Source organism: Ancrocorticia sp., assembly GCF_052089425.1.
Classification (GTDB): domain Bacteria; phylum Actinomycetota; class Actinomycetes; order Actinomycetales; family Actinomycetaceae; genus Ancrocorticia.
In genome coordinates this window covers 75,356-133,026 of the sequence record NZ_JBQCZW010000003.1, presented here as the reverse complement: position 1 = coordinate 133,026, position 57,671 = coordinate 75,356, and the positions used below count along the sequence as shown (strand labels likewise).

At 59.9% G+C, this 57,671-nt stretch carries 51 protein-coding genes, 1 tRNA gene and 1 riboswitch (1 of these 53 cut by a window edge); of the genes, 25 read left to right on the top strand and 27 right to left on the bottom strand.

The genetic code is table 11. The annotated features are described in order from the left end of the window. Window positions 1–128, top strand: the 3' end of a protein-coding gene (locus ACTHV6_RS02375) for an ABC transporter ATP-binding protein (protein WP_441385656.1). The gene continues 517 nt to the left of window position 1, outside the view; the window shows 128 of its 645 coding nt (coding positions 518–645); its start codon lies beyond the left edge, outside the window; the stop codon is at window positions 126–128. Further along, window positions 125–1,225 carry an ABC transporter permease gene (locus ACTHV6_RS02370; protein WP_441385655.1) on the top strand — a complete coding sequence of 367 codons (1,101 nt, stop codon included), beginning with the start codon at window positions 125–127 and terminating at the stop codon, window positions 1,223–1,225. Before ACTHV6_RS02375 ends, ACTHV6_RS02370 begins: the two co-directional genes overlap by 4 nt. A gap of 21 nt (window positions 1,226–1,246) precedes the next feature. On the opposite strand, the gene ACTHV6_RS02365 is transcribed toward ACTHV6_RS02370, so the two are convergent. From ACTHV6_RS02365 to dcd, 12 genes are all read right to left on the bottom strand, one after another. Next, window positions 1,247–1,378: a toxin-antitoxin system antitoxin subunit gene (locus ACTHV6_RS02365; protein WP_441385654.1), complete on the bottom strand. Its 132-nt coding sequence runs from the start codon at window positions 1,376–1,378 to the stop codon at window positions 1,247–1,249. A 191-nt stretch (window positions 1,379–1,569) separates the two neighbouring features. After that, window positions 1,570–2,223, bottom strand: a complete 654-nt coding sequence (locus ACTHV6_RS02360) for an ABC transporter ATP-binding protein (protein ID WP_441385653.1) — start codon at window positions 2,221–2,223, stop codon at window positions 1,570–1,572. Further along, window positions 2,220–4,115: an ABC transporter permease gene (locus ACTHV6_RS02355; RefSeq protein ID WP_441385652.1), complete on the bottom strand. Its 1,896-nt coding sequence runs from the start codon at window positions 4,113–4,115 to the stop codon at window positions 2,220–2,222. The genes ACTHV6_RS02360 and ACTHV6_RS02355 overlap by 4 nt, the downstream gene beginning before the upstream one ends. 3 nt (window positions 4,116–4,118) lie before the next feature. Continuing rightward, window positions 4,119–5,165 carry a thiamine ABC transporter substrate-binding protein gene (locus tag ACTHV6_RS02350; protein WP_441385651.1) on the bottom strand — a complete coding sequence of 349 codons (1,047 nt, stop codon included), beginning with the start codon at window positions 5,163–5,165 and terminating at the stop codon, window positions 4,119–4,121. A 31-nt stretch (window positions 5,166–5,196) separates the two neighbouring features. Continuing rightward, window positions 5,197–5,299, bottom strand: a riboswitch (TPP riboswitch). 11 nt (window positions 5,300–5,310) lie between these two features. Then, on the bottom strand, window positions 5,311–5,601 hold the full coding sequence (locus ACTHV6_RS02345; RefSeq protein WP_441385650.1) for a DUF4235 domain-containing protein: 291 nt from the start codon (window positions 5,599–5,601) through the stop codon (window positions 5,311–5,313). A 9-nt stretch (window positions 5,602–5,610) separates the two neighbouring features. Then, window positions 5,611–5,985, bottom strand: a complete 375-nt coding sequence (mnhG, locus tag ACTHV6_RS02340; protein ID WP_441385649.1) for a monovalent cation/H(+) antiporter subunit G — start codon at window positions 5,983–5,985, stop codon at window positions 5,611–5,613. Beyond that, complete coding sequence (locus ACTHV6_RS02335; protein WP_441385648.1) at window positions 5,978–6,376, bottom strand: monovalent cation/H+ antiporter complex subunit F; 399 nt, start codon at window positions 6,374–6,376, stop codon at window positions 5,978–5,980. The genes mnhG and ACTHV6_RS02335 overlap by 8 nt, the downstream gene beginning before the upstream one ends. Then, window positions 6,376–7,014: a Na+/H+ antiporter subunit E gene (locus tag ACTHV6_RS02330; RefSeq protein ID WP_441385647.1), complete on the bottom strand. Its 639-nt coding sequence runs from the start codon at window positions 7,012–7,014 to the stop codon at window positions 6,376–6,378. The genes ACTHV6_RS02335 and ACTHV6_RS02330 overlap by 1 nt, the downstream gene beginning before the upstream one ends. Next, window positions 7,007–8,584: a Na+/H+ antiporter subunit D gene (locus ACTHV6_RS02325; protein ID WP_441385646.1), complete on the bottom strand. Its 1,578-nt coding sequence runs from the start codon at window positions 8,582–8,584 to the stop codon at window positions 7,007–7,009. The genes ACTHV6_RS02330 and ACTHV6_RS02325 overlap by 8 nt, the downstream gene beginning before the upstream one ends. Continuing rightward, a complete protein-coding gene (locus ACTHV6_RS02320) occupies window positions 8,574–9,023 on the bottom strand; it encodes a Na(+)/H(+) antiporter subunit C (protein ID WP_441385645.1) in 450 nt (149 codons plus the stop codon). The genes ACTHV6_RS02325 and ACTHV6_RS02320 overlap by 11 nt, the downstream gene beginning before the upstream one ends. Further along, window positions 9,020–12,226: a Na+/H+ antiporter subunit A gene (locus tag ACTHV6_RS02315; protein WP_441385644.1), complete on the bottom strand. Its 3,207-nt coding sequence runs from the start codon at window positions 12,224–12,226 to the stop codon at window positions 9,020–9,022. Before ACTHV6_RS02315 ends, ACTHV6_RS02320 begins: the two co-directional genes overlap by 4 nt. 262 nt (window positions 12,227–12,488) lie before the next feature. After that, window positions 12,489–13,091 carry a dCTP deaminase gene (dcd, locus tag ACTHV6_RS02310; protein ID WP_441385643.1) on the bottom strand — a complete coding sequence of 201 codons (603 nt, stop codon included), beginning with the start codon at window positions 13,089–13,091 and terminating at the stop codon, window positions 12,489–12,491. A gap of 104 nt (window positions 13,092–13,195) precedes the next feature. On the opposite strand from dcd, the gene ACTHV6_RS02305 reads away from it, so the two are divergent. The 3 genes from ACTHV6_RS02305 to ACTHV6_RS02295 all read left to right on the top strand — a co-directional run bounded on the left by ACTHV6_RS02305 (window position 13,196) and on the right by ACTHV6_RS02295 (window position 14,479). Continuing rightward, window positions 13,196–13,266 (top strand) — tRNA-Gly (locus ACTHV6_RS02305). A 227-nt stretch (window positions 13,267–13,493) separates the two neighbouring features. Next, window positions 13,494–13,937: a hypothetical protein gene (locus ACTHV6_RS02300; RefSeq protein WP_441385642.1), complete on the top strand. Its 444-nt coding sequence runs from the start codon at window positions 13,494–13,496 to the stop codon at window positions 13,935–13,937. A 125-nt stretch (window positions 13,938–14,062) separates the two neighbouring features. After that, a complete protein-coding gene (locus tag ACTHV6_RS02295) occupies window positions 14,063–14,479 on the top strand; it encodes a (deoxy)nucleoside triphosphate pyrophosphohydrolase (protein ID WP_441385641.1) in 417 nt (138 codons plus the stop codon). A 299-nt stretch (window positions 14,480–14,778) separates the two neighbouring features. Here ACTHV6_RS02295 and ACTHV6_RS02290 read toward each other — a convergent pair whose 3' ends face one another. The 6 genes from ACTHV6_RS02290 to ACTHV6_RS02265 are packed head-to-tail and all read right to left on the bottom strand — an operon-like array spanning window position 14,779 to window position 20,097. Then, complete coding sequence (locus ACTHV6_RS02290; protein ID WP_441385640.1) at window positions 14,779–15,654, bottom strand: hypothetical protein; 876 nt, start codon at window positions 15,652–15,654, stop codon at window positions 14,779–14,781. Then, window positions 15,651–16,667: a vWA domain-containing protein gene (locus ACTHV6_RS02285; protein WP_441385639.1), complete on the bottom strand. Its 1,017-nt coding sequence runs from the start codon at window positions 16,665–16,667 to the stop codon at window positions 15,651–15,653. The genes ACTHV6_RS02290 and ACTHV6_RS02285 overlap by 4 nt, the downstream gene beginning before the upstream one ends. Beyond that, window positions 16,664–17,662 (bottom strand): vWA domain-containing protein, encoded by a 999-nt coding sequence (locus ACTHV6_RS02280; RefSeq protein ID WP_441385638.1) that lies wholly within the window; start codon window positions 17,660–17,662, stop codon window positions 16,664–16,666. The genes ACTHV6_RS02285 and ACTHV6_RS02280 overlap by 4 nt, the downstream gene beginning before the upstream one ends. Continuing rightward, window positions 17,656–18,120 carry a hypothetical protein gene (locus tag ACTHV6_RS02275; protein ID WP_441385637.1) on the bottom strand — a complete coding sequence of 155 codons (465 nt, stop codon included), beginning with the start codon at window positions 18,118–18,120 and terminating at the stop codon, window positions 17,656–17,658. Before ACTHV6_RS02275 ends, ACTHV6_RS02280 begins: the two co-directional genes overlap by 7 nt. Further along, entirely contained in the window at window positions 18,110–19,060 is a 951-nt protein-coding gene (locus ACTHV6_RS02270) for a DUF58 domain-containing protein (RefSeq protein WP_441385636.1), read from the bottom strand. Before ACTHV6_RS02270 ends, ACTHV6_RS02275 begins: the two co-directional genes overlap by 11 nt. Beyond that, window positions 19,057–20,097 carry an AAA family ATPase gene (locus ACTHV6_RS02265; RefSeq protein WP_441385635.1) on the bottom strand — a complete coding sequence of 347 codons (1,041 nt, stop codon included), beginning with the start codon at window positions 20,095–20,097 and terminating at the stop codon, window positions 19,057–19,059. The genes ACTHV6_RS02270 and ACTHV6_RS02265 overlap by 4 nt, the downstream gene beginning before the upstream one ends. Window positions 20,098–20,376: 279 nt before the next feature. Here ACTHV6_RS02265 and ACTHV6_RS02260 point away from each other — a divergent pair, with 279 nt between their 5' ends. Further along, on the top strand, window positions 20,377–21,264 hold the full coding sequence (locus ACTHV6_RS02260) for a hypothetical protein (protein ID WP_441385634.1): 888 nt from the start codon (window positions 20,377–20,379) through the stop codon (window positions 21,262–21,264). Between the two features lie 12 nt (window positions 21,265–21,276). Here the strand turns inward: ACTHV6_RS02260 and ACTHV6_RS02255 are convergent, their stop codons facing one another. Beyond that, entirely contained in the window at window positions 21,277–21,582 is a 306-nt protein-coding gene (locus tag ACTHV6_RS02255; RefSeq protein ID WP_441385633.1) for an addiction module antidote protein, read from the bottom strand. Next, window positions 21,579–21,905 (bottom strand): type II toxin-antitoxin system RelE/ParE family toxin, encoded by a 327-nt coding sequence (locus ACTHV6_RS02250; protein WP_441385632.1) that lies wholly within the window; start codon window positions 21,903–21,905, stop codon window positions 21,579–21,581. Before ACTHV6_RS02250 ends, ACTHV6_RS02255 begins: the two co-directional genes overlap by 4 nt. 137 nt (window positions 21,906–22,042) lie before the next feature. Between ACTHV6_RS02250 and ACTHV6_RS02245 the strand changes: the two genes are divergently transcribed. Next, on the top strand, window positions 22,043–23,005 hold the full coding sequence (locus ACTHV6_RS02245; protein ID WP_441385631.1) for a YwiC-like family protein: 963 nt from the start codon (window positions 22,043–22,045) through the stop codon (window positions 23,003–23,005). Window positions 23,006–23,080: 75 nt separating this feature from the next. Here ACTHV6_RS02245 and ACTHV6_RS02240 read toward each other — a convergent pair whose 3' ends face one another. The 4 genes from ACTHV6_RS02240 to ACTHV6_RS02225 all read right to left on the bottom strand — a co-directional run bounded on the left by ACTHV6_RS02240 (window position 23,081) and on the right by ACTHV6_RS02225 (window position 28,163). Then, a complete protein-coding gene (locus ACTHV6_RS02240) occupies window positions 23,081–24,163 on the bottom strand; it encodes a histidinol-phosphate transaminase (protein WP_441385630.1) in 1,083 nt (360 codons plus the stop codon). Window positions 24,164–24,263: 100 nt separating this feature from the next. Continuing rightward, on the bottom strand, window positions 24,264–25,877 hold the full coding sequence (locus tag ACTHV6_RS02235; protein WP_441385629.1) for a UDP-glucose--hexose-1-phosphate uridylyltransferase: 1,614 nt from the start codon (window positions 25,875–25,877) through the stop codon (window positions 24,264–24,266). After that, window positions 25,877–26,869: a UDP-glucose 4-epimerase GalE gene (gene galE / locus ACTHV6_RS02230; RefSeq protein ID WP_441385628.1), complete on the bottom strand. Its 993-nt coding sequence runs from the start codon at window positions 26,867–26,869 to the stop codon at window positions 25,877–25,879. Before galE ends, ACTHV6_RS02235 begins: the two co-directional genes overlap by 1 nt. 10 nt (window positions 26,870–26,879) lie before the next feature. Next, window positions 26,880–28,163, bottom strand: a complete 1,284-nt coding sequence (locus ACTHV6_RS02225) for a galactokinase (protein WP_441385627.1) — start codon at window positions 28,161–28,163, stop codon at window positions 26,880–26,882. Between the two features lie 305 nt (window positions 28,164–28,468). Here ACTHV6_RS02225 and ACTHV6_RS02220 point away from each other — a divergent pair, with 305 nt between their 5' ends. The 16 genes from ACTHV6_RS02220 to ACTHV6_RS02145 all read left to right on the top strand — a co-directional run bounded on the left by ACTHV6_RS02220 (window position 28,469) and on the right by ACTHV6_RS02145 (window position 49,499). Then, window positions 28,469–30,181 (top strand): sodium:solute symporter family protein, encoded by a 1,713-nt coding sequence (locus tag ACTHV6_RS02220; protein ID WP_441385626.1) that lies wholly within the window; start codon window positions 28,469–28,471, stop codon window positions 30,179–30,181. A gap of 15 nt (window positions 30,182–30,196) precedes the next feature. Further along, window positions 30,197–30,445, top strand: a complete 249-nt coding sequence (locus tag ACTHV6_RS02215; RefSeq protein ID WP_441385625.1) for an LPXTG cell wall anchor domain-containing protein — start codon at window positions 30,197–30,199, stop codon at window positions 30,443–30,445. A gap of 131 nt (window positions 30,446–30,576) precedes the next feature. Next, complete coding sequence (locus tag ACTHV6_RS02210; protein ID WP_441385624.1) at window positions 30,577–31,461, top strand: aldose-1-epimerase; 885 nt, start codon at window positions 30,577–30,579, stop codon at window positions 31,459–31,461. A 44-nt stretch (window positions 31,462–31,505) separates the two neighbouring features. After that, a complete protein-coding gene (locus tag ACTHV6_RS02205; protein ID WP_441385623.1) occupies window positions 31,506–31,886 on the top strand; it encodes a phage holin family protein in 381 nt (126 codons plus the stop codon). Window positions 31,887–31,925: 39 nt separating this feature from the next. Beyond that, window positions 31,926–32,816, top strand: coding sequence for a fructosamine kinase family protein (locus ACTHV6_RS02200; protein ID WP_441385622.1), 891 nt, complete (start codon window positions 31,926–31,928; stop codon window positions 32,814–32,816). Between the two features lie 129 nt (window positions 32,817–32,945). Further along, window positions 32,946–34,433, top strand: coding sequence for an adenylosuccinate lyase (gene purB, locus ACTHV6_RS02195; protein ID WP_441385621.1), 1,488 nt, complete (start codon window positions 32,946–32,948; stop codon window positions 34,431–34,433). Window positions 34,434–34,566: 133 nt separating this feature from the next. Continuing rightward, window positions 34,567–35,322, top strand: coding sequence for a DedA family protein (locus ACTHV6_RS02190; RefSeq protein ID WP_441385684.1), 756 nt, complete (start codon window positions 34,567–34,569; stop codon window positions 35,320–35,322). 72 nt (window positions 35,323–35,394) lie between these two features. Further along, the gene (locus ACTHV6_RS02185; RefSeq protein ID WP_441385620.1) at window positions 35,395–36,855 is read left to right on the top strand and encodes a hypothetical protein; all 1,461 of its coding nucleotides are present in this window, start codon (window positions 35,395–35,397) and stop codon (window positions 36,853–36,855) included. 30 nt (window positions 36,856–36,885) lie between these two features. Beyond that, window positions 36,886–39,618, top strand: a complete 2,733-nt coding sequence (locus ACTHV6_RS02180) for a flippase-like domain-containing protein (RefSeq protein ID WP_441385619.1) — start codon at window positions 36,886–36,888, stop codon at window positions 39,616–39,618. Then, entirely contained in the window at window positions 39,615–41,105 is a 1,491-nt protein-coding gene (locus tag ACTHV6_RS02175) for a DUF2079 domain-containing protein (RefSeq protein ID WP_441385618.1), read from the top strand. Before ACTHV6_RS02180 ends, ACTHV6_RS02175 begins: the two co-directional genes overlap by 4 nt. A gap of 450 nt (window positions 41,106–41,555) precedes the next feature. Further along, window positions 41,556–42,863, top strand: a complete 1,308-nt coding sequence (locus ACTHV6_RS02170) for a quaternary amine ABC transporter ATP-binding protein (protein WP_441385617.1) — start codon at window positions 41,556–41,558, stop codon at window positions 42,861–42,863. Continuing rightward, entirely contained in the window at window positions 42,860–43,726 is an 867-nt protein-coding gene (locus ACTHV6_RS02165) for an ABC transporter permease (RefSeq protein ID WP_441385616.1), read from the top strand. The genes ACTHV6_RS02170 and ACTHV6_RS02165 overlap by 4 nt, the downstream gene beginning before the upstream one ends. A 76-nt stretch (window positions 43,727–43,802) precedes the next feature. Continuing rightward, window positions 43,803–44,759 (top strand): glycine betaine ABC transporter substrate-binding protein, encoded by a 957-nt coding sequence (locus ACTHV6_RS02160; protein WP_441385615.1) that lies wholly within the window; start codon window positions 43,803–43,805, stop codon window positions 44,757–44,759. A gap of 264 nt (window positions 44,760–45,023) precedes the next feature. Beyond that, window positions 45,024–46,700 (top strand): phosphoglucomutase (alpha-D-glucose-1,6-bisphosphate-dependent), encoded by a 1,677-nt coding sequence (gene pgm / locus ACTHV6_RS02155; RefSeq protein WP_441385614.1) that lies wholly within the window; start codon window positions 45,024–45,026, stop codon window positions 46,698–46,700. A 26-nt stretch (window positions 46,701–46,726) separates the two neighbouring features. After that, the gene (gene gndA / locus ACTHV6_RS02150; protein WP_441385613.1) at window positions 46,727–48,184 is read left to right on the top strand and encodes an NADP-dependent phosphogluconate dehydrogenase; all 1,458 of its coding nucleotides are present in this window, start codon (window positions 46,727–46,729) and stop codon (window positions 48,182–48,184) included. Between the two features lie 181 nt (window positions 48,185–48,365). Then, the gene (locus ACTHV6_RS02145) at window positions 48,366–49,499 is read left to right on the top strand and encodes an App1 family protein (RefSeq protein ID WP_441385612.1); all 1,134 of its coding nucleotides are present in this window, start codon (window positions 48,366–48,368) and stop codon (window positions 49,497–49,499) included. Here ACTHV6_RS02145 and ACTHV6_RS02140 read toward each other — a convergent pair. Next, complete coding sequence (locus tag ACTHV6_RS02140) at window positions 49,496–50,437, bottom strand: trimeric intracellular cation channel family protein (RefSeq protein ID WP_441385611.1); 942 nt, start codon at window positions 50,435–50,437, stop codon at window positions 49,496–49,498. The two genes, ACTHV6_RS02145 and ACTHV6_RS02140, sit on opposite strands and share 4 nt — an antisense overlap. Window positions 50,438–50,439: 2 nt before the next feature. After that, entirely contained in the window at window positions 50,440–50,709 is a 270-nt protein-coding gene (locus ACTHV6_RS02135) for a hypothetical protein (protein ID WP_441385610.1), read from the bottom strand. Between the two features lie 96 nt (window positions 50,710–50,805). On the opposite strand from ACTHV6_RS02135, the gene ACTHV6_RS02130 reads away from it, so the two are divergent. Then, the gene (locus tag ACTHV6_RS02130) at window positions 50,806–51,408 is read left to right on the top strand and encodes a hypothetical protein (RefSeq protein ID WP_441385609.1); all 603 of its coding nucleotides are present in this window, start codon (window positions 50,806–50,808) and stop codon (window positions 51,406–51,408) included. 38 nt (window positions 51,409–51,446) lie between these two features. Here the strand turns inward: ACTHV6_RS02130 and ACTHV6_RS02125 are convergent, their stop codons facing one another. Continuing rightward, a complete protein-coding gene (locus tag ACTHV6_RS02125) occupies window positions 51,447–52,475 on the bottom strand; it encodes an endonuclease/exonuclease/phosphatase family protein (RefSeq protein ID WP_441385608.1) in 1,029 nt (342 codons plus the stop codon). A 79-nt stretch (window positions 52,476–52,554) separates the two neighbouring features. On the opposite strand from ACTHV6_RS02125, the gene hrpA reads away from it, so the two are divergent. After that, the gene (hrpA, locus tag ACTHV6_RS02120; RefSeq protein ID WP_441385607.1) at window positions 52,555–56,868 is read left to right on the top strand and encodes an ATP-dependent RNA helicase HrpA; all 4,314 of its coding nucleotides are present in this window, start codon (window positions 52,555–52,557) and stop codon (window positions 56,866–56,868) included. The last annotated feature ends 803 nt before the right edge of the window (window positions 56,869–57,671 follow it).

Sequence of the window (57,671 nt, the reverse complement as noted above, 5' to 3'; positions counted from 1 at the left end):
AGAATTCGCAGATCGTATTGGATACGCTCTCAGCTGCGTCAAACGACAATCGGCGTGAAAGAACCGTGGTGATTGCGACTCACGATCCCTTCGTCATTTCCCATTCGCAGATGGTTCTCACTCTATGAGGATCCGGCTTGTCTTTCGCGAATCGTGGGCGATGGTGACTGCCTCAAAGGTGTCCTCACTGCTCGTTACTTTCTTGGTTCTTGCCATGTGCACGGCAACCCTGCTCACGGTTGGCCGTACGGCCGCTACCGAAGTGCAAGTCCAAGAGCGGCTGGAATCGGCAGGCTCTCGCCTGCTCGTGATCACGGATCTCACCACAGACAAGCAGTACATTTCACCAACCGTCGTGGATTCAGTGAATGGCTTCTCCACGGTCGAACGAAGCTTTGGCGTGCGCTCCACTGTGGACGTGGTCAATGGGGCTCTCGGGGCAGGCGGCACCAAGGTTCCCGCGTGGGGAATTACCGGAGATATCGGCGATGCCGCGATACTCGTCAACGGTAGGATGCCCGGCCCCGGCGAGGCGCTGGCTTCGGCAACCGCCATGGAGAATTTGGGGCTGGATGGAGCTGCCGGTTGGGTTCGGCTCGATTCTGAAGCTGGACTCTTGGACCTCAATATCGTTGGATCGTTCGAGTCCCGTACTCCGTTCAACGATTACGAGGCGGGAATCCTCTACGTGCCGCTGACCGATGGACCGAGCAGCACGTTACAGGTGATACTCGCAGATTCGGAAGTGGCTCAAGCAACTCAAACTGCCGTACTTGGCGTGATGGACGCCGATCCTGGCGATATAAAAGTTCAATCGCCAATTGGGGCCGCAGAGTTACAGAGTCAGGTTATGGGAGACGTGGCGGTGTTTGGACGGGCTCTACTGCTCGGCGTACTTGGGGGCGGCGCGGTACTCGTTGCCACGGTGACACTCGCAGATGTATTGGTGCGGAGGGCTGATCTGGGAAGGCGCCGGGCACTCGGGGCTACGCGCTCAACAATCATCGCGCTGGTGGTTCTCAGGACTGCCTACACCGCACTGATCGGCGCTGTTCTGGGGATCATCATCGGGCGGGCGATCACCGGACAAATGGGCGCCGTGCCACCCACAAGTTTCAGTATCGGGGTGGGCATGCTCTCCCTGATCGCAGCTCTGCTCTCAGCCCTGCCCCCGGCCATCTACGCCGCATCTCGCGACCCGGTGGGCGTACTCCGCACGCCATAGCTTTATAGGCGAGAACTAGTACTACAAGTTGGGACTGGTACCGGAAATTCTGCGAGTTTGCAACTCTTCAACGGCGTAGCCCTGCTCGGCCTCGGCAACCCAAGCGTCCACTTCGGCTTCTGAGATTTCTCTGCCGGACATTTTCCGTTCCATGTCCAAAGCCTAGTACAACGATGTGTAACTAGTCAGGCACAGTTCTCGCAGCTGGTCGGGCGTCGGATCGCGATACACGTCGAGGCTATCAACAGCAACTCACTGCTCGACCCGAGCCGGAAACATCAAGCCCTGCCAATACAACTCGAAGATGCCACTGAATAAGTCAACGCACAGCTCAATCGGCATTGTCACCCCGTGATTTCGCCATCGCGCATGTACACCACACGATCGGCTAGTGTGTTCGCTTCTTCGTGATCATGGGTGACGTACACGGCGCTGGAATCTGCCGCAGTGAGGATGCCGCGAAGCTCGAGGGCAAGCTGTTCGCGCAGCTCGCGATCTAGCGCCGATAGAGGTTCATCCAGTAGCAGGAGGCCAGTGCGGCGGGCTAGCGAGCGGGCCAGTGCCACGCGCTGAGCCTGACCGCCCGATAACGTGGTGATGGCACGCGGGCCGTAATCCGGCAGACCCACAAGGTTCAGCCAGTGGGCCACTTCTTCCCTGATTTGCGCGCGGGATCTTCCCGTATGTTCCAAGCTGTAGGCCACGTTGCCCGCCACGGTTCGATGCGGAAAGAGCTGTCCATCCTGAAACACCATGCCGCAACCACGCTTGTGCGTGGGCACACCTGCCACGTCCTGACCGGCAATCAGCACCCGGCCCGAGGTGACTGCCTCAAGCCCAGCAACACCGCGCAACAGGGAGGACTTACCGGAGCCAGATGGCCCCAGTAGTGCGACGATTTCGCCCGGCGATACCTGCAGGTCCACGCCATGCAAGGCTTCAAAGCCATCCGTGTAGGTGACGGTCACGTTCTGCAATTCAAGAGCGTATTCACTCATGTGTTGTCCTTACTCGCTGATCGCTCAACAGGTGCACCGTTGCTAGTTCCCAAGAACCCTTCTACGTCAGATCCCCCTGAATGACGCTCGTCGATCGTGGTAGTGACGGAAGGTTCCACGTCCGGGCCGCCCGGCTGGCGCGTCAAGATGTGGTGAGAGTGGGCGCCAGCATTCACATTCTTCCCGGCCGCGCGGGGCCGCAGCGATTCACACAGGGCCATGACCCCGGCCGTGACGATGGCTAGGATCAGCGAGGCAGCCATGGCCATCCCATAGTTGTCCGCTCCGGGGCGGCCAAGCAACTTAGCAATAAGGACTGGCAGCGTGGTCCGATCAGCCGTGGCCAAGAAGCTCGTGGCCCCGAATTCTCCAAGCGATATGGCGAACGCGAAGCCGGTGGCCAGCCCGAGGCCACGGATCATGAACGGCCCGTCAACGGTGAGCAGCACGCGCAGCGGCGAGGCTCCCAACGTTGCGGCAGCCTCGCGAAGCCGTGGGTCGATTGCGCGCAGCACGGGCACGAGAGAGCGCACCACAAGCGGCAGTGCGATAACGGCCTGCACGAGTGGAACCATGACCTCGTTGGGCAGGGCACCGCGCAGCGAGATGAAGAAACCAAATCCAACGGTTACGGCAGAGATCCCAAGAGGCAGCATGACTAGGCTGTCCAACAATCGCTGGCCACCCCGTAGGGCGCCCCGCGTGCGCCGCGACAGCACGAGTGCCACCGGTACCCCGATGATCAAGGCGATCACCGTGGCCTGCAGCCCGATCTCCGCGGAGGTTCTCAGAGCCTGCGCCGGGCTCACCCCGCCGGTGAAGCCTTGTCCGGCCGTGTTCAGCAACCGGAAGTTCTCCATACCCCAGGCGTCCCCGTGCCGGAAAGCCCGCGATGCCAAGGACGCCATAGGTGCGATAAGAAGCAGAACAACAACCGCCACGGTCAGTCCTACGGCGGCAACATCCCCGCGCCGCACCTTCCGCGGCGCCACCGGATTCATGCGCAACGCCACGTCATTGTTCAGCTTGTTGCTGAGCGCCAGCGCGATCGCCACGATCACGAATTGGACGCAGGAGAGCACGGCGGCAGTCCGCAAATCCAAGAAGGTGGTTGTTTGCACCCAGATCTCTGATTCGAGCGTTCCGTATCCGGGACGCCCTAGCGTTTGGACGATCCCGTATGCGGTGGAACAGAATAGGAACACGAGACTGGCCGCCGCACCAATTGCGGGCCGCAGCGCCGGAAGCGTAACCGTGAACAGCGCGCGCAAGGGAGATGCCCCCAGTGTTCGTGCCGCCTCCTCCGCACGCGGATCCAGCCCGGCCCACATGCCACCAACGGTGCGCACTACAACCGAGAAGTTGAAGAACACCATGGCCATCACCACTGCGCTGGCCGTACCGTCCAGTCCCAACGCCTCATACGCCCCACCTTTACCAAGCAGCGCGCGGAAGGCCACGCCCACCACAACGCTGGGCAGCACGAAGGGAACCGAGGAAATGGCGCGCAGCACGCGGCTCCCCGGAAACGTGCACCGATAAAGCGCATAAGCCCCCGGAATACCCAGCACCACCGCCCCGGCGGTCCCGCCCAGCGCCATCCACAGCGTTTGCCAGATGATCCGCCACGTGCGTTCTTGGCTCAGAACCTCGGCGAAACCCGAAAAGTCCCAGCCCGCATCGCCCACGAATCCGCGAACCAGCATGGCCGCGACGGGCCACACGAAGAATACCCCGAGGAAGGCAACGGGCAAAGCAACAGCGCCTGACCATGCCGCGATCTGGCCAAGCCCGGCGGGGTTGCCACGCCCAGCACGGTGCCGGGCAGCACGAACGTCTGGCCGAGCCCCGCCACCCCGGCCGCCCCCGCTCGATCGGTGCGTGACCTGCAAAGGTTAGTTCCCGCTCTCCTCGTACAGTGCGGTCCAATCCTTGATCCACGTGTCGCGGTTCTCCGCCACAACGGCGGTATCGGCCTCGATCGGATTCTCGGGAGCAGCGGCATATTCAGCCCACTCCTCAGGAAGCTCGACCTGATCGTTGATGGGGTACATGTACATTTCACCAGGGATCGCTGCCTGCACATCGTCCGAGAGCATGAAATCGATGAACGCCTGAGCTCCCTCGGGGTTAGCTGCCCCTTCCACAACGCCGGCATATTCGATCTGCCGCACGCAGGTATCGTCCAGCGATCCAGTTGCCCCAGCGCTTTCGGCCGGTGATGAGGCGTAGGAAACAACCAGCGGGTAATCGCCTTCGCCCTCAGCGCCAGAGAAATCAGAGTAGTAGGCATCCGACCATCCGGAAGCCACCTTGGTGCCGCCATCCAGCAGGCTCTGCCAGTAGTCCAGATAGGAATCCTCGCCCAGGGCCTCAACGGTTCCCACGAGGAAGGCGAGCCCGGGAGAAGAAGCCGCCGGATCTTGAACCACAAGAAGCTCAGCGTATTCAGGCTTGGCCAGATCATCGAAGGTGGCCGGCTCGTCCATACCCTGTTCCTCGAACCACGCGTGATCCACATTCACGCACACATCCCCCAGATCGATGGGGGTCACGGCGCCGTCTAGCGTGTAGTCCGCCCCACTCGCTGGCAAATCCCCAGAGGTGTAGTTGGCGAACACACCCTCATCCACGGCCTTTTGCACGGAGAAGTTCTCCACGCCGTACACGGCATCCACCGTGGGGTTGTCCTTGGCCAGAATCAGCTGGTTGACAACAACCCCGGCATCGCCGGGCGCCGTCGTCGTCAATTCAAAACCTGATTCTTCCTCGAACCGGTCAATTAAATCCTGCGGAACGTTAAACGAATCGTGGACCAGAACCGTGACGGAATCGGGCGCCGATCCCGCGTCCCCACCCTGCGAATCGTCCCCGGAGCAGGCGGCGAGCCCACCCAAGGCCAACGCTGCCACTGCCGTAGCCGCGATTTTCTGCTGCTTCATTCTTCCTCCAATCAAGGAGGGCTCACCGAAGTGAGGAGAGAACTCGACTCCCTAGCGCCGGTATGATCCGGATCAGGTTCGAGGGTCTGCTTTCGCACTCTCAGCACCGCGTTGGCGCTCCCCTGTCGATCCCACAGCCTAGCAATCAGTCCGCCGCGTTGGCTACCTCGTCCGCAACCTGCTGGGCACCCTCAGCGGCCCTGTCCAGCCCATACCACTTGGAGGCCTGACGCATCACCAACTGGTTCACCACCGCGGCCACGCTGGCGGACACCACGGAAAAGACCAGAGCATCGCGCAGCGGTTCGGTGTAATCCTCCTCATTGGGATGGTCCCGGCCAACGGCCACCTTCCAGATCCCGTCCGCGAGTTTATTCGCGAGGAAGCCTGACACGATTCCGGCGCCAGCGCTGATGATTTTCCAGCCGATATCCATACCTTCTCCTTAATGAGTGTTCTTCCTATTATCGCGCTCGGTTGGCGCCACGTGTAGGTCCTCCCGCAAATCGTCCACCACCAGTTCGCCAGAATCCACCCTGCCCGTGCGGTATCCGGCGCGCGAAAGCATGTGGGCCGAAATCGGGGACGTGATGAGTTGGAAGGCAATCACGAGGATCATCGTCCACGTCATGGTGGAATCGCGCACGATCATCGCCGCGCCGGTCAGGTTCAGGATCAGCGAGAGCACTTGCGGCTTCGTGGCAATATGCTGGCGCGAAATCAGGTCCGGGTAGCGCGCCAGCCCGATCGCGGCGATCAGCGTGAGCGTGCAGCCAAGGATGAGGAAGATTGCACCGGCGATGTCCAGAACGTCATCCATTGGTTTCCTCCTCGTCGCTCCCATCCGGATGGACGGGTTCGGCACTATCTTCGTCCGAATCAGATTCTTCTTCCGCTGCCTCCGCGGCCGCGATCGCTTCTTCCTCCTCGATGGTGAGGATTCGGCGTTTGCCCGGATCGTCGGGGCGCGCGGCTCGTGCGAGGGTCACCGATCCGAGGAAGCCGACGACGGAGACGACGACGAAGACAGCCAACAAATCCGCCCTGGTGGTATATGCAACGAGGAGCGCCAGGGCCCCCAGCACGATGGAGGTCATCACGTCCACGCCAACCATGCGGTCAAGCGTGGAGGGGCCACGTTCGATGCGGAACAGCACGGCGGCGGCAGCGATGAATAGCATCACGCCGCATACTCCAACTACCCAAATCATTAGTCCTCCTCCGTCGATTCGTACACTGGGGCGAATGGGACCGGCAAGAGGCCCGATCGGGAGGTGGGGCCCGGTACGAAGCCAGCGCGAATAAGTTCGTCGCGTGAGGCGAATGCGCGCAGAATCCTCTCCTCTAGGTCGAGGATCGAATTGTGAGCAGCCGAAACACCGCCCGATAGGCCTACATCGAATACGTGAATGTACATCGTGCCGGTTGAGGCGTCCGCTTCCACCGGGACTGTGCCCGGAACTACCGCGGCCATGCCGGCTGCCATGGCCAAATACATGTCAGATTCGGAGCGGAGCTGAACGCGGATGATGGCGGCCTTGGCTTTTCGCCCGCGCACGATGAAGAGTGCCTGCTGAATGGAGGAGAACACCAGATCGTAAACGAAGTGTGCGCCGAGTATCACGAGGCCGCGCGGGCGGAAACGCCCATCGAAGCTCATGGCGGGGAACGGTGCCACGCTGGTGATTGCGAGCGCGAGGATGAAGCCCGAGACGATATTGCCAGGGGTGACTTCACCCCACAACAACACCCAGACCAGCGTGCACCAAAAGAGTGTGCCCAGCGAGGCGTGTGGGAAGCGGCCCGGGCGTTGCGTTGCTATTCGGATAGCGTCCCGTGACTTACTCATCGTTGCCTCCTTCGGGCTCCTCCATGTGATCATCCGTGACGTTCGGGGAAATACCTTCCCCACGTTGGCCTTCCTGTGGAAGAACGGTGGCGATGTAGGGGGCACGTGCTCTGAGTTCAACCGCCGTGTCATCTGTGAAGTGGCGCAGTGGGTTTGCGATCACTGACAACCCCAGCGTAACGGCTACCAGCGTGGCGGCAATACCGATCATGCCCTTCGGGCAATCATTCTCCGGCAACGGGTCCGGGGCCTCCTGCCAGAACGCCATGTTCCACACGCGAATCACGGCGTACAGGGTAAGGATCGAGGTGATGATTCCGGCTGCAATCAACAGCCAATCCAAACCGGTGCCACGATGCGCCGATGCCTCCATGAGGCCCAGTTTGCCGAGGAATCCGGACATCGGTGGGATGCCTGCAAGGTTGAGCGCGGGAATCAAGTAGAGCGCCGCGATGAGGGGGGTTCCGGCAGCCAAGGATCCCAGCTTGCTCATCGAGGTGGTGCCGGTGCGGCGTTCGATCAGGCCCACCACCAAGAACAGTGTTGTCTGGACCGTGATGTGGTGAACCGCGTAGAAGACTGTGGAGGAGAAGCCGCCCGTGGATCCCAGCGCGACGCCCCACACCATGTAGCCCATGTGGGAAACGAGAGTGAAGGACAGCAGCCTCTTAATGTCCTTCTGAGCAACCGCGCCCAGAATGCCAACAAGCATTGCCGCCACGGCGAACCACGCGAGCACATCGTTCAAGGCACCGTCCGGGAACAGCAGCGTTTGCGTGCGGATGATCGCGTAAATGCCCACCTTCGTCAGGAGGCCAGCAAACACGGCTGTGACGGGAGCCGAAGCCGTTGGGTAAGAATCTGGGAGCCACGCAGAAAGCGGGAAGATAGCGGCCTTGATCGCAAACCCAATCAAGAGCAGCACCTGCAAGATCATCTGTATGCCCTGATCCAGTTCCGGAAGGCGCAGGGCCAGCTGGGCCAGATTCACCGTGCCGGCAGCGGCGTAGGTGAGCCCAATTGCCACAAGGAACACCATGGAAGACACGAGAGAAACAATCACGTACACCGTGCCGGTACGCATGCGCTCCTGAGTCCCGCCCATCGTGATCAACACGAAGGAGGAGGCCAGCAAGAGCTCGAATCCCACATAGATATTGAACAGATCCCCGGACAGGAAGGCATTGGACACCCCGGCGGACAGCAGGAGGAACGCCGGATAGTAGATCGCCGAAGGGGCACCCTTATCGCCATCTGCCACACCTTGGAACACTGAATACAGCAAAACCAGAAGCGTGACGGTCACCGACGTGACCAGCAAGAGCGTAGAGAGCTTATCGGCCACCAGCACGATGCCCACGGGTGCGGCCCAGCCGCCCATGTTCAGAACAATAGGCCCGTCGAGCGAACCGATGAGAAGCGCGATCGCTGCCGCCAACACAAGGCTCAGCACGCCAATCGTGGCGATGAACTGAAGGAACCGGAACCGCTTGGCTGAGAGCAGCAGCAGAATGCCTGCGCCCAGCATGGGCAGCACCACGGGTAGGGCTAGGAGGACATTAAGATTCACTATTTCCTCCATCGGTTTCATCGTGGAATTCGGCTACCGTTTCAACAAGATCGCCCTTATCCTCGTGTTTCTCCATCGCTTCAGCGGCCTTGCGCTTGGCAACGGCACGATCCTCGCGATCATCGCGGACTTCATCGTTATCGCGGAGCTGCCACGATCTGTAGGCCATCGCCAGCAGGAAGCCGGTCATTCCCAACGTGATGACAATGGCCGTCAGAACCATCGCCTGAATCAGGGGATCCGCCATTGCTTCCGGCTCTGCGGTCCCAACAATCGGCGGCTCACCGGAGCGCCCACCGGCTATCAGGAACACAATGTTGATTCCATTGGAGAGTGCCGCGAGGCCAAGAACAATGCGTGACAGGCTTCGCTCAAGAATCAGGTATACGCCAACGGCCACCAGAACCCCGGCAAGAATGACTAATGCTAGCGAACTCATGCGTTCTCTCCCTTCGCTTCGGAGGAACTAGAGGAGGAACTAGAGGAGGCTGAAGAACTCGATGTGCCGCGCTCCCACTCCTTGAGTGATGACTCATGAGGGGGCGATGCCAGCTCGCGGTGAGCGTGATCCATTCGCGCGGGGCTAGGTTGCTGAGTGCCAGAGCCCTGTGTGCCTCCCGGGAGATCATCGGATTCCTCGTCACGTCGCAACATAGCTTCGGCATCCATCTCATGCTTGAGTGCCGCGCGATCATCCTCGTGAGGAACAATGATGAGATCATCTGGGCCCTGCAGTCCTTCGAGTTCACCGTGGCGATCAATCTCGCCGCCGAGTGATCGCAGGATTTCCAGCGTCATACCCACTACTGCCAAGTACACACCGATATCGAATATCAGGGCGGTGGCAATGTGGATCGATCCGAAGATCGGGACCGTGGCATCGATCATCGCGGTCTGTAGCGGAACTCCTCCGGCAAACACTGGAGCAATCACGGCCACCACAATGAAGAGCAGCCCGCCGCCCATGAGATAGGAGGGAAGCACCGGCAGCGCGGCGCCCAGCTCAAATCTGCCTCCAGCAAGGTATCGCAGAGCAAACGCGATTCCCGCCAACAGGCCACCAGCGAACCCACCACCCGGCTGGTTATGGCCGGAAAAGAGGAGGAAGAGAGACACCATGACAATCGAGTAGAAGACGATTCGTGTTCCAACAACCAAGATGACCGGCCGCGAGGAAACGCCGCGGCGAACAACTGTGGAGAGCCACGAGCGTTCCCGGCCTTGTTGTGAGGGGCGCTCGCTGCCAGCATCCACGGAGTGGTAATCGCCGGAATCCACAATCTCCACGAACTTCTCGCGTACACGGGACTGGGCTGGCCCAAGGATGTTGCGCAGGCGGTCTGTGCGTCCCGTGCGGTCACGAACGAACAGCAGTGAAGCAATCCCCATCGCGCACACCACCAGCACGGCCGATTCGCTGAGCGTATCCCACGCGCGGATATCAACGAGGGTCACGTTCACGATGTTGCGCCCATACCCGAAGTTGAAGCCCTCTTCGGCGAAGAGCGTGGAAATTGGTTCGTGCTCCCGTGCGTTAGCGGCGATGAGAGCCGCTAGGGACACCATCAAACCGGTGAGTCCTGCCAGCATAATCCGCCGGCTGCGCGAGCCGCGGAGCGGGCGGTTGGAGAAATAGGGTGGCAGGCGGCGCACCACCAACACGAACACCACCAGAGTGATCGTTTCTGACAGGACCTGTGTGAGCGCTAGATCTGGGGCGCCGTACAGCTCATAAATCAGCGCAATTCCATAGCCCACTACTCCCATCAAGAGAACGGCTTTCATGCGGCGGCGCGAGCGGGCGGCCAGAACGGCGGCAGTCACCACTACGATGACAACCGCCCCTTGGGCTGGCGAATCCCACAACCGAATACCGTCCGGAAGGTTGGCTCCGCCGGCCAAACCCGCCACAATCACGGTGACAAGTGTGAATCCAAAGATCGTGGAGAGGTAGGCGGGCAGCGATCCACGTTGGGTGGCGCCGGTAACGCGGCCTGAGAGATCTTCAAGTCCGCGCAAGGTGGACTGGTACACCTTGTCCGCGGCGATCTTCACTTCGAATCGGTTGGTGATCCTGACGAAGTGGTGCTGTCCCAAGAAGAGAAGGAATCCGGCTACGAACACCAGCAGAGTGATGAGAAGCGGCCAGCCGAAACCGTGCCACAGGGCCAGATGTCCGGCGCTTCCCGGATATAGATCCGCGTGGTATTCAAGCAGCTGGGACCACCACGAAGAGGAGATTCCAAGGATGAGTCCGAGCGAGGAGAGAATCACGATAGGTGCCGTCATGACGCGCGATGAGCGGCCAACGGGGTGTTCTTCCACCCCGTCCTTGGTGGCGAACGCCCCCCACCAGAAACGCAGTCCATAGGCCACTGTCAGGGCCGACCCCACAGCGATGGCCACCCACGTGATCGTGGCTGTAACGTCTCCTCCAACCAGAGCACCTAGTGCAGCCTCCTTCGCCACGAACCCGGCCATCGGCGGGAATCCGATCATGGAGGCGGTGGCAAGGCCCGCAAACACTGCGGGCACCGGCATCTTGCGCCCCAAACCGGTGAGCTGGCGCAGATCGCGCGTTCCCATGGCAACGTCCACGGCGCCAACGGTGAGGAACAACGTGGACTTGAAGAGGGCGTGTGCGCACAGCATCATGAGGCCCGCCAAGGCCATCTCTGCCGTTCCGTAACCCACCATCAGGGTGATGAGTCCGAGCTGGGACACCGTGCCGAAGGCTAGGACGAGCTTCAGATCGTGTTGCTTGAGGGCTCGGTACCCGCCGATCAGTAGCGTCCCGATTCCAGCCACAAGAATCATTGGCTTCCACGGCGTGACATCCGCGAAGCCCGGAGCAAGGCGTGCTACCAAGTACACCCCAGCCTTCACCATCGCGGCTGCGTGCAGGTAGGCAGAAACTGGAGTTGGTGCGGCCATGGCCGCCGGGAGCCAGAAGTGGAACGGGATCAACGCGGATTTTGAGAAGGCGCCGATCAGCATCAACACCACGGCAGCGGAGAGAAGTTCGGGATGGCCGTATCCCAAGTTGCCAGCCTGCGCGGCCGCCACAAGTTCATGTAGCGAGTATGATCCTCCCGGCATTGCTCCCAGCATGATGATGCCGATCAACATGGCGAGCCCACCCAGAGTGGTCACGATGATCGCCTGCATTGCTGCGCGCCGGGAGCTTCCGCGGGAGGAGTAGTGGCCTATTAACAGGAAGGAAAAGACGGTTGTCAGTTCCCAAAACATGTACAGAGCCAGCGTGTTATCAGTGATCACTAGGCCCAGCATCGCGCCAGAGAACGCCACAAAAACGCCAGCAAACCGGCCGATATGCGAGGCCACATCAGAAAAGTATCGCGCTGAGTAGAGAAGGACCAGCGTGCCCACACCCGTGACAAGCAATGCCATGACCGTGGAGAGTGCATCGATCCTTACGTCGAACGTGAAGCCGAGTTGGGGCAGCCAACTAACCTTTTGTTCGTAAACTTCGCCGCGGAACGCTGCAGGAAGCTGCAACAAGAACCAGATGGTAGCGAGTCCGGGAATCGCAGAAAGCAGAGCGAAGCCGAGCCTGCCGCGGTTCATCACAATGGGCGCACACAATGCCCCCACAACGAACAAGAGCAAAAGTGCTGGCATTACGTGACTCCTCAACGTGATGCGGAGGGCGGTCAAGAGCAAACGCACACAAGAGTGGCGCCAGCACATAGTATCATAATGCTTGAATTTTCACTGACGGTTACCACACGAAAAACCGCTAGATATCAACAAAAAGAAGCCAAGAGGTTCGCATAATGTGAGAAATCTTGGAACCACTAAGAATGGGAATAGCGCTCTCGAATGGTCCGCCTCATGAGCTCAAACGAGTAGCGTCCCGAATAGCCCGACAGGATGCCGGAGCCTAGAGTTGGCCGCCAGTCACATCGCGGCTGACATCGATGCGGTGAAAGTTCTTGAAGGAACGCGAAGCAGTTGGCCCACGCTGGCCCTGATACCGCGATCCTGATGCCCCACTTCCATAGGGTTTGGCAGCCTGAGAAGAGAGCTGGAAGAAGCAGAACTGCCCCACCTTCATACCCGGGTACAGCTTGATCGGCATCGTTGCCGTGTTGGAAAGCTCGAGCGTGACGTGCCCTGAGAAGCCTGGATCGATGAAACCCGCCGTCGAATGAGTTAACAACCCGAGCCGTCCAAGACTGGACTTGCCTTCGAGCCGGGCCGCGACGTCGTCGGCCAAAGTAATCTTCTCGTACGTTGACCCAAGAACGAACTCCCCCGGGTGTAGAACGAATTCGCCGTTCGCCGAAACGTCCACCAGCCGCGTGAGATCCGGCTGATCCGCCGCCGGGTCAATCACCGTGTACTTGTGGTTATCGAACAGGCGGAAGAAGCGGTCAAGGTGGATATCCACCGAGGAGGGTTGGATCATCTCCGAATCCCACGGATCCACCTGAATCCGACCGTCCGCAACGTACCGCGCAATGTCTGTATCTGAGAGAAGCACGTAACGATTGTGACACGGATTTGTCTCTATGTTCGCACCATCCCATCTAGGTGGGGCCGTTTTGGTGGAAACGGTCCCGTGCCGCTAAGCTAAGGGAGCGCCTTGCGGGCGTAGTTCATCGGTAGAATGGAAGCTTCCCAAGCTTCAGAGGCGGGTTCGACTCCCGTCGCCCGCTCTCTTGTAACGTTGCAATGCTGCAACTCTGAAGGGCGTGTCGCCCAAAAGGCCACTTAATGCGCACCAATGGACCACTTAATGCGCGAGGAGACCACCTAATGCGCACCAATAGACCACTTAAAGCGCGAGGAGACACGTTACAACATGTCTTGAGGCGCCGTAGCCTGTCTCCAGCCGATACGGAAACGTCAGGACCCGCGAGTTTTAGGACTGTAAGATCTCTACATGGACACTTCCGAGAGGCAATTCGCCGCCGTGGCCATCTCTGCAGCAATCAGCATAGCAACGTTGGCAGTAGCAGGGTTCCTCGGCCTCCTGCTATCGCTTGCTGCAGGGATCGGCACAAATGACGTTGGGGGCCTCGTTGTTGGAGGCCTCACTGCCATTGCGATCTCGACCCTTGGGGGAGTAGGTTGCGGTGCCGCACTGCGGAAACTGCAGCTCCCCGAGTTCAGGTGGCTGTGGGCGGGGATCGCCATAGCAGCAACGTTGATCCTCGGTTTCCTAGCACTCTCGCGAGTAATCGAAGATCCTTCCTACCTGCCATTCTTCATATTCTTGTTGCTGGTTCCCGCTGTCCTCATGACGTTCGGATTCTGGCTGGCCGTGAAGCGGTCTCACGCCGATGTGAACCCAGAGGTGGGCCCCTCGCAGCCCCATCCGCAATAAAGCTTGAGTGGCTGAGTAAAAGGGCCACATGAAGATTTCGGTACGAATTCCGCATGGAAATTTCGGCATGAATAGGGAAACCTAGTACTAAGAAGCCCTCCAACCTATTTCTAAAGGATTCACCATTGGCAACATTCGTTGTTGGCGCCGCAATCGTCGATTCATTGGAGCACCCAACGCGCCTACTAGCCACCCAACGCTCCTATCCCGAAGCACTCGCGGGTCAGTGGGAGTTTCCTGGCGGCAAGGTTGAAGAGGGCGAGAGCCCCGAGCAGGCCCTCCAACGCGAGATTCGCGAGGAACTGCGATCGGCGCTGATCATCGGGCGGCAAGTGCGCGGGCCGCGGAGCGGCGATTGGGAGATCCCGGTGGGCCGCATGCGCATATGGCTGGCGCAAATCGCCCCGGAAGGCCCTCCTCCAACCCAAGGCCCGAGCCATCGGGACCTCCGGTGGGTGGATCGCAGCTCCATCCGGAACCTCCCGTGGCTGCCCGGAGATATCCAGATCATCCCGGAGTTGCTCAGCTTCTTCACCGAGTAGCCGCCACGGAAACGTTCCCCGCAGTGTTTATGGCTGCAACGCTCGTGCTTATCCTTTTTGCTCTTGTTCAGGCACTGCGCATTGAGGGACACACCCCGCCAAAGCAACGCGATTCCAGCAGCCGTACTGCGGAGTCCTGAGGTTGGGCTGCCTCGCAAGCTCCTTCCGTGAAGCTGCGTGACGGGAGTTAGTCTGCGCGGCGAGAGTTACCGCAGCGCTCAAACCCTCGGTGCATAACCTAACTCTCGCGGTAGAGCCAAAGCCGGACTCCCGCGGTAGGAATAATCTAACGCTCGGCCTCACCAGTTGACGCCGCCGCCAGAGCCACCTTCCTGCTGGCCCTGCTCGTGTTCCTGCTGGCCCCGCTGGTTACGTTCGTCCAACTCATCCTGTTTCTGCTGAGTCTCGGGATCCTCGGGTTCCGGTTCCGGATCATCGGGTGGAGGTGGCTTGGGAGGGTCGTCGGTTCCGCCGCCGTTCTCTTGCTGCTGCTCTTGCTTCTTTTCCTCTTGCCGGTCCCACTGCTCCTGATTCTCAGTCCAATCGGTACACGGCGCGATCGTCTCTTGAGCCTTTGTATAGAGTTCAATAGCTGCTTCGCGGGCCTCGGCGGCCTCAACATTGTCATCGTCATCGCCAGCACTGCCGCCACCGTCACTGTCCCCGCCAGCACCAGATCCAGCACCATCTCCAGCAGCCTCGCCCAGCAGCACATCGCCCTGAAGCTCGTATCCGAGCGAGAGATTCCTCCGCACGGTGCATTCGGGCCGCCCCTCGGGATCGACTACCCGATCACCGGAACGCTCCGCCTCGGGCACACGTTCAAGCGCCGCCTCCAAATCTCCGACGCCACTTTCAACAGCCGCAGCATCCTCCACATCCGTGTACTGCTCGCCAACACTGCTGGCCCTGCCGGCGCCGATGCCCACGCCGATCCGCGCAGTGCCACGGTTAAACGGCCCCTCCCATCCTTCCCAAGAATCTGGAGTCACGCGCAAGAACGTGGAGTAGTGGTTCACCGAACTTTCCATCGATCCCCCGGCATACTCCCGCTTGCCGAATTGCGGGCTGGTGGCCATCAGCCCGGTCCACACAACACCTGCCACGAGCAAGGCACTCACGAGAATTCGCAGGGTGAGGCGCGCGTTCCTGCTCAGCGCGTTGAGTCGCTTCATGAGCCCACTCCATTCGCACCCTCACGCATCCCGCGCCGCGCCTCGAAGGCGCCCCGCACGCGCGGCACAACGTCCACGATCTCCCAGATCGCGAGCGCCACCATCACCAGCGCGATGGGCCACAGCACGGGATTGTAGGTGTGCCCGGACCCAAGCTGATCCTGAAGATCCTCGATCCCGCCCAGCAGAACACTGTTATCGATCCCGGGCTGGGTGCGATGAACGTAGGGAACGCCCAGCCGCTCGGCTACCTTCCCCAAGTCGATCTCATCGATACGCGAAATCGCATCGTCCCCGGTTGCCGGATCTTGGATATAACTCTCCGAGGAACCGCCTTCGCTCACGCGCATCCGGCCGCCTTCTTCGGTGCCATACCCCAGCACGGCACCACCGGACGTATAGTTGCCGGCCTCCGAGAACTCCACCTCCAGATTCGCAGCCTGATCGGTGGCCTCGCCATCGGAGAAGAAGTAGACGGCGCGAATGTTCTCCGGCCGCTCCTCGGCTGACCGCTTGAGGGTGTCCGTCAACAAACCAGAAGCGCGGTTCACCGAGGAACCCGAGGAGCCGTAAGCATATTCGAGTTGGAAGGTTTCCACCCACGATTGGACCGCACGCACGTCCGTGGTGAGCGGTAGCTGGACGGTCGCCTCCGAATCGAAGCGGATCACAGAGAATCGCGCACCCGGGTACGATCCCGCAATCGCTGTGATATCCGCGCGCACCCCGTCCGTTCGCGGGTTCGTCCCGTTGTAATCTTCGGCTCCCATGGAGCCCGTTGTGTCGACGACGACGTAAACTTCCACATTCGTTTCAACTTGCGGAAGCTCGGTGGCAACAGCGGGACCTGCGCCAAGTGCTGCGACGGCCAGAACCATGAGGCCTCTTCGGCCCCAGATCCGGGCAGCGCCCTCGCGCCTGCGAACATCGCGCCAGCCCAGCCAGCACACACAAAGCCCGGCCAAGGCAATGATGAGCACCACCCATAGCGGCCATATCCATATCAGCCTCATAGCCGGAACCTCCATCCCGCCACGAGAAGCACGCCTAGCCCAACGGCGATCAGCACGGGCCAGAACCCGGGCGTATCCAGATTGGTGATCTGCTCCCCGCCATCGATCTCGCTTTCCTGTTGGGCTTGGACTTGTTCAACGATGGCAGGGGCTGCGGAGGAATCATCGGCCTGATAGAACGAGCCTCCGATTTCCTCGGTTGCCGCCCGAAGCTCGCCGCTCACATCGCCGAAGGTGTAGATGGGCTCAATGTAGAGAGAATGCAGCATGATATCGCGCCGCGCCAGCATCTCTGTGGCCTCCTCTAGGGTGAAAAGAGGCTCACCCAGCACATCGTTGTCCGTTGCAAAGATGATGGTGCGGGATCTTTCCTGATCATCCAGATCAAACGCCTGAGAGCAAGAGACTAGGCCATCTCCCACAAGCGAAGAACCCTTCTCCGCACCCACTTCAGTGCCGAGGATCAGATCCATGAACTCCCGGTAGTTCTCGGGATAGAAATCCTCGGGGTTCATCTCCAGAGCACTTGAGGCGTTCTCCAGCTGCTCGTTGATCATCGTGTAATCGTCCGAGAGGGGAAAGACCGTTCGGGCGGAGGAATTGAAGATAACAAGAGCCACGCGTTCACCGTCAAATTCATTGACGATATCCGTGAAGGAATCAAGGATTTCGGAATCAAACTCGGCGACTGACCCAGAGATATCGAGGCACAGAACGATATCGCGGTTCGCCCTCTCCTCATCTGATGTCATCACGTCGTATGGCCGCCCTGCCAGTACGGCAGCGGACACGGCGATAAGGAGTGCCGCAACCGTCAGAGCAATGGCTCCTGCCCAGTAGCGGGCGAGCCGCGATTGGAACCTGTGGCTAGCGCGTACCGGGGCCGTGTGGGCCACTCTCACAGCCGAGGCGTTGGGAAGTGGCCGGCGCCAAACGATCACCACCGCGATCACCGCGCCAGCAATGAGAACACATGCGAGCCAAGCCATCACCATTGCGCGATCAACTCCATCGCCCCGTTCACGGATCGAATGCCTTCGGCCTCTGGATTGGCAGCAAATGTTGGCTGTTCCCACGTACTCATGAGCGTTGCCACCCGGGTGAGCTGGGGCTGTTTCATCATCTCGCCCGTGCTCCATGAGGAGAGATCGCGCCCCGAACGCTCAGAAATGATCCGGCGCATCTCCTTGCCAAGAGCCTTGTGGAGTTGACGCACGGCCTCGGCAGATTGTGGGGGAAGATAGGCCTCCCCAATCTGACGGATCGCGGCAAGCCACTGCTCCTTCTGACTTGGCGTAAAGGAGGCGAGCACTACCGCCGCAGGTTGACGCGACCGGCTGCGCTGCCAGAGCAGATAGGCAACCCAAGCCACCAGCACCAGCGCGGCAACAATGAACGCCACGATGAAGGGGGTTTTCGGCCCAGACGGGGAGAGAACGTAATCAGAAGGCACGATGCTGCCTCCTGAGAAGATCCAGCAGAACCGGCAACACATCATCGGTCGATGCCATCGGTGCATGAAGGACGCCGTGGGCTACAAGCAGCGCCGCGCTTCGTGCCTCCCATGCCCTTCTGTTGGCCATAAGTTCTGCGCGGAACTGCGGATCATCGCGCACGTATTCTGGCAGGGGAATATCGCCATCGATCTCGCTCATCTGCTCGATGTTCTCCTGCGTGAGCGGCATATCCGCCACACGGACAACGAGGAGTTCGTGGCGCGTTCTCACTCTGCGCAATGCCATCTCATCGCCGGCCCGGGGCCAATACTGATCAGTCACCAGCACCACAAGCGATCGCTCGCGGGTTGTGCGAAGAACATAATCCAGCAGATCGGACACGCGCGCCGATCCTCGCCCGGCCGCCAGCCGCCCCTCCGCATGAGACATGAGGTATTCCAGATGCGCCTGCCCGTGCCTACCGGGAAAGTGCTCGATGCCTTGAGAATCCCCCATCACCATGCCCAACCGGTCACCGCGTTGCAAGGATAAGAACGCCAGAGTCTCCCCCGCCAGCAGCGCAACCTCCGCCTTCGTGTCCCCTGAGGGAGTCACAGCCAGCATCTCCCTGCTCGTGTCCACCACCAGCTGAGTGAACACGTCAGTCTCGCGCTGATAACGCTTGATCACAGGAGAGCCGGCGCGTGCGGACACCTTCCAATCGATGTCCCGCACATCATCGCCCGGCCGGTACTCCGTCAGATCCTCGAAATCTGTGCCCTTGCCGGTCAGGATGGAGGTATGAGATCCCTCGTACAACCCGGCGGCGCGCCGCACCGTTGGCATCGCCAAACGCGCACGAATCAGCCCCATCCGCGAGGCCGATTGCCCCGGTGGCCTGATCGGGGCGGGTTCGGATGGCGCGGGGGCTGCCCGCCGTCGTCGTTCAAAAATCATGGTGAAGGCACAGCGGAAAAGACCGAATCAATCAAGGTCTCGGGCGTCACATCGTTCGCCATCGCATCGTAGGTGCGCACCAACCGGTGGCGAAGGACGGCGTACCGGAGGGCCTTGACATCGTCAGGAACCACGTACGAACGCCCCGCCTGCAACGCGAGCGCCTGAGCCACACGCATGAGGGCGAGCCCGCCACGGGGCGAGGCGCCAACGCGAATCTGGTTCTTCAAGCCCGCAATCGGGCGCGGGCCGCCGCCACGGGTGGTGTTAATGAGGGCGACGATGTAGGACTTGATCGCGCCGTCCACGTACACGTTGCTGGCCATCTCCTGAAGGAAGAGGACATCCTCCGTGGAAACCGGGTTCACACCGCTGGGCCGGCCGAAACTCCCCTCTGCCGTACGCGTCAGAATCTCCACCTCCTGATCTGGGGTGGGGTAGTAGAGCACCGTCTTCATGAGGAAGCGGTCCATCTGCGCCTCGGGCAGGACGTAGGTGCCCTCCTCCTCGATCGGGTTCTGGGTGGCCAGCACAACGAACGGATCTGGAAGAGGATAGATCTTCCCACCAATCGACGTTTGGCGTTCCTGCATCGCCTCCAGCATGGCCGATTGGGTTTTCGCCGAGGATCGGTTGATCTCATCCAACAACACCACGTTCGCGTGCACGGGGCCAAGCTGTGTGGAAAACGAACTGGACTCATACGAATAGATCTGAGTGCCCACGATATCGCTTGGCATGAGGTCCGGCGTGCACTGAATGCGCGAGAACGTGCCAGAAATCGCATCCGCCAACGTTGTGGCCGCCGTTGTTTTTGCCAGCCCAGGAACCGATTCCAGCAGCACGTGGCCCTCAGCAATCAGCGAGGTCACCAGTGCCGAATAGAGCGTCTCCTGGCCCACCACGCGCCCGTGGTAGATCTCCCTGACCGCACGGATCAGGTGGCGTGCACGTTCCAGCTCCTGCTCCGTGATATCGCCACCCGCACGGGGCTTTCCTGATTGAGGCTGGCTGGGCCGCCCTTCGCCTTCTTGCATCTGCTACCCCGTTTCCTCGGATCGCTGTAACTCTATCGGCAGGCGGAACCTTGGGGCATGTTCACGGCGATCGGTCCGCGATGTGGGCAGGCGTGAAACGGCCATCGGTTGGCTGACAAGCTGGAAAAGTCTCGGTCGCGGCCCTATTTCTTCGGGTAGGATCGCGGCAGATAACAGTTTGGTTGCGATTGGCTGCGAAGGGGCTTGACTGATTGGATGGGCCCACGGAATCGGCTAGCGTAACTAGGTCCTTAATGACAGTCAACGGGAGAACGATCGATGTCCATACCCCAGGGTGACCAGCCTTTCGGCGCCAATAGTGATTGGCCGCAGCAGGGAGCGTCAGACGCAAAGGGGCCCTCTCGTTCTCCGCTGTACTTCCTCATTTTCGCGGGCGTCGTGCTGATCATCAGCCTTGCGGTCATCTTTTACCTCAAGGTGTTCAGCACAACCGTTGGCGCCGCGAACATCACGGACCCAGAGCCCACCGCTACCTCGCAGCCAGCTGGCACAACAGAGCCCGCTGAAACGGACGCCACAGATGCCGCCGATCCCGCAGAGGATGCGCGTGAAGAAGTAACGAGCCTCGCCGGCTCACCCGTGTGCGATTCGCCCTCCAACGCCGCCCAATCCATCCTGACCCTTGCCAAAGCCTCCGATGCGACAAAAGATCAGGACGTCATCAAAAAGGCACTGACCGCCCTGAGCGCCGAATGCGATCCGCAGTTCACAGTGGACATTCGCAAGGCCTTCTCCAGTGCCGATGTGCCGGACGCGTTAGCCACGCTGGTCTCCTCCGATGATTGGGTCACTTTGGAGAAGCCCGCACCAGATGGGGCAAAGGACGAAACCGAGTTCACCTCACCTGCCGAAAACATTCGGTGCGTGTTCGGCGAGGATGATGTTGCCTGCTCCATCTACGTCTATGACTATCCCTCCCCTGACGGCCGTGAAGGCAAAACTGCCACCTACCGCGTCAACGGCGAAGGGAATATAAGCTCCGGCTGTAAGGAAGAACTCGGCGCCACCAACGTGATCGATTACGATACTTCCGTCAGCCACAACGGCTTCGCCTGCACCGTTGGCCAGTACGAAGGCACCACCTGCTGGAACGAACTGACCGGCAAGGGCTTCCAGCTCAAGCGTGCCGCTGATCGGACCTTCTGAGTTAAACCTGCATCACGCTGATTGGTGCGCTAGATGCATCTCAAGCCGTATGTCCAATGCCTGAGTAACTTTGAGGATGGTTGACCATGTGGGATTGCCATCTTCGGATAGCGCCCTGTAGAGGCCATCGCGGCTCATGCCGACGCGTCTGGCAAGTTCACTTAGATTTCCGGATCGAGCGATGATGCCAAGAGCTACGGGAAGTGCAGAGGAATCCTCCACAGAATCCTCCAGTGCAGCTTCTAGGAGGAATGCGGAGTCATCGGCATTCTTAATGTAATCGGCCGCATCGAACCGTTGGTATTTCTCCTGAGTCATTTTTCTCCTGCCACCTTTCTCTTCATATCCCTACGCCATTCCTCGGCGAGTTGGTGGGCCCTCGCAATGTCTTTCTTTTGGGTTGATTTGTCTCCGCCGCAGAGTAAGAGAATCAGAGTCTCACCGTGCTGTAGGCCGTATATCCGATATCCCGGCCCTGTATCAATCTTCAACTCAAACAGTCCAGAACCAATTGGGGCGACTTGACCAAAATTACCCAGAGTAAGCCGTTCCAACCGCAACACGATTCGGGCACTTCCACGCTTATCCTTCAACCCTTCGAGCCACGCGTCGAAGATGAGGGTACGTCGAATCGTGACCATGTGTCGATTTTAACTGACAGTTCGTGGTGCGTCCACAGTTCGCTAAAAGTCCGTAGTTTCTCTCGCGCTTCCGCCAGACGTCACCCCCATACCCGTCCCATCCTGTTAGGAAACAGGAACCGCTATAAGGTAGAACCATGCCCGAACCTCAGCAACACGTAGCGCGGCGCCGGCGCCGCCAGCCCGGCTGGATCCCCAACTATCACGGCGCTTGGGCGATGATCACGATCCCGCCGATCCTCGGCATCATCGAGGGCGGATTTCGGCCACAGCACATCGCGCTTCTGGCGCTGTGGTGGATCGGCTACTTTCTGTTCTTCGCCGCTACACTCTGGCTGAAATCTGGTTTCAAGGCGCGGTACCGGATGCCCGTTGTGGCATACGGCGCGGCGGCGCTGCTGAGCGGCGTGATCACGGCGGCCCTGTGCCCCTACCTCTGGCGCTGGGTACCGGCATTTATCCCCTTGATCGCCGCTGCAGGGTGGGCCGCCTATCGGCGCAAGGAGCGCAACCTCGGGGCCGGATTGGACACCGTGGCCGCCGCCTGCCTGCTCCTGCCCATCACGTGGGACCTCGGGACCGGAGGCGAAGCCGGATGGGCCGCCACCCCACAGATCTGGGCACAAACGGCGCTTCTGTTCGGCTATTTTGCTGGCACGGTGTTCTATGTGAAGACCAACATTCGAGAGCGCAATTCCAACGCCTACCTTGGCGCCTCCATTGGGTGGCACGTGGCCTGGACCGGGGTAGCGTGCGCAGTTGCCGGCGTATGGCACCTTGTGAGCTGGTGGCACGCACCTGTGTGGGTGTTCCTCGTGATCCGCTCAGTGACGGTGCCGATGGCGCGCCGGGCCGAACAAAGCAGGCGGTTGGGCCAGCGCCAGCGCTCGAAGCAAACTCAGGCGGGCGCACGCGCAAAGCTGAATGAGCAAGCCACTGGCACCACGGAGCCTCCGCTTGGGAGCCAAAGCAGCGAACAGGCAGTGCCCGCCACATCCAGAGCGCCCGGCAAACGCTTCGGTAAAGCACTGACGGTGACTCAGATCGGGATGCTTGAGGTAGTGACCTCGATATTCGTGGCAGTCACGCTGGTCATCTGAGAAGCCTGGGGTAGCTGAGTCATCTAGATCCCCCAGAATCCCCAGCCCAAGGCGCCTACACGAAACGGCCCGGCCCTACTCCTCGCGCAACTGATCGCGGAACATGTCCAGAGCGCGCATGAGGCGAACTGAACCCTCGTGTTCGGCGATGGTCACGCGCACACCCTCGTTACCGAAACGGCGCACCGTGATCCCCGCTTCCCCGCACAGCTCTTCGAAGCGCTTGCTGAGATCACCGAATTCGAACCACAGGAAGTTCGCCTGGCTGGCAGGAACTTGCCAGCCCTGCGCAGCCAGCGCCGAGGAGATACGATCGCGCTCCCCGAGAAGGGATTCCACTTGCTCGGTCACAAGCTGTTGGGAGCCGAGAGCCGCACGCGCCGCCGCCTGCGCCAGCGCATTGACACCGAACGGTGTCCCGATCGCACGCAACCCCGAGGCCATCTGCGGATGCGCCAACGCGTACCCGCACCGCAGCCCGGCCATGCCATACGCCTTGGAAAACGTGCGTAACACGATGAGGTTCTGATGCTGCTTCAACAGCCGCATCGAATCTACCGCGCCGGACATATCCACGAAGTTGACGTAGGCCTCGTCCAAGAGCACGGGGACCTCAAACGGAACCTCCGCGAGGAAGGATGACAGCTCCGCGTGCGTCATCGCCACGCCCGTTGGATTGTTCGGAGTGCACAGCAAAACCGCGCGCGTGCGCGGCGTGATCGCCTTGAGCATGCCACGCAGATCGTGGGCCCCCTCGCGCGTGAGCGGTACCTTCACGGCGATTCCGCCCGCCGCCTGAATCGCGATGGGGTAGGCCTCGAACGAACGCCACGGCAACACCACTTCGCCATCGGCACCCACCACAGCCTGCAGGAACTTCTCAATGAGCGCCGTGGAGCCATTACCTACCACGATGCCGGCATCCGGCCACTCGTGGAACGCCGCCAAGTCCGCCGCAAGGTCAGTGGCAAACATGTCAGGGTACCGGTTCAGATCCCCAACCGCCCCAGCAATCGCGGCCTCGACCTGAGGGAGCGTAGGAAACGGCGTCTCGTTGGAAGCAAGCTTGATGACGTTCGAATCACCCGGCTTCTTTCCCGGTACGTAGGCCGGCAGCGCCAGCACTTCGGGGCGAAACCACATTTGCTCATTGTCCATATATCAAGTGTGCCGCTTCTGAGTGCGTGAGGGAACTCAGATCAGGATGTGACGTCATGGCCAGTTTTTTCGACGACGACGAAGCCCCTCCCACCCACTCCTACCTCACAGATTCGATGAAGCGAAGGAAGGCGGCCTGCCCTTCGGCGTTACGCCCATACACTCCCGCGTGTTCGAGGACTTGGGAGAACACCTTGCCCACTTCCTCGTCCACAATTGCTTGCGCGTTCTCGGGAGTGATCCGATCGGCAAAGCCTTCCGCCCAATCGGCATGCGCCTGCGTCAAGGGATCGCCCCGCAAATCGTCACCGGTGGCCAAATGCCATGCCACGGAGGCGAGTTCGTCCTTGAGCCTGGCGGGAAGCACCGCAAGACCCATCACCTCGATCAGTCCAATGTTCTCCTTCTTGATGTGGTGAAGTTCGGCATGGGGGTGGTAGACCCCCAGCGGATGCTCAGGCGTGGTGATGTTGTTGCGCAGCACCAGATCCAGTTCGAAGGCATCACCGCGGCGCCGGGCGATCGGGGTGATCGTGTTGTGGGGTTCGCCCTCAGTTTCCGCGAAGATGAAGGCGTCCTCATCGGTGTAGCCGCGCCACGCACCAAGGATTCGATCGGCCAGATCCACCAACCTGTCCAGATCGTCCCCCGTGATGCGGATGACGGACATCGGCCACTTGACGATCCCAGCGCTCACATCCTCGAAGCCAGCGAACTGGACCGTGCGCTCGATCGGCGCGCGCTCCATCGCAAACTCGAAGTGCCCGCCCTGGAAGTGATCATGGGCCAGGATGGATCCACCCACAATGGGCAGATCCGCATTGGAGCCAACGAAGTAGTGCGGGAACTGCCCAACGAAATCCAGAAGCTTGGCAAAGCAGGCCCGGTCAATCTTCATCGGGGTGTGCTTTTGGTTGAACACGATGCAGTGTTCGTTGTAGTACACGTACGGGGAGTACTGCAGGTACCACGGCGAATCGTTGATCGTCACGGGAACCACGCGGTGGTTCTGCCGCGCCGGGTGATTGATGCGCCCGGCATATCCCTCGTTCTCCACGCACAACAGGCACTGAGGATAGCCACTCGCTGGCATGCTGCGGGCGGCAGCAATCGCCTTCGGGTCCTTTTCTGGCTTAGATAGATTGATCGTGACATCCAGAGTGCCGTAATTGGTTTCCGTCTGCCAGCGCATGTCCTTGACCATGCGATCGCGGCGCATGTAGTTCGTGTCTTGGGCGAACGTGTAGTACCAATCCGTGGCCGCCAGTGCCGATTGCTCGCGCAGCGCAGTGAAGTGCTGGCGAACCTCGCGCGGAGGCGGAGTGAGCGCGCCCATGAGGGCCGTATCGAACAGATCCCGGTACACGATCGAATCAGGTTCAAGGACCCCACGCTCATGGGCATCGTCCATGAGCGCGTCGAGGATTCTGGCAAGCCGATCCACCGGCCCGTCGGCATCGCACTGGTCTGCTGTATCGCCCCGAACATCCCCCGCACCGCCGCCTAGATCTGCGCCGCCAGCACCAGCACCAGCAACCGTCCGCCCACCGGCGTGCGAATCAAGCTGAAGAACGTCCAAAACCGAGTTGACGGCCCACACGCGATCCTCGGGCTGAATGAGCCCGCAGTCCATCGCGTAGTCCACCAGTTCGTCCACTAACTTCGTGGTGTTCGCGCCAGAACCTTGACCCTGCACCGCATTGTCCTCAGCCACTAGTCCTCCTCGTACCCGTTGGGGTGGCTTTCCTGCCACTTCCACGCGCTGGCAACAATCGCCTCGACATCGTCATACTCCGGCTTCCATCCCAGAACGTCCTTGGCCTTGGAGGCGGAGGCGATCAGCTGAGCGGGATCTCCGGCGCGCCGCGGGGCCATGACCACCGGAATCGGGTGGTGGGTGACCTCGCGTGCCACATCCACCATTTCCTTGACGGAGAATCCGCTGCCGCTGCCCAGGTTGAACACGTCGGAGGAACCGCCGGCGATCAGGTGATCGAGCGCCAGCATGTGCGCCTGCGCCAGATCGGTCACGTGGATGTAATCGCGAATGCATGTGCCATCGCGCGTGGGGTAATCATCGCCGAACACGGTGATGGATTCGCGCTGGCCGGTAGGTACTTGGAGGATCAGCGGGATGAGGTGGCTCTCGGGCTCATGGGCTTCCCCGATCTCCCCGAGGATGTGCGCGCCCGCGGCATTGAAGTATCGGAGTGCCACTGACCGCAGCCCGTGGGCCTTGCCCACCCAACCCATCATCTTCTCCATGGTGAGCTTCGTTTCGCCATAGCAATTAGTGGGCGCGGTGCGGTCACTTTCCAAGATCGGCACGTGATCCGGTTCTCCATACGTTGCGGCCGTAGAGGAAAACACGAGCGATTCCACCCCGTGTTCCACCATCACCTTGAGTAGGGAGATGGTCCCGCCCACGTTATTGTCGTAATACTTCAGCGGGTCCAGCATGGATTCGCCCACCTGAGAGGAGGCCGCGAAGTGGATAACGCCTTCGATGTTCTCCTTCTCGAAAACAGCGCTCAGCGCCTGCGTGTCACGGATATCCACGTTGTAGAACCGCGCCCGCGGGTGAACGGCCTTGTGAAATCCGGTTTGTAGGTTGTCCACAACGGCAACATCGCGTCCGGCATCGATGAGTGAGTAAACGGTATGCGAGCCGATATAGCCGGCACCGCCCAGTACAAGAATGGTCATGAGATTCCTTTCAGCCCGTTATCAGGGCACCGCCGATGGGCCGAATCCGTAGGATATGGCACGCATCTGCTCCGATTGCCTTGTCGATTTCTTCCTTGAAAGCCTCCGCCGCGTCCGCGGGAACGTACGCCTGGATGGTTCCGGCGAAGCCACCGCCGTGTACCCGGACGGCTCCGCGCCCACCTAGGAGGTGCTTGGCAACAGATATGGCGACGGCGACGGGTTGGTCCAGTACCTTCTTCGGCGAGTACGTGTTTTCCAGCTGGGTTTGTGAAGAAATTCCCGAGGCCGTGACCGTCTCAAGGAAATCTTCAAAGCGGCCTTCACGAATGGCTTCGGCCTGAAGCTCCACCCTAGCGTGATCCTCAAAGAAGTGAGTGGCTCTTAAAACAGCCCTGTCACTGGTGGCTGAGCGGGCATCGGCGAAGTTCGCCCAAAAATCTTCCGGTTCAACTTCGCGCAACACATCCTTGCCGAAGTAGGCGGCAACGTCCTTCATCTCATTGCGGATCGCCGTGTAGTCATCGGTCAGATCCGCATGGTCCCCACCCGAATCGATGATGCACAGGGCATATCCCGTCTCCTCCATATCGAAGGGGATGGGATCGATGATCGGATTGCCGGGATCCTTGAAGTCCAAATGAGCTACTCCACCAAGGGAGCATCCCATCTGGTCCATGAGGCCGGATGGCTTACCGAAGAAGTTGTTCTCAGAAAACTGTCCGATCTGGGCCAGCTCCGCGGCGCTCAGGCCATCGCCACAGGTCAGATGATTGAGGATCACCCCGATGAGGATCTCGTATGCGGCGGATGAGGACAACCCTGATCCACCCGGCACAGCCGAAGAGATCACGGCGTTGAACCCTGCAACGTCATATCCGCGATCCGTTATTGCCCGCGCGATTCCTCGCACAAGAGATTCAGAGGTCCCAAACTCCTGAGAGTTTGGCTCCAAGTTTCCTAGATCCACAGAGATTTCAGGGAAGCCTTCTGACAGGATCCGGCACACGTTCGTCCCGTTGGCTCCGGCGGCGGCAATCATATCCATGGTGACCGATCCGGCCAATACGGCACCCTGCTGGTGATCCGTGTGGTTACCGCCCATTTCTGTGCGGCCAGGCGCGGTATACAGCCCAACATCGCCATCTCCGAAAGCCGTGGAGTAACGTTCGAGCAGCGTGAGGAGCCGTTCGCGCGCATCACCAACATCGTGGGGCCCGGAGCCATAGACCTGAGCTAATCGCTGGTCACATCCGCCCGCTGCCAGCTGCGCTGTTAGTTCGTTCAGTTTCATCGTGGTACCTGCCTCATTGCACTCGGCCCTTTTGTTCAAATCTAACACGAAGAGTGTTCGCGGGACAGGGCCTTTCGAACGACAATGCGCGATTCGTCAAGTTGATAACGTAAACATAAGTATAAGCGAACGCATTTACTTTTACGTGTAAGGAATTAGGTCCCAATACGAGGCCAACCAAACGGATTAGCGTGTTTGTCATGGCCGCAACCGGGCAGCGTTGTTTGGTGCGGTAGCCACACGGCGTGCGGTAATCCGCACCAAAGGGGCGTGTGGTTCCTATTAGGCTCAGTTCAGGAGCGTACATGTTCATCAATCCACTACCGATGGCACCGGCCCCAGGCGATGACACTTTGCTTAACGCCATGTGGTTCGATTACGTCCCCATCGTCATCTACTTCTCGTTCGTCATTGGCGTTGGCTTCCTCATGAAGCACAAGGCCAAGAGTTCGGACGATTTCTTGACCGGCGGCCGTTCGATCCCAGCGTGGGTCACGGGTATTGCCTTCGTTTCAGCAAACCTTGGCGCCATCGAGATCATGGGAATGTCCGCCAACGGCGCCCAGTACGGAATGCCCACATTCCACTACTTCTGGGTTGGCGCGGTTCCCGCCATGCTGTTCCTTGGCATCGTCATGATGCCGTTCTACTACGGCTCAAAAGTCCGATCGGTCCCCGAGTTCATGTACAAGAGGTACGGCCAAACGGCTCACCTCATTAATTCGTTGAGCTTTGCGCTAGCCCAGCTGCTCATCGCCGGCATCAACCTGTTCCTTCTGGGCAAGATCATTAACTGGCTGCTCGGATGGCCGCTATGGGTTGCCCTTGTTATTGCGGCGATCATCGTTTTCACCTATATATCGCTCGGAGGGCTCTCCGCGGCCATCTACAACGAGGTCCTTCAGTTCTTCGTTATCATCGCCGCACTCTTGCCCCTCACATTGATCGGCCTCCATCGCGTTGGCGGCTGGGAGGCGTTGAAGGAGCAGATAACCTCGATTGCCACGACGGCTGGGACCGATCCGTCTGATCAACTCAACTCGTGGCCAGGTACCGCATTAGCCGGATTCGATTCCCCCGTCCTTTCCGTGATCGGGATCGTGTTTGGCCTGGGCTTCGTGCTGTCCTTCGGCTACTGGACCACCAACTTCGTGGAAGTCCAGCGCGCCATGGCATCGGATTCCATTTCCGCTGCTCAGAAGACTCCCATCATCGGAACCTTCGTCAAGATGTTCATCCCGTTCATCGTCATCATCCCCGGCATGATTGCCGGCGTGCTGGTGACGGAGGTGGTGGACGCGAAATCGGCCGGTTCACCGTTCGAATACAACGATGCCATCCTGTTGCTCATGCGCGATGTGCTCCCCAACGGCTTGCTGGGAGTGGCCATCACCGGCCTTCTCGCATCGTTCATGGCCGGCATGGCGGCCAACATCTCCGCCTTCAACACCGTGTTCACCGTTGATCTGTATGAGCGGTACCTCAAGCCCAACGAAACGGACGCCCAGTACCTGAAGATCGGCAAGTATTCTACGTTTGCGGCTTCCGTGATCGCGATCTTCACGGCCCTGATCGCCTCTCAATACGAGAACCTCATGGATTATCTCCAGCAGCTGTTCTCCATGTTCAACGCTCCACTGTTCGCCACGTTCATCATTGGTATGTTCTGGAAGAGAGCAACGGCCGCAGGAGGCTGGACCGGCTTGGCGGCCGGAACACTCGGAGCTCTGGCAATCAACCTGATGCAATGGACGGGAGTCATGAACCTACCCGGCCAAGGTGGCGCATTCGTTGCCGCTGGAACGGCCTTCGTTGTGGACATCATCGTCACCGTGTTGGTCTCTACCCGTACACGGGCGAAAACATCGGCGGAGCTGCGCGGATTCGTGTACTCCGAGACTCCAAAGGAAGACAGAACGGATCCGTTCCTGCACCAGCTTCCGATGCTGCGCAGGCCCGTTCCTCTGGCCATCATCGCCGGGGTTGCCGTTATTACCCTCAACGTCATCTTCCACTGAGAAAGGGGAATCATCATGGCATCTGAATCACGAGAAGCGACTGATTACACTGACATTCGCTTTGTTATCGCCGCCGCAATCGGCTCCATCGCCGTGTTCTTGCTTATCTGCGCCGCCTTCGTAGCCGGCCCAGAGGAAATGGCCAAGACGGGCGGAATCAACGGCAACCTGTATTCGGGCATCGGACTGCTGATCGTTGCCCTGATCATGGGAATCTGGTGGAAGATGAAGCCCCACGGCGGGGCATCGCCAACCGGCGAGTAGATCCACCTGCCAGTCCGGCATCGCCTCGTTACTGTGGCGGTGCCGGACTGTCACGCCGTCGTCGTCGTTAAACTCCATGACCGGACGGCCAAATCAACGTACCCTAGAAGAAACTCTGGAAGGGGCACCTCATGGCTAATCTCGCGTCAGGAAAGAACGTTATTCTACGAGCTGGGGATTACGAGGCGCGTGTTGTTGCCGTGGGCGCGGGCCTTGCCGAACTAACGTACGGGGGCGGAAGTCTCATCACCTCCTATGGAAATGATGAGTTTGCCCCTGAGTACATGGGCAAGGTTCTGATCCCGTGGCCCAACCGTGTGGCGGACGGCCAGTACACTCAAGGCGGGGTGTCCTATCAGCTACCCGTCAACGATATCGTCCACAACGCGGCCCTCCACGGATTCATGGCGTGGGTGGAATGGCAGGTGGCGGAGATGAGCGATACGGCGGTGACGTTCAAGGCGCTGGCCGCCCCGCGCCCCGGCTACCCGTGGACCCTTCGCTCCACAGTAAAGTATGAGCTGGATTCGCGATCAGGGCTCACCGTGACCGTACAAACAACAAACATTGGGAACAATACCGCTCCCTATGGTGTGGCCGCCCACCCCTACATTTACTTCGGCGAAGGGACCATCGATTCCTACGAACTGACCGTGCCCGCTCGCACCGTCACCACGATGAACGCCAACCAGATCCCCACCGGAACGGTTCCGGCCGCCGGCAACGCGCACACCGAAGGCCCGATCGGCAGCCGCCTGATCGATGATGCCTACACCGATCTACCCGAGGACGGCTGGGACGTGACCGTGCGTGATACCGTCACGGGCCGCGGCGCCATCGTGAGCTCGCAGGCACCATGGGTTCAGATCTACAGCGGGGACCAGATCGGGCGCGCCGGGCTGGCCATCGAACCGATGAGCTGCGCGCCCAACGCCTTCAATTCAGGCGATGAGCTCACGCTCTTGGCGCCGGGCGGAACCCATCGATACAGCTACGCCATCAAAGGAATTGCTTAAACTGCCCATAGGTTGCCCACGGAAACCTCGCTAGGCTGATACCTATGAAGCTACTTGTACGTGCACTTGTCAACGCGCTGGGCCTCTGGGTATGCGTGGCGGTTCTCAGCGGCATTACCCTGATCGGCACCAGCGATTACGTCTGGCTGTACTACATCCTTGCCGGAATCATTCTGGCCGTTGTGAACGTGCTGATACGCCCCATCGTTGCCTTCTTTTCCATACCCTTCTATGTCCTGACGCTGGGCCTGTTCTTCATCGTGGTGAACGCCCTTATGCTGGGACTGACCTCGTGGATTACCGGCTTCTTCGACGTGGGCATACACGTTGACGGCTTTATCTGGGCGGTGATCGGCGGGCTGATTGTTGGGCTTATCAACGTGGTGGCCGATCTGTTCTTGCCGCTGAAGTATCAGCGAAGCTAGGTGGCGGGTGCTCACACGCACTCCATCGAGGAGGTCACCATGAACTCCGGATCACAATCATTCACAAAGCGCGGGAATGCCCACGCCATTTCCGCTGAAGCAGCGGGATTGGCCGAACTAGGCGCCGCAGCCATGGATGGCGGGGCTCCTGTTGTGCGGCTGCTTGATGCCCAGAAACGGGAGCTGCGCACCGCGCGGCTGGAAACCGCCGGGCCATCCGCGAGCGCTGCTGAGCAGTTCGGGCGGGCCTTGGCCGCAACCCACGCTTATAGCCAGAGCGGCCACAGAGTATTCGGGCAATGCCCGCAGGGGTTGGAAGAATCGTCGAACATCGGGCAGGCCGGGCGCATCATCGGCGCCATGGGTGAAGCACCACTCCCCCTTGTTGCCCCAGGCTCTCCGTCGCGTGCTTGGGGCCAGTTCTTTGCCGAGGACCGGATCCTGCCCTACCTTGACGATGCCCAACGGAACGGGGCCATCGGCGCTCGCGGTGCGACGATCATCGAGAGACTGTGCGAACGCCTCAAAGACGGGGAATTCGATGCTCCCCAGCCCCAGCTTGTTCACACCGAAGCTGCACTGCTACACGGAGATCTGTGGTCCGGGAACATCATGTGGGCCACTGCCGAATCCGCTGCTCATGCCGCCGCGGGCAGAGGACTGAGCACGTCAGATTCTCGGACCGTGGGCGTTCTCATCGATCCTGCCTGTCAGGGCGGGCATGCGGAATCGGATCTGGCCCAGCTGACGGTTTTCAATGCTCCGTTCACTGACCGCATCTACGCGGCGTACAACGAGGCCTCGCCGCTCGCAGAGGGCTGGCGCGAACGGATCGGCTTGCATACCCTTCATATCCTCATCATCCACGCTGCGATCTTTGGCGGCGGGTATGGGAGCGAAACTGTGGCGGCGGCCCGGCAATACCTCTAGCAACCGCCCCACGCCCACAGTGCGGACGGGATGCACCAGCTCCGCGAAGCCGGGCTGAAGGTTACACGCCTCGCGCCCACAGTGCGTACGGGATGCACGAAGCCACAGGCACCGTGAAACAATAGCCGCATGAGCTTCGATCCTTCAGCTTCCACAGGTTCCCTGTCCGCCCACCAAGGGTTCGAATCCCTTGCCACCATCCAACCCCCGATTGCCTTGGGCCCGCTGGACGGCCGGTACCGTGAAGCAACTGCCCCACTCGTGGATTACCTCTCTGAAGCCGCGCTCAATCGCGCGCGCCTTCACATTGAAATCGAATGGCTCATCCACCTGACATCAGCCAAGGCCCTGCCGGGCGCACCTAGGCTCAACGATGCGGAAATCGCCTACCTGCGGTCAATCCCGGCCACCTTTGGCGCTGAGGAAATCGGCGAGCTGGCCACGATCGAAGCCGAAACACGCCATGACGTCAAGGCCGTCGAATACTTCCTCAAGCGGCGCTTAGACACCGCTCCTGCCGCTCTGGGCGGGCAGACAGCACTCGCCTCCATGCACGAGATCGTCCATATCTTCTGCACGAGTGAGGACATCAACAACCTCGCCTACTCCGTAGTAATTAAGGGTGCTATCGATGAGGTATGGCTGCCCGCCGCTACGTCCCTAGAGAATCAGCTGGCGGATCTGGCCCGCGCCACCGCCCAGGTTCCCATGCTCTCGCGCACGCACGGGCAAACCGCATCGCCCACCACGCTTGGCAAGGAAATGGCGGTGTTTGCCTCTCGCCTCCACCGGCAGCTGCACCGCATCGGGTGCACCGAGTATCTGGGAAAGATCAACGGTGCCACTGGAACGTTCGGCGCTCACGCCGTAGCGGTTCCCGGAGCCGACTGGCCCTCCATCTCCCGTACATTTGTTGAGGGATTGGGCCTGACGTGGAATCCGCTGACCACTCAGATCGAGCCACACGATTGGCAAGCAGATCTGTACGCGGACATCGCCCACTTCAACCGGATCGCTCATAACATCGCCACCGATTTCTGGACGTACATCTCGCTCGATTACTTCCACCAAAATCTTGCGGCGCAGGGAACCACCGGATCCTCCACCATGCCGCACAAGGTCAACCCCATCCGCTTCGAGAATGCGGAAGCCAACCTAGAAGTCTCCAGCGCCCTGCTGGAATCGCTTGCTTCAACTCTGGTTACGTCACGTTTGCAGCGCGATCTCACCGATTCCACCACCCAGCGCAACATCGGGGTTGGCCTCGGCCACTCGCTCCTCGCCATCGATAACCTCAAGCGTGGGATCGCTGGCGTTGATCCGAATCCTGCGGTTCTGGAACGCGATTTAGACAGCTCGTGGGAGGTACTGGGCGAACCGATTCAGCAGGCGATGCGCGCTGCGGAGATCGCGGGGGCAACGGGTATGGGCAATCCCTACGAGCGCCTCAAGGGGCTCACCCGTGGCCGCCGCGTCACTCAGGAGGATATGCGGACCTTCATCAAGGAGCTTGGGATTCCGGCGGACGTTGAGGAACGGCTGCTGCGCCTGACTCCCGGGAGCTACGTTGGGCTCGCGGCCGAACTGGTTGATTACTTGGGAGAACCGCGCGCCTAGATACGCTCCGCGACGCGCTGTGGGTTGCCAGTATCGTCGAAAATCAGCCGATACAGAGGTAAACTGCGTCCGTGGTGGCACCCGGCAAGGATCACACCCGTTTCACTAGGTTTTCTCACGTTTCCCTGCAAAACTGGAATTTGTAGCGATCCGAGCATCAGAGGAGTCCATCCTGTTTTCCACAATCGTAGCCACAGCTGCCGCTTCTAGCGGTGGGGAAATCGGGGGCATCGCGGGATGGGCCATATCCGTTATTGACACGCTCGGCGGTTTCGGAGCGGGGGCGCTTATTGCACTCGAGAATCTGTTCCCGCCACTGCCGTCAGAAATCATCCTGCCACTGGCCGGTTTCTCCGCCGGTGCTGGCGCGGGATTCACCCTGCTCGGGGCGATCCTGTGGTGTACGGCAGGATCACTGGTTGGCGCATGGGTGCTCTACGGACTCGGCGCTCTCCTAGGGCGCGAACGCACTCGCAAGATTCTGAACGCTCTGCCGCTTGTTAACCCCAACGATGTGGTGCGAACCGAGGCCTTCTTCGATAAGTACGGATTGTGGACGGTGTTCTTTGGCCGCATGATCCCGATCTTCCGTTCGCTTATCTCGCTACCAGCCGGCGTTACGAGGATGCACCTAGCCAAATTCACCGCTCTCACCACTGCCGGATCACTCATCTGGAACACGATATTGATCAGCGCTGGCTACGCGCTTGGGGCAAACTGGCACGTGGTTGAAGAATACGTTGGAGTGGCCTCCAAGGTTGTACTTGTACTCATCGTTGCTGCCCTCATCGTGTGGATAGCGCTCCGGATCCGCAAGAATAGGAAACTGGCAGGGACAGACCATCTCACGGATATCGATGCCGAGCCTCGCGAAACGGATCCCGAGTAGTCCTCCACGGCCATCCCACGGGAGTGCACGTACTAGAGTGGTGGCTAGATTCTTCGCGCCGAAGGGACAAGTGTGAGCGTCATCTATCAATTGGCCATCTCATCGGGCCAAGCCGATTCCTATCTGAAAACGGGGCTCGATCTTGTGACGGGCTTCGCCATCGATGCTGCACGGGCAGAGGGAGTCACGGACGTTGCGGACCTCATCGCACTGCAAGGGTGCGATCGCCGCGCCTTTTCCCCTGACCGTCCCATCGACATCCTGCAAATGCCAGCGGGACCGTTCGTACAGGTTCGGCGCGCCGTAGGGCCACTGAATCAGGATGCCTTCATGGGCGGCATCATCGAAAACCCTCCGTTCAACGGATCTGGCACCACCCAAGGTGGGGGCGTGAGCACAGAACTTCTGTGGATAGAGCCAACGCGTCTGACCTCCGGCACGCGGCTGTGGCGGTTCTTCCCCGGCGATTCAGAGCCGGAGCTTCTTGGTGTCTATCACGGCATTGCATGGGGCTGGGAAACGGTGAAAACGGGTAAGTTTACCGCCGCTATTCCCTCACAGTTCATCGGGCCAATCGTCACACGTGAGTGGGGCGCTCTTCCTGTTGAGATGGAGTTCAGCGAGGAAACGGACGAACCAGTAGCTTTGACGATGGTGTCCCCTGCCGCGCCAACCGCGGAAGAAGGATTCCAAGAACTACCCACCGGGCTGTGGGGCAAGAGGATCACTTATCACAGCGATCTCAACATTTATGAGCATCAGGATGTGGGCCGGTACAAGCACACTCCAGTCCGCATCATCCGAGCTGTGCGGAACGAATCCGGCCAGGTTTTGGCACAGATAGTTTCCCTCGTTCTTGACACTCCCTTCGCATCTGCCCTCGGGTTCAAGCGGATCGCTCAGGGAACAAACGCCGTGCTGGTTCCGTTCGATGAGATTCAGGAGAAGGCGAGCCGTGAGGCTCGTCCGAAGACGTGGAACGTCTCCTCCCGGCCGGCGATCACTCTTCAAGCTGCCCGCCAGCGTGACAATTCCGATCCGCAAGCACTTGTTGCCGATATCCTTGCGATGCTCACCAACGTTGCTCCCTCCGGGTGGCAATCCTTGCATCTGCACATTCAGATGGTCGGGCAAATGGCTCATTTCGCGGCAATGGCTACGGTGAGCTCACCTGCTGCGGAGGATGCTGCCGGAAGTAGCGTCTCGGCCGATGCGGAAGATGGCGATTCGCCTCAGACTTCTCAAACGAGTGGCAAGGCCGTGACACTGAAGCTTTTGCCCACCTCAGTGTTACATTATGTGAGCCAGTTGAAGAAGATTTCCTTCCAAGAAGAGGTGGGCGCTCCCTACGTCCTCACACTTGAATTTAAGCCAGATGGGCACGCCAACCTCACCGCTAACCGAGATCTTGAACCGCGGTGGGCCGCACAAGTCCCTGCCAGCGTATGGCGTGAAGATCTCAAAGCTTTTCCGCGTACTGACGAGCACATTCCAGAGTGGTTAAATAGGCGGCTAGAAGATACTGACGATTAGCAGGTTGACATCACAGAAAGGAGCACGGGCATGGCGAATGGACCACGCTTTTCGCGCCAGCATGTGCTCCTGATTGACGAAGAGGTCCGGTGGGTCCGCCATCCACGTGATTTGGTCTCCGCAATCATCTCTGCCTTGGCCATCGGTTTCGTCATGTTTCTGGCCGTTTACGGCTCCGCCACCACGCTGGCCGTTACCCGGGATGTTCGCACGGCAACATCGGGAATCGTTGAATCCGTCCTGTTCGTGCCGGTCAACGTGCTTGAGGGCCTACTTAGCTTTGTTCTCCCCCTTGTTGTCATTGCCGATCTGGTGTGGCACAGGCGCTGGCGCAGCTTGATCACAGCGATAGGCGCCCTCGTATCTGCAGTAGCGATCGCCTACGGAGTTCTCTGGCTCTTTCAGAGCTACTTTCCGCTCTCCCCCATCACTGGCCAGCTTCTCGATTCCCTTGATGAACAGGCCTACATCACGCTTCTACCGTATGTGTCAGTGATTTCGGCACTTCTGACGGTGGCGGGATCCGGCAAGAGCAGCAAAACCACAACGTGGGGTTGGCCCCTGCTTTACGTGGCACTCGTGATCTCCGTTCTGCAGGGTAACCAGACCCTGCCTGGAGCACTCATCACGATCTTGCTGGGAACGTTCTGCGGGCAGATGGCGCGCTACATCTCCGGTGATACCCCAGACCGTAGTACGGGAATCGCGCTTGTTAACTTGGCGCGGCGCGCTGGCATAGACGCCACACAGATCGTTCGGATTGATGACATTCCCGATCAATACGATCTGAAAGTATGGCGTGCCGATGGACGTGGCCCTCTGGGCTATGTGGATAGGTATGGCCTTTCTCAATTGCGCTCGATCGTGGACAAGGCCGGGGCGAACTTGCGCCAAGAGACCAGCACTGTCCCCGTGTCCGAAAGCTCCCCTGTGTCCGAAAGCTCCGCTCCCTCGGAGAACCTTCATGATGGACGCACGGCGTCAGGAAGCATCCCGACGGTTGATGAGTTGGAGAACTTGACGCCATCACCCCGATCCGCCACCCTCACGCTGGATCCATCGGCTAACGCGCTGGAGATCCGTGACGGCCTTCTGGCCGAGCATCACCCGCTTGCCAATTCATATGCCTCGCGCAACTACTTGGCAGTGTCCGAAGATGGAACGGCCTACCAGCTGGCTTTCTTGGATGCGGACCAACACATTGTTGGCGTTCTGACATCAATGTGGAACCGGATCGTGCTCACAACCTCCACGCGCCGCTCAGGACGCACATTAGAGGCTTCCGCCAACCAGTTGGCACTCCTAGAACTTGCGGCCACCGAAGCCGGTGTGTGCCCGAATCGCCATCTGCGCGTTGCCTCCTCAGATCAGTCCTTTATCGCGTCCTTTGAGTTGGCGGACGGCAAGCCGCTATCCGACGTTCCTAGCGATGAGGTTCCCGATGAGGCCCTCGATTCTTTGTGGGTACTCCTTCAGGAGGCCCACAGCCGGGGAGTTTCCCATGGCGATATCCATGCTGGAACGGTGGGCTTGAGCGGCAACGCGCTCCACCTTGTTCACTGGCAAAGCGGATCAATCGCCGCAAACGAAGTGGCGCGCCGGGTGGACATGGCACAGGCGCTGGCCATGATGGCCGTCCAGGTGGGCTCCGAACGCACACTGGCATCCGCACGCAGGTGCCTACCATTGGATCAGCTGGTGACGATCGCACCGATCCTCCAGAAAGCGATTCTCCCTCAAGAAACTGGAGCGGCCCTGTCCAGCCGCAAGGAGCTGCAATCCTTGCGCGAATCACTCGTGGAAACCGTGCCAGAGGTAGGCGATGTGGAGCCCATGAAGCTCCAACGCTTCTCGCTGCGCACGATCCTGACAGTATCGATCGCCGTGGTAGCCCTGTATCTGCTATTCGGCACCATCAACTTCCAAGAGCTACAGGAAACAATCGCGAAGGCCGTGCCCGGTTGGATGATCTTCGCCTTCTTTATCGGCCTGTTCACCTATGTTGGCGCCGCTATCAGCCTCAAGGCCTACACGGCCGAAGATCTGCCACTAGCCGAAACCACAATCGTTCAGGTGGCCGCCTCCATCGTTGCTCTGGTGGCACCAGCCGGTATTGGCCCTGCCGCCTTCAACCTTCGCTACCTCCAAAAGCGCAAGGTTCCAGTTCCCATTGGCTTGGCTACCGTGACGCTGGTGCAGATTTCCCAGTTTGTGACAACCGTTCTTCTGCTCCTACTCCTCGGGCTTGCCACAGGAAACCTCTCCTCCTTCCAGGTCCCCACCGGAACCGTCGTGGTGGTGTTCGCTGCCGTTTCCCTCGTGGCGATCATCGCCTACTTCATCAAGCCACTTCGCCGCTGGATCATCGCCAAGATCAAACCAACAATTGATCAGATTTGGCCACGGCTCGTGTGGCTAGGCACTCATCCGTCCCGCATCGCCTACGGATTCATCGGCTCAGTCATTCAATCGGCCGCATTCGTTGCCGCATTCGGTGGCGCCTTGGCCGCATTCGGCTACTCCCTGCCGATCGTGACTCTGGCGATCACCTATCTTGTGTCCAACTCAGTGGGTGCGCTGGTTCCTTCCCCTGGCGGCATTGGCCCCGTTGAGGCAGCATTGACCGGCGGCCTCACACTTGCCGGCGTCCCGGGCTCCGTTGCCCTCTCCACGGCCATCCTGTTCCGCTTGGTGACGTTCTGGGTCAGGATTCCACTCGGATGGTTCGCTCTTCGCCACTGCCAAAAGAAAAACGTCGTGTGAAAAATCCCGGATGGATCATCGCCGGCATTGCCGCGGCACTGTACTGCTCGTTCTCCGTTTTCCAGTGGAACGGCTTCGTCTCCCCCTCCTGGGATCTTGGCATCTTCACCCAACTAGCGAACCAGTACGCGCATCTGGACGCCCCGATCGTGGACATCAAAGGGCCGGGCTACAACCTGTTAGGCGATCACTTTCACCCCATTCTGGTTCTCTTGGGCCCCGTCTTTCGGTTCTTCCCCTCCGGGCTCACCCTCCTGATCGTCCAGAACCTGCTGTTCGCATGGTCCGCCGTGCCCATCACACGGCTCGCCTGCCAGAAGCTGGGCACAGCTTGGGGGGCCACGCTTGGTACGTCCTACGTACTCAGCTGGGGGCTTCTAGAGGCAATCGGCTCTCAGTTCCACGAAATAGCGTTTGCCGTTCCCCTTCTTGCCTTCGGATTGGTCCACTGGATCGAGGGCAAGAAGCGGGCATACGTGGAGATCGGCCTCCTCGTCTTCATTAAGGAAGATCTTGGCCTGACCGTAGCCGCCTTTGGCTGCATCATGTTGTGGGACGCGTGGGCCAAGGCCGGACCACAGCGCACCCTCAGCTCCCTCAAAGCATCCCTGACATCGCCAGCCGCCCGCCACGGAATCTACGTGGCGCTGTGGGGCACCTTCTGGTTCGCGGCCTCCATTCTCATTATCCTTCCACTCATCAATCCAGCTGGCCAATGGGACTACACCGATAGGCTTTCAGAAACTGAGGGAGCCTCAGCCGGACCACTGGGATTCATCCAGCACTTCTTCAGCCCCGCCCAGAAGTACGCAACGCTCGCCCTGCTCGTGGGCGCCGCCGGCATCATCGGCCTTCGCAGCCCGCTCATGTGGCTCATGATCCCCACGCTGTTGTGGCGCTTCGCGGGCAACGTCCCGTACTACTGGGGATGGGAGTGGCACTACTCCGCGATCCTCATGCCCATTGCCGTCATCAGCCTCATTCACGCCGCGCCATCACGAAGCCCATCGCCACGCCCAGCGCCAGCGCCACCCCCAGAGCCACCGAACGATGCCACGGAGGGGGCCGCCCCGCCGTCGTCGTCCCTCACAACTCACTTCAGCCCACGACATCTTGCTGCCCTCGGGATCTCGTTCTCTCTGCTGACCAACCTGGCCATGGCATGGACCGGGCCCGTGGGAGCGTTCGCGCGTGGCACCTACTACCAGTTCGATCAATCGGCCGGTGAAGGCGCCGTGGATGCGGTGGGCACGGGCCGAAGTGTTGTCACTGATATCCGCATGCTCTCCTACGTAGTGCCCGGAAATACCGTGTACTGGGAGGGAACGGTTGGAGCCGCACAGGTGGATACGGCAGTGATCAGCCCCGGGCACAAAGCTCATTCGGCCCGAGGCGGACCCGGGCAATGGGCGGCTGACACATTCGGCGGAACCTGGCGCACAACCTACGAAGAAGGCGGATTCGCCGTGATGGAGCGCGTGGCGTAGCCGGAAACTCGCGAATTCACTCCTACCGAACACGGCGAATTCTCGCACGAATTATCGATGGGAATTTGACACGACACATTTCGGCACTACCGTCTAAAATTACCGCCATACAGCGGATTTTTGATGGTTTTCGCTCTCCCTCGTTGCAGAATACTCGGGTGAAAATGCCTCATTTCGAAATGAGTTCAGGTGCACAGAACACCGAAAATTCCTTGCAGCACCCCGCAAACGTTGCTAAGTTCAATGAATGGCGTTTTGCGCCAACACGTTTGGCCCGCGTCCGCCGGTCCCATCTTTTGGCTTGAGGGAGCCAAAAGGGATCACAGCCGGTGGCCGTATGGTTCGGTGTGATGCTTGAGCGGCCCCGATGGCTGTTCGCAGGAGGACGATGTCCTACACGCTGTACCCGGGCTCCGATTAGGTTCAGCCTTGTACATGCAAGGAGTACATGTGAGCAATGTTCGATCCGATACCCCAAGCGGTGACACCACCGCGGTTGAGGTATCCCATCTATATAAGGTCTTCGGTCGCAGAACCGACGATGTCCTCAAGGGCCTCGATGACGGCAAGGACAGGTCAGAGCTTCAAAACCTCGGAACTGCTGCGGTTATCGATGCTGGTTTCGAGGTCAAGCGCGGCGAGATTTTCGTTGTGATGGGCCTGTCCGGTTCCGGAAAATCCACGCTGATCCGTTGCCTGAACGGGCTTAACCCCATCACGCGGGGTTCCGTGAAGATCTACGGCACCGAGGTTAACGGGCTGGATGGCGATGATCTACGCGAACTGCGCCGCGCCAGAATGTCCATGGTGTTCCAGCACTTTGCGCTGCTGCCACACCGGACCGTGCTAGAGAACGTGGCCTACGGCTTGGAGATCAGCAAGGTCCCCGAAGCCGAACGCAAGGAGACCGCACGCAAGTGGCTGGACCGCGTTGGACTCACGGAATGGGCAGATTCGATGCCCGATGAGCTCTCTGGCGGTATGCAGCAGCGCGTTGGCTTGGCCCGCGCCTTTGCCGCGGATAACGAAATCCTCCTGATGGACGAGGCGTTCTCCGCACTTGATCCGCTCATTCGCCACGAGATGCAGGAGCTCCTCGTGGAGCTTCAGGAAGAGTTGGGCAAGACCATCATCTTCATCACGCACGATCTCAACGAAGCGATGTTCGTTGGCGATCGAATTGCCGTGATGCGCGCCGGGCACATCGTTCAGGTTGGCACACCCAACGATATTCTGACCGATCCGGCCAACGATTACGTGGCGAAGTTCGTTCAGGACGTTGATCGCGCCAAGGTGTTGACCGCTGCCGACGTGATGGAGGGGCCGCGAGCCGTTGTTCGCGATACCTCCGGCTCCCGTGGCGCTCTGCGCGTGATGCGCGATCTCCAAACACCCACGGTGTTTGTTATTTCCCATGGACGCAAGGTCGTGGGCTACGTTCAAGATACCGATGTGCTGCGCGCCGTTCGCGCCGGCAACACGGACATCTCCAGCATTCTCCAGCCCCTGCCCGCCAAGGTCACGGCTGATCAGTATCTGTCCGAACTGTTCGAACTCACCATCCACACCCGCCTTCCGATTGCCGTTGTGGGCAATAATGATCGCCTACTTGGTGTTGTCCCCCGCATCGCGCTGTTGGCGGCTCTCGCCGATACCGATGCAGAAGCGGATCTGACGATCTCACCGCAACGCATGGTTCCTGTTGAAGTGTTGGATGCCACGTTGAACGACACGTCCGGCGAGGAGGCCCACTCATGAGCGATTTCCGTATTCCCCTAGGTAGCTGGATCAGTGACGGCGTTGACTGGCTGATCGATTCCGCCGGCTGGCTCTTCGATTTCCTCCGTTCCCTCATGGCCGCCATGTACGACGGCTTGGAGAACGTGCTGGTTTCGCCGCCGTTCTGGGTGATCATTGCCATTGTTGCCGTCTTGGCCTACTTCTCCAAGGGATGGAAGCTGACGATCGTCTCCGCCATCGGCCTCCTAGTTATCGTGGGCCTGAACCAGTGGGAGAACGCGATGTCCACGCTGGCACTCGTTCTCCTCTCTAGCGCGATCGCCCTGATCATCGCGATCCCCGTAGGAATCTGGGCAGCTAAGTCCAAGAGGGCATCCGCTGTGATCCGCCCGATCCTAGACTTCCTCCAGACCATGCCAGCCATGGTGTACCTGATCCCATCGCTCATGCTGTTCCGCATCGGCGTTGTTCCAGGAATGGTGGCCACGGTCATCTTCTCCTTGGCACCCGGTGTGCGCCTGACTGAGCTCGGTATCCGCAACGTGGATAAGGAAGTTGTGGAAGCCGGATACGCCTTCGGCGCCAAGCCGGGCCGCGTTCTGCGTCAGATTCAGCTACCGCTCGCGATGCCCAACATCATGGCCGGAGTCAATCAGGTCATCATGCTCTCCCTCTCGATGGTGGTTATCGCCGGAATGGTTGGCGCTGGCGGCCTCGGTTCGGACGTTGTGACCAGCCTGAACCGCGTGGACGTGGGCCTCGGCTTCGAGGCCGGCACCGCCGTGGTGATCATCGCGATGATTCTGGACCGCGTGACCAGCGGATTTGGTAACCGTGAGCACAAGAAGGCCAAGGACGCCAAGAACAAGGCGAATGCCTGATCACCACTGAATGCCTAATCACCAGCAGGGCAACCCCATAATCTAGCAATCGACCCAACGAAGAAGAGGAAACACCATGAAGAAGCGAATTGGTACCGGCGCCCTTGCGATCGGTGCGGCTGCTGCTCTGGTCCTAGCCGGATGTAGTGGCGATAGCGATAGCGAAGGCTCGAACGGCTCTGGCGAGGAAAGCAAAGAGATCACCATCGGCCTGTTCAACTGGGACGAGGCCATTGCGGTCTCTAACCTGTGGAAGTACGTGCTGGAGCAAGAGGGTTACACCGTTAACCTCGAGACGGCCGATCCCGGCCCCGTGTTCCAGGCACTCGCCGGCGGCGATTACGATGCAGTGCTGGACGTGTGGCTGCCCCTGACGCACCAGAGCTACATTGACCAGTACGGCGATGATATCGAAGAGCTCGGCGCATGGAACGAGGATGCGCAGCTCACCATCGCGGTGAACGCGGACGCCCCGATCGATTCCCTGACCGAGCTTGCGGACAACGCTGATGTGTTCAACAACCAGCTCATCGGCATTGAGCCAGGAGCGGGCCACACCGAGGTGACGGAGGACGAAGTTATCCCCACCTACGGTCTGGAGAACATGGAGTTCATTACCTCCTCTACCCCAGCCATGCTTGCCGAACTGAACACTGCCATGAACAACGGTGAGAACATTGCCGTGGCCATGTGGCACCCGCACTGGGCATACGATGCCTATGACATCAAGGATCTTGAGGATCCCGAGGGCTCCCTTGGCGAGGCAGAGACCCTGTACTCCTACGGTTCTGCCACCTTCAGCGAGGATCACCCCGAGGTAGCCGAGTGGATCTCCAACTGGACCATGGATTCCGATACTCTTCATGAGCTTGAGAACCTGATGCTCAATGAGAACGACGATCCGTCCAACTACGCCGAGATCATCGAGCAGTGGGCGAACGATAACCCCGAGTACATCGAATCGATGACCGGTGGCGGCTCCGCTGATGAAAGCGATGCCACCGAAGCACCAACCGATGAGGCCACGGAGTAAGTACGCCGTAGCTGAATTGCTGGCAGCCCCGGGGGAGCAATCCTCCGGGGCTGCTTTAGTTTCCCCCACAGTTGGAGTTGGACCGGTTATGGCGCCCGTGGACACGGTATGCCGCGTCCAGAGAGCACATACGTTGTCCATGGGTGGGTTGGAACGCCGTCGTCGTCGGAAAATAACGACGACGACGGTTCCCCACGTACTCCCAAACTTCCGTCCTGTGATTACAGGCTGCGCAAAAGAATGTGACGTGGGACAATCATATGCATGAACGAACGCGCTGGACTTCTTGCAAAAGCCGAGGACCTCATCGACGTAGATGAGCTTCTCTCCGCCTACTATTCGATCGAACCCGATCCGAATGATCCGCTCCAGGCGGTTGTGTTCGGAACCTCTGGGCATCGCGGCTCCTCTCTGGACGGAGCTTTCAATGAGGCGCACATCGCCGCAACCACGCAGGCTATTGCGGAATATCGCGCCGATCAGGGCTACGATGGGCCCATTTACATCGGCCGCGATACGCACGGGCTATCCGAACCTGCCGAGAAGACGGCGATCGAGGTGCTGGTGGCTAACGGTGCGGACGTGCGCGTGGATTCGCGCGGCTCGTACACGCCTACTCCGGCCGTATCGCTGGCAATTCTGGTGGCTAACGGCGTGGGTTCGCCCGACGGCTTGCGGCAGGACGGTCCGGGGCTGGCCGACGGAATCGTCATCACCCCGTCCCATAACCCGCCACGTGACGGCGGATTCAAGTACAACCCACCAACGGGTGGTCCAGCTGATACGGATGCCACCTCGGTGATCGCTGCGCGTGCGAACGAGCTCCTGGCAAGCGGGTGGAAGGCCATCAAGCGTGTGCCATACGATCAGGCCAAGGAACAGGTGGCGGGCTTCGATTTCCGCGAACTGTATGTGAGTGAACTCGACTCCATGATTGACTTTGAGGCGATCCGGAAGGCCGGCGTGCGCATCGGAGCTGATCCCCTCGGCGGGGCCTCCGTGGAGTACTGGGGCGAGATCGCTTCGCGCTACGGCATTGACCTCACCGTTGTGAATCCTGACGTGGATCCGCGCTGGCCGTTCATGACCTTGGACTGGGATGGCAAGATCCGCATGGATTGCTCCTCCCCCTATGCCATGGCCTCCCTGCGCGAGCGCATGGTTCCCGATGCCAGCGGCAACACGCCCTACGATATCGCCACCGGTAACGATGCGGATTCGGATCGTCACGGCATTGTGACCCCAGATGGCGGGCTCATGAACCCCAACCACTATCTGGCTGTGGCGATCGAGTACCTCTTCACGCACCGGCCCGGTTGGGGCGCGGAAGCTGGCGTGGGCAAAACGCTTGTTTCGTCCTCACTCATCAACCGAGTGGTTGGCGGCATCGGGCGCGAGGTTGTGGAAGTTCCCGTTGGATTCAAGTGGTTCGTGCCAGGACTGCTCACCGGAGAGATCGGGTTTGGTGGCGAAGAATCGGCTGGCGGCTCCTTCCTCCGCAAGGATGGGACGGTGTGGACCACCGATAAGGATGGGCTCATCATGGATCTGTTGGCCGCGGAGATCATTGCCGTGACCGGGAAGTCCCCATCCGGGCTGCATGACGAGCAGGTGGAGCGCTACGGCGATTCTGCATATGCTCGCATCGATGCCGCGGCCTCGAAGGCAGAGAAGGCCAAGCTGGGAGCCTTGAGCCCCGAGGATGTGACCGCCACGGATCTGGCTGGAGAGCCCATCACAGGTAAGCTCGTCCGTGCACCCGGCAACAACGCCAAGATTGGTGGCCTCAAGGTCACCACGGAAAACGCCTGGTTCGCTGCACGCCCCTCCGGAACGGAAGACGTGTATAAGATTTACGGGGAATCCTTTAAGGGTGCCGAACACCTCGCGAAGGTCCAAGAAGAAGCGAAGGCCGTTGTATCCAACGCTTTGAAGGGCTGAGCGAGCAATCTCGAAGGAACACATATATGTCACTGGGAACACCACCTGTGGGAATTGCTGATATCGGCGTCACCGGTATGGCCGTCATGGGCTCTAATTTGGCGCGCAACCTTGCCCGCAACGGGTACAAGGTTGCCATCCACAACCGAAGCACGGCGAAAACTGAACGCGTCATAGCCGAACACGGTAGTGAAGGCGAATTCTATCCATCCGAATCGTTGGAAGATTTCGTGGCCTCTCTATCGACGCCACGGGTTGCCATCATCATGGTCAAGGCTGGACCCGCCACCGATGCAGTGATCGATGAACTCGCCTCGCTCATGGAGGCTGGCGATATCATCGTTGATTGCGGAAACTCGAACTATCAGGACACTCGGCGGCGCGAGGCCGCCATCCGCGATCGCGGCCTGCACTACGTGGGCAGCGGCGTATCCGGCGGTGAAGAGGGCGCGCTCAAGGGCCCCTCGATCATGCCCGGTGGCACCACGGAATCCTACGATCGCCTCGGGCCTATGTTCGAGAAGATCTCCGCACACGTTGATGGCGTGCCGTGCTGTACCCATGTGGGGCCAGATGGGGCGGGCCACTTCGTCAAGATGGTGCATAACGGCATCGAATACGCCGATATGCAGCTGATTGCCGAGGCCTATGACCTCATGCGTCAGGGCCTTGGGCTGTCCGCTCCGGAGATTGGCAAGGTGTTCGAAACGTGGAACACCACGGAACTCGATTCCTACCTGATCGAGATCACCGCCGATGTTCTCCAGCACATGGATCCTGAAACGGATCAACCGTTCGTGGACATCGTGCTGGATCAGGCCTCGCAGAAGGGCACGGGCGCATGGACAGTGCAAACGGCGGCGGAGTTTGGCGTTCCCGTCACGGGAATCGCCGAGGCCACGTTTGCTCGCTCGCTTTCCGGTGGCGCTGCTGAGCGTGCGGCCGGGCAATCGGCGCTTGCTCCTCACACCGCAGGCATGCAGGTTGACGATGCCGATGGTTTCATCGAATCCATCCGCCAAGCCCTCTACGCCTCCAAGATGGTGGCCTATTCTCAGGGCTTTGAGCTCATCCGTGCAGCCTCCAAGGAGTACGAGTGGGACATCGATCTGGGTGCGATGGCACGGATCTGGCGCGGCGGATGCATCATCCGTGCGGCCTTCCTCAACCCGATCACGGACGCCTACGAGCGCAACGCAGATCTTCCGCTGCTGCTTGCGGATGATTACTTCTCCGCAGAGATCGCCAAGGCTGTCAACGATTGGCGCCTGATCGTTTCCTACGCGGCGCTCAACGGGATCCCGATCCCCGCGTTCGCTTCCTCGCTGTCCTACTACGACGGCGTGCGCGCCGAAAAGCTTCCGGCTAACCTCATTCAGGGCCAGCGGGACTTCTTCGGAGCCCACACCTATCACCGCACTGATCGCGACGGCACCTTCCACACATTGTGGAGCGGAGACCGCAGCGAGGAGCAGCAGGACTAGGGCTGGCTGGAACCGGAGCTGGAACTGTAGCTGTTAGCCGCCGGGGCTGGTGAGGCTGTGGGTGAGGCTAGCGTGACCGCGGCTGGTGCGTCCGTGGCTTGGGCTGGTGAGGCTGTGGCTACCGGAGCTCCGATCGGGCTCACGGTGTGGGTGTTACGTGTGCAAGCGTTAAGGGGGAATCGTGGCACTGGCTGATATCGCGCGCGCGCTGGATAACGGCATCAACCGGCGCGGAATCGTGCGCCGGCGCGCTCAGGGCTGGCTCCCGCGCATCTTCCCATTCACGGGCTACGGTTCCACCACGGAGCTGCGCGTGCTGGGGCGGGCCCTCATGGTCTCACCGGATGAGGACAGGCCATTCACGTTCCCGTTCCTGCCGCGCGGCACCCATAGTCCGTTGGCGGAGCGCCCGGTCTCCCAGCTCCTAGATGCCCACGGTCCCGCGATCGACGCCGTGGATGACATGGTGGAGATTGCTTCGGAGCGTGCACGTGAGTATGAGCGCGGCTGGCGGCAGTTTTTCACCACGCAGGTAGGCTATCTTCCCGTCACTGTGGAGATCGCGGGCCGCCGCATCGAATCGCGCACGGACAGCTCCGGCTACATCGATCTGCTCGTCCCCGATCACGGGCTAGCCCCTGGCTGGCACGAAGCAACCATCACGCCGCGAGCCGGAGAGCCGGCCACCGCTCCAATTCTTGTGATTGAGCCGGACGCGAAGCTCGGGCTCATATCCGATGTGGACGATACGATCGTCATCACATGGCTGCCGCGAATGGCTCTGGCGGCGTGGAACTCCTTCGTTCGGCGCACCAACACGCGCCAGCCGGTTCCCGGAATGGCGGCATTCTACGCCGAGCTGCTCAGAGAATATCCGGATAGCCCAGTGTTTTATCTATCCACCGGTGCCTGGAACACGCTGCCAGCCATGCAGGAGTTCATCACGGAGAACCATCTTCCTACCGGCCCTCTCCTGATGACCGATTGGGGCCCCACTCCCACCGGGCTTTTCCGCTCGGGACAGGAGCACAAGAAGACCCAGCTGCGGAACCTCATCATCATGTTTCCGCAGATTCGCTGGTTCCTCGTGGGAGACGATGGCCAGCACGATCCCTTCATTTACGGGGAGCTGGCACGCGAACACCCACGCCATGTTGCTGGTATCGCCCTGCGCCAGCTCAACCCCGTGGAGAAGGTCCTCTCACAGGGCGCACTCGTGGGGCTTGAGCCGCAGGACACCCCGGACATCTCCGTTCCCCTCATCACTGCAAAGGATGGCTTTGGCCTCCTAGCGAAGATCCGGGAGATGTTCTAGGAATCGGAGGGTGAGCCGTTTGATGGACCGTTCGGCGTCCCACCGGCAGCCGCGCCCGGCCCGCCCGGCGTTCCAGCAGACGTCGCCTCAAACCCCTCCTGTTGAGCGGGTCCGGCCTCTCGCCCAGCCTCATGCCCAGCATCTCGCCCTGCCCCGCGAACACGGCCGTGGCCACGGCCGCTCCCGTGCCCAATCACGCTGCCGAAGCGCCGCCGCCCATAGCCGGCACCTGCGGGGGCGTGCCGCACTTTGAGGAACCTGGGCTTCGCCTTGGCCCGATCGTGCATGCGCCGAATGGACTTGCGGAGCGAATAGTCATCGTTCACGGGAAGGCTCCAGCGGTACCGTCTGGCCGTGATGGCGATGGCTCCGGCCACGAGCGTGGAGGCTGCCGTTGCGATCGTGGGATAGCCCAGATACCACAGGATGATCGCTGGAGCGGAGGCGATCACCGAAGCTGTGGCATAGAGCGTATTTCCGCCGAAGATCGAGGGAATGCGTCCCACAGCAACGTCGCGGATCATGCCGCCGCCCACGGCTGTCACTGTCCCCATCAAGATGGCGGGCAGGATCCCGAAGCCACCCTCAAGCGTTTTCACTACGCCGGTGGCAGTCCACGCCCCAAGCACGAAGGCATCGGCCACCAAGAGAAAGCGGTTCCACCACTTGCCGGACAGAGTCAGGAAGAAGGCAAAGATGGCTCCGGTGAAGGCACCGGGAAGATAGTACGGGTTGGTGAGAGCTACGGGCGGCCCCATTTGAAGGAGCGTATCGCGGATCATTCCGCCGCCCAGCGCGGACATCACCGCGAGCGCCAGAAAGCCCACGATATCTAGCCGCATTTCGCGAGCGACCATTCCCCCGAGGGTACCGGCTACCACCACGCCGGCCAGATCGAAGATCTGAAAGACTGTCGGAAAAATGCTCGCCAAATCCACGGCTAAAAGTCTACGGGGGCCACCTTCACAGTCCCATCGGAATCGGTGTCATCTTGCCCACGCCCGAACGGGGCGGCTGCCTCCGCGCGATCCTTCAGCCCGTGGGCGGCACTGCCAGCGGCGTCCTTCGCCTTGTCTTTCGCAGAGCTGACGGGGTTAGAGTTCCAAATTTTCGATGCGAGTTTCGCGATCTGCTCGTAGCGTCCACGCCCGGCGCGCGCGCCCAGTACGTAGCCGATCGATCCACCAACGATAAGGGACTTAATATGCATGTTTTCTCCTTGGTATCGAAGTACCCTGCAAGCGTATCGGACTAGGCCCACCTCCCGTAGACTGTGACGTGAGTCAATTGCCTGAAGGGGGCAATCATGTCTGACACACTTTCGGCGCAGCAGCCCCACGCGATCAGCGACGAGCGCCTCAAAGAAACCACCGGCCGCACCCACAAACAGTGGTTCAAGGCGCTGGACCGAGCCGGCGCAGAAGACTGGGATCATGGGCGCATCGAGCGCTGGCTGGGCGGGAAGGGCGATGTCGATAGCTGGTGGGCCCAGAGCGTGACGCTCGAATACGAGAGCGCCCGCGGTAAGGATACGCCTCAGAGCGAACACGGCACGGTCGAGATGTCCGTGAGCAAGTCCGTCAAGCTCACGGCTTTGGAAATTTGGCCTTTTGTCGACGACGACGGCCTGCGCCGCTCCTGGCTAGACGTGGAATTCAAGGTGCGGGGTAGAACTCCCGGGAAAACACTGCGGTTGAGTGCATCCGATGGTTCTCGAGTTGTCATCGCCCTCTATGACCTGCCCGAAGGCAGTGATGGCTTGCCGCGCACGCGGGTATCGGTCACGCATTCGCGCCTGCGCGCGGAATCTGACGTCCCAGAGACGAAGGCCTACTGGAAGGTTGCTCTGGCAGAACTCGCCAAGCTGGCGCAGTCCCCTGCCGATGGGACATCTGAACAGCCGGGCTAGTCGCGCGAACATCACCCGCGCCCGCCAGCCAGGATGACCTATGCGGTGGCTCCCTGCGGGTTCAGGCGCACGATCACGCCGCGATGGTCAGATCCACCCAGATCAACGAAGGCCGCGCTGTCTCCTTCGTATCCACCTGTGGTCAGCACACGGTCAATGGGAGAGGCTAAGAGCGGAGGCAAGCCAACGGGCCACGTACCGACGGCGCCAGAACCGGCCTGCGCCACGGCGTCCTTGCACGATAGGCCGAGTGCCGCCTCGTGATCCTTGGTCGAATTGAAATCGCCGGAGATGATGGCGTTGGGTTCGCTTGAGCAGAGCGAATAGGCCTGCTCTGCTTCGCTTGCCCAAGCCTCCATGTGCTCACGGCCAGGAGACAGCGCGTGCACCGCGATGAGAGTGGGGCCCTCACCGCTCACCGGAACGGCCTTGAGCCCTTGCGGAGCGCTTTGTGCACCATTGGCTGGGCTAGCGAAGATCTGTTCCTGACTGTATTCCCCGAGGCTTGAAGATACGAGCATGACGGTTGAGGTGTAATCGGCTTCGTAATCCGATGTTCCCGAATCGAACTGCTGGAATTGGAGGCCACGAGATGCTAGTTCAGCAACGATCTCTTGGCCGGATTCTGTGGAGGTTTCGGGCAGTGTCACAACGCTCACACCGCTATCGGCAATGGTTTCGGCAAGATCGCTTGCCTCCACTTCACCACCCATGGTGTTGTACTGCATCACGGTGATGGAGGCCCCGGTGGACTCACCTTCCAAGGCTTCGTTGTCCGTAATACCGCGAGAGTACATCGTGCCAGCGTGCAGCCCAGCTACCAGCAACATTGCAATCGAAAAGGTGAGAGCGATTCGGCCGCGGCGCGCCACAAAGAACCTGAGAGCGCCGAAGATGAGGAACACTAGGCCAATGGCGGCAAGGCCCACGGCAATCCATCCTCGCATTGCCAACATTTGGGCAAAGGGGGTTTGGAGTGCATAATCGGCTACCAAGAGCTCGGGCTTGACGGTAACAACCGCACATGCCACCACAATGATGGAAAGCGCGCTCCAAACGAACCGCATGATGGGAACCTCCTACGTCGATGCTGCGTGTGGCATCGTACTCGCATCTCCTCAGTTCTGTGTGGGAGAATAGCGCAGTATGTCCGATCAGATTGCTCACTCACATGCTCCGCGAGGCAAGAATACGAAGCCCCGCAATTCGTCGCGCAATTTGTCTGATCACCAGAAACCGGCAGCAAATGGCCACAAGAAGGACAAGGGGACATCTCGCCATCCACAAAAGCCAGTGATCACGTATCCAGAACAGCTCCCTGTATCCGCTCGCCGCGAAGAAATTGCTTCAGCGATTCGCGATCATCAAGTTGTCATCGTTGCAGGAGAAACTGGATCAGGTAAAACCACCCAGCTACCCAAGATCTGTATGGACTTGGGACGGGGCGTCGAGGCCATGATTGGCCACACTCAACCCCGCAGAATCGCCGCACGATCAGTGGCTGAAAGAATCTGTCATGAACTGAGCGTCCCGCTGGGCGGCACCGTGGGATATCAGGTGCGTTTCACAGAAGAAGTTGGACCTGACACGATGGTCAAGCTCATGACGGACGGCATCCTTCTGGCTGAGATCCAATCGGATCCCGATCTTCTGCGTTACGACACTCTCATTATCGATGAGGCCCACGAACGCTCCCTGAACATCGATTTCATTCTTGGCTACTTGGCACGCCTTCTTCCGCGTAGGCCAGACCTCAAGGTAATCGTCACCTCCGCGACAATCGATACGGAGCGCTTTGCCGCGCATTTCGGCGAACACATCGCGGGCGGAAAGCCCGGCACCAGCGCACCTATCGTGGAGGTTTCCGGCCGCACCTACCCGGTGGAGATCCGGTACGAGCCGCTTGACGGGGATGATGACACCTCGGAGAGCGATGGCCGGGATGGGCCCACCCATTCGCGCAAGCCGAAAACTCCCGGCCGTTCCGGCGCCATCGATCAGGCAACGGGCATCGTGGATGCCTGCCAGGAGCTCATGGCCGCAGGCCCCGGCGATATCCTCGTGTTCCTCTCTGGCGAGGGCGAGATTCGCGATACCCAGCAGGCACTCGCCGATGAGCTGGGTAGGCGCTATGTGGAACCCGGGGCGCGATCCAGCGTGCCGCAAGCTGTGGAAGTTCTGCCTCTCTTTGCTCGGCTTTCCTCCGCTGAACAGCATCGCATCTTCGAATCCCATCCGCTTCGCCGGATTATCTTGGCTACGAACATTGCCGAGACATCGCTGACAGTCCCGGGGATCCGGTACGTGGTGGATCCCGGTACCGCACGAATTTCGCGGTATTCCAACAAGACGAAGGTTCAGCGCCTGCCCATCGAGGCGGTTTCGCAAGCCAGCGCGAATCAGCGCGCGGGCCGAAGTGGCCGTGTTGCTGATGGCATTTGTATCCGCCTGTATTCTCAGGAGGATTTCGAGCACCGCGAGGAGTTCACACAACCGGAGATTCAGCGCACCTCGCTCGCTTCGGTCATCCTTCAGATGATCTCGCTCGGGCTCGGAGATATCTCCAAGTTCCCGTTCATTGATCCTCCCGAAGAACGCGCCGTGCGCGCTGGCATGCAGTTATTGGAAGAAATCGGCGCCGTTGATACCCGCCACGGAACTCGGTTGACGAAGATCGGGCATCAGCTCTCCCGCCTGCCCCTAGACCCCCGGCTTGGCCGCATGCTCATCGAGGCTCAGCGCAACGGGTGCGCGTCCGAGGTTCTGATCCTCGTGGCTGCCCTTTCGGTTCAAGATGTTCGCGAGCGCCCCACGGAGAAGCGCGCGCAGGCCGATCAGCTCCATGCGCGCTTTACGGCCAGCTCATCGGACTTTCTTGCCTACCTCACACTGTGGCGGTACTTGCACACTCAGCAGCGCGAACTCTCGGGTTCGCAGTTTAGGCGTACGTGCCGCGCCGAGTACCTCAACTATCTGCGCTACCGCGAGTGGAGTGACGTTGTGAGCCAGCTCCAGCAGATGGCCCGGCCACTCGGACTAGACATTCATCGGCTCGAACTTCCCTCCCATGCTCAGATTCGTGACGCCGGGGCCGGGCAGGCGGGTTCTGCCGCCGTTGCCACGGCGTGCCGGGAGCTTGGGCGAGGATCGGATACCCCTGAAGCCGGTTCCATTCATCGCTCCATGCTGGTGGGGCTTCTGTCCAACCTGGGCAACTGGAGCGAGCGCACGAAGGACTATTCGGGTGCACGCGGAACTCACTTCGTCATCTGGCCAGGCTCCGGATTGCACCGGCGTACACCCGATTGGGTGATGGCCGCGGAACTGGTGGAAACCTCCCGGCTCTTCGCTCGCACCGTGGCATCCGTTGAACCACACTGGATCGAACCTCTGGCCAAGCACCTGACGCGCAAGAGTTATTCTGAGCCGTACTGGAGCAGCCGCAAGGGTGCCGCCATGTGCAAGGAAAAGGTCACGCTTTACGGCATGACTCTGGTGGCCGATCGCAACATCCTGCTCTCTTCCGTTGGCACGGAATCCTCCAAAGAACTCGCACGCGAAATGTTCATCCGCCACGCGCTTGTGGAGGGCGAATGGCGCTCCCACCACAAGTTCCTCTCCCGGAACAAGGAAGCGTTGGAGGATGCTCTTCGAACCGAGGAAAAGCTTCGCAAGCGCGGCGTGGTTGCGGACGATCAGGCGATATTCGATTTCTACTCGGAGCGCATTCCGCAGAATGTTGTATCCGCTCGTCATTTCGATTCCTGGTGGAAGAAGGAGAAGGATAAAAGCCTCCTCAATTTCACGCCTGAACTACTGCTCGGGAGCGCTGGTGCCTCCTCGGCAGAGTACCCGAGCGAATGGACCCAAGGTGATCTCACGTTTTCCTTGGAATACACATTCAATCCGGGCCAGTACGGGGACGGAGTCACCGTTACCATCCCCGTCACCCTTCTTCCCCAAGTGGAGGACGTGGGCTTTGACTGGTTGGTACCGGGCATGCGCGAGGATCTCGTGATTGGAACCATTCGCGCCCTCCCGAAGCAGGTGCGGCGCAAGTTGGTTCCTGCCCCCGACGTAGCACAGGCGATCCTGCCGCTCCTTGATCCATCCAGTGGCCAGAATTTTCACGATGCCTTCGGCGATGCCGTGTTCCAACTCCGCGGATTCTGGATCACGGACGATGACTGGCGGCACACCGAGCTGCCTGACTACCTCCAGATGCATTTTAGGATTCGTAGCGAACGCGGTGCGGTGCTCGAAGAGGGCACCAACCTGTCCGCCCTTCACAATTCTCTGGCTCCACGGGCCAAATCCGCGGTTGAAGGTGTAGTGAAGGGAGCGGTTGCTCAAGCTCTGGATGAAGCGCGGGCAGGACTCTCGCAATCTCTTCAGCCAAGCGATTCCGCGTGGAAAGCCCAGTCGGAAAAGGCAGGGCTAACATCTCATAACCGTTCAGCCTCTGCTAACTCCGGTTCGGCCACGCAGTCCAAGCCAGCGCCCAAGTCCGGCGCGCCAGCCCAGTCTGATGGCGCGCGCGGGCAAGGGAGCAAACGGGAGAGCACTCTTGAAGATGAGCCCCTCACCACATGGCCTCAGAATCTTCCCCTTTCAGTGGAAACTCCCGGCCTCCACGGCATGATCGTGCGCGGCTATCCGGCACTGATTCGCCGCAAGAGTGGCGTATACGTGGATGTTCTGTCCGAGCCCGCCCAGCAGGTGCGCGAACACCGTTTAGGAGTAATTCAGCTCCTCAAGCAAACGCTCCAGCTTCCCGAAGCTCGCATCACATCACGATGGAACTCCCTGCAGGCGCTCGGGCTGGCCGGATCACCGTATCCGTCCACCAGCGCTCTGGTGGACGATCTTCAGCTCACCGTAGCTCGCAACCTCGCGGATCATTGGGCCAAGAAGCAGGGAGTGTCCCTCGGGGAACTGCGGGAACAGGCACTCTGGGACGATCTGTGCGCGACGGCTCGCAATCGCTTCGAGGATGATGTTCACGAATTGGCCACGCTTGCGGCTCGAATCTGCACCTCATGGGCCTCGGTGGAGCAATCGCTCAAGGCCAATACCTCAATTACTCTGCTCGCGACGGTGTCCGATCTACACGATCAGCTCAATGCGCTCATGCCCTCCGGCTTCCTCTTCAGTACTCCGGAGGAACAATTGCCCCACCTCATCCGCTACCTGAACGCCGCGGCAATCCGCTTGGAGAAGGCGAGCCAAAATCCGGCTGCAGATGATTCGCTCGCTTGGCAGGTTTCCGATGTATCCTCTCACATCGATGCTAAACGCGAAGAGCTTGCGGGCCAACCCTATGATCTACGGGCAATGCGGACGCTTGAACAAGCCCGCTGGATGTTGGAGGAGTTTCGGGTGTCCCTGTTCGCTCAGCAACTAGGTACACAGGGCAAAGTGAGCACCAAGCGAATCACCAAACTCTTGGCATCTATCTGACGGATTCACAGGCAGACAGCCAACGCTAACCTCCGAAACCACCACCGACGCTCAATGGATAATCTCAAATCTATCCTCGAATAGTAAATTCGAATGCTGCCGTAAAACGGTTGTTTCTCATTTTACATTCCGTTAGCATTGAAATTGTCATTTCACTCTATCAAAGCTGACTGAAGAAAGATGGCAGTGCAATGAAACTCAAGAATAAACTCACTAGTACCGTTGCATGTACAGCGATCGTACTTGCCAGTGCGGGAGCAGCTGTTGGAAATGAGGACAGTACTGTAGATCCCCCTGCCGACCTGATGGAACTTGTCCTTGTACAAGAATCTTTACCGACTAACAGTTTCCCTCTAGCCACGTATCAGGAACGTGACTCTACTCAAGCAGAAGAGGAGAAAGCAGGGTTTCCAGGTGGAAAACCTCCAACAATAGTCAACCTTCCAATGGTGTCTCCAAAGACCGGGTGCGCAAGAGCAGATGCTGGCAACTTCACTTGGAGTGTGGCTTGGCAAAGTCTGGTCTGCATCCCTTTGGGATTCTGGACATTTGGAATCGGATTCGCATGCGGCCTTGTCGGGAATGCCGCCTCAACATACCTTCCTTGGGATAACATCTGCTGAGGCCAGTATGCACAAATTTCTAAGGTTATTTATCTGGTTCGGGATCTTAGTGGCAACAATTTCTCTTGTGAATTGGCTTTTCACTGACAAGTCATGGATACAAGGTATGGCAGATGGCTTAATTGGACTCGTCTGTGCAACCATCATGGGAGCCGTGCTCATCTGGTGGGTCCCGCGAAC

Coding starts and splice junctions, on each gene's coding strand:
- ACTHV6_RS02370 (WP_441385655.1), top strand. CDS start 125: ATGAGGATCCGGCTTGTCTTTCGCGAATCGTGGGCGATGGTGACTGCC.
- ACTHV6_RS02365 (WP_441385654.1), bottom strand. CDS start 1,378: ATGGAACGGAAAATGTCCGGCAGAGAAATCTCAGAAGCCGAAGTGGAC.
- ACTHV6_RS02360 (WP_441385653.1), bottom strand. CDS start 2,223: ATGAGTGAATACGCTCTTGAATTGCAGAACGTGACCGTCACCTACACG.
- ACTHV6_RS02350 (WP_441385651.1), bottom strand. CDS start 5,165: ATGAAGCAGCAGAAAATCGCGGCTACGGCAGTGGCAGCGTTGGCCTTG.
- ACTHV6_RS02345 (WP_441385650.1), bottom strand. CDS start 5,601: ATGGATATCGGCTGGAAAATCATCAGCGCTGGCGCCGGAATCGTGTCA.
- mnhG (WP_441385649.1), bottom strand. CDS start 5,985: ATGGATGACGTTCTGGACATCGCCGGTGCAATCTTCCTCATCCTTGGC.
- ACTHV6_RS02335 (WP_441385648.1), bottom strand. CDS start 6,376: ATGATTTGGGTAGTTGGAGTATGCGGCGTGATGCTATTCATCGCTGCC.
- ACTHV6_RS02330 (WP_441385647.1), bottom strand. CDS start 7,014: ATGAGTAAGTCACGGGACGCTATCCGAATAGCAACGCAACGCCCGGGC.
- ACTHV6_RS02320 (WP_441385645.1), bottom strand. CDS start 9,023: ATGAGTTCGCTAGCATTAGTCATTCTTGCCGGGGTTCTGGTGGCCGTT.
- ACTHV6_RS02315 (WP_441385644.1), bottom strand. CDS start 12,226: ATGCCAGCACTTTTGCTCTTGTTCGTTGTGGGGGCATTGTGTGCGCCC.
- ACTHV6_RS02300 (WP_441385642.1), top strand. CDS start 13,494: ATGGACACTTCCGAGAGGCAATTCGCCGCCGTGGCCATCTCTGCAGCA.
- ACTHV6_RS02290 (WP_441385640.1), bottom strand. CDS start 15,654: ATGAAGCGACTCAACGCGCTGAGCAGGAACGCGCGCCTCACCCTGCGA.
- ACTHV6_RS02285 (WP_441385639.1), bottom strand. CDS start 16,667: ATGAGGCTGATATGGATATGGCCGCTATGGGTGGTGCTCATCATTGCC.
- ACTHV6_RS02280 (WP_441385638.1), bottom strand. CDS start 17,662: ATGGTGATGGCTTGGCTCGCATGTGTTCTCATTGCTGGCGCGGTGATC.
- ACTHV6_RS02270 (WP_441385636.1), bottom strand. CDS start 19,060: ATGATTTTTGAACGACGACGGCGGGCAGCCCCCGCGCCATCCGAACCC.
- ACTHV6_RS02265 (WP_441385635.1), bottom strand. CDS start 20,097: ATGCAAGAAGGCGAAGGGCGGCCCAGCCAGCCTCAATCAGGAAAGCCC.
- ACTHV6_RS02260 (WP_441385634.1), top strand. CDS start 20,377: ATGTCCATACCCCAGGGTGACCAGCCTTTCGGCGCCAATAGTGATTGG.
- ACTHV6_RS02255 (WP_441385633.1), bottom strand. CDS start 21,582: ATGACTCAGGAGAAATACCAACGGTTCGATGCGGCCGATTACATTAAG.
- ACTHV6_RS02250 (WP_441385632.1), bottom strand. CDS start 21,905: ATGGTCACGATTCGACGTACCCTCATCTTCGACGCGTGGCTCGAAGGG.
- ACTHV6_RS02245 (WP_441385631.1), top strand. CDS start 22,043: ATGCCCGAACCTCAGCAACACGTAGCGCGGCGCCGGCGCCGCCAGCCC.
- ACTHV6_RS02240 (WP_441385630.1), bottom strand. CDS start 24,163: ATGGACAATGAGCAAATGTGGTTTCGCCCCGAAGTGCTGGCGCTGCCG.
- galE (WP_441385628.1), bottom strand. CDS start 26,869: ATGACCATTCTTGTACTGGGCGGTGCCGGCTATATCGGCTCGCATACC.
- ACTHV6_RS02225 (WP_441385627.1), bottom strand. CDS start 28,163: ATGAAACTGAACGAACTAACAGCGCAGCTGGCAGCGGGCGGATGTGAC.
- ACTHV6_RS02220 (WP_441385626.1), top strand. CDS start 28,469: ATGTTCATCAATCCACTACCGATGGCACCGGCCCCAGGCGATGACACT.
- ACTHV6_RS02215 (WP_441385625.1), top strand. CDS start 30,197: ATGGCATCTGAATCACGAGAAGCGACTGATTACACTGACATTCGCTTT.
- ACTHV6_RS02210 (WP_441385624.1), top strand. CDS start 30,577: ATGGCTAATCTCGCGTCAGGAAAGAACGTTATTCTACGAGCTGGGGAT.
- ACTHV6_RS02205 (WP_441385623.1), top strand. CDS start 31,506: ATGAAGCTACTTGTACGTGCACTTGTCAACGCGCTGGGCCTCTGGGTA.
- ACTHV6_RS02200 (WP_441385622.1), top strand. CDS start 31,926: ATGAACTCCGGATCACAATCATTCACAAAGCGCGGGAATGCCCACGCC.
- purB (WP_441385621.1), top strand. CDS start 32,946: ATGAGCTTCGATCCTTCAGCTTCCACAGGTTCCCTGTCCGCCCACCAA.
- ACTHV6_RS02180 (WP_441385619.1), top strand. CDS start 36,886: ATGGCGAATGGACCACGCTTTTCGCGCCAGCATGTGCTCCTGATTGAC.
- ACTHV6_RS02165 (WP_441385616.1), top strand. CDS start 42,860: ATGAGCGATTTCCGTATTCCCCTAGGTAGCTGGATCAGTGACGGCGTT.
- ACTHV6_RS02160 (WP_441385615.1), top strand. CDS start 43,803: ATGAAGAAGCGAATTGGTACCGGCGCCCTTGCGATCGGTGCGGCTGCT.
- pgm (WP_441385614.1), top strand. CDS start 45,024: ATGAACGAACGCGCTGGACTTCTTGCAAAAGCCGAGGACCTCATCGAC.
- gndA (WP_441385613.1), top strand. CDS start 46,727: ATGTCACTGGGAACACCACCTGTGGGAATTGCTGATATCGGCGTCACC.
- ACTHV6_RS02135 (WP_441385610.1), bottom strand. CDS start 50,709: ATGCATATTAAGTCCCTTATCGTTGGTGGATCGATCGGCTACGTACTG.
- ACTHV6_RS02130 (WP_441385609.1), top strand. CDS start 50,806: ATGTCTGACACACTTTCGGCGCAGCAGCCCCACGCGATCAGCGACGAG.
- ACTHV6_RS02125 (WP_441385608.1), bottom strand. CDS start 52,475: ATGCGGTTCGTTTGGAGCGCGCTTTCCATCATTGTGGTGGCATGTGCG.
- hrpA (WP_441385607.1), top strand. CDS start 52,555: ATGTCCGATCAGATTGCTCACTCACATGCTCCGCGAGGCAAGAATACG.